Source organism: Paraburkholderia phytofirmans OLGA172 (assembly GCF_001634365.1).
Classification (GTDB): domain Bacteria; phylum Pseudomonadota; class Gammaproteobacteria; order Burkholderiales; family Burkholderiaceae; genus Paraburkholderia.
Genome location: NZ_CP014578.1, coordinates 3,802,313 through 3,858,684, shown reverse-complemented (window position 1 = coordinate 3,858,684; position 56,372 = coordinate 3,802,313). Strand labels below are relative to the sequence as shown.

Below are 56,372 nucleotides of genomic sequence, written 5' to 3'. Positions count from 1 at the left end.
ACGTACAGACAATGCCGCGACGCACTTTGCAATACCATTACACCTTTCGCGCGCTAAGCTACCTGCCGGCACATCAGGCTGTGCGGCAGTGGCAACTTCTATCCGCCGCCCGGACCATCACGCAATCACAGCCGTCGAAGTGCAACACTGGCGCGCCGCGCGGTATCCCACTGCGACGCGCCAGGCGTTCACAGACTCACAGGAGCATTCACGATGAAGACCAAAGCAGCAATCGCATGGAAAGCTGGCGCCCCGTTGACGATCGAAGAAGTGGATCTGGAAGGGCCACGCGCCGGTGAAGTCCTGATCGAAGTGAAGGCGACGGGCATCTGCCACACCGACTACTACACGCTGTCCGGCGCCGATCCCGAAGGCATCTTCCCGGCGATTCTCGGCCACGAAGGCGCGGGCGTGATCGTCGATGTCGGCCCGGGCGTGGGTACGCTTAAGAAAGGCGATCACGTCATTCCGCTCTACACGCCGGAATGCCGTCAGTGCAAATTCTGTCTGTCGCGCAAGACCAATCTTTGCCAGGCGATCCGTTCGACGCAAGGCCGCGGCCTGATGCCGGACGCCACGTCGCGTTTCTCATTGGATGGCAAGCCGCTGTTTCACTACATGGGCACGTCCACGTTCTCGAACTACATTGTCGTGCCGGAAATCGCGGTTGCGAAGGTGCGTGAAGACGCGCCGTTCGACAAGATCTGCTACATCGGCTGCGGCGTGACAACCGGTGTCGGCGCCGTCGTGTATTCGGCGAAGGTCGAGGCGGGCGCGAACGTGGTGGTGTTCGGTCTCGGCGGCATCGGCCTGAATGTGATTCAGGGCGCGAAGATGGTGGGCGCGGACAAGATCATCGGCGTCGACATCAACCCGGGCCGCATCGAGCTGGCGAAGAAGTTTGGCATGACTCACTTCATCAACCCGAACGAAGTCGAGAACGTAGTCGATCACATCGTGCAGCTCACCGATGGCGGCGCGGACTACTCATTCGAGTGCATCGGCAACACCAAGGTGATGCGTCAGGCGCTGGAGTGCACGCACAAGGGCTGGGGTCAGTCGTTCATCATCGGCGTGGCGGCGGCGGGCGAAGAGATCAGTACGCGTCCGTTCCAGCTGGTGACGGGCCGCGAGTGGAAGGGCTCGGCGTTCGGCGGCGCGCGCGGGCGCACCGACGTGCCGAAGATCGTCGACTGGTACATGGAAGGCAAGATCAATATCGACGACCTGATCACGCACCGTCTGCCGCTCGAGCGCATCAACGAAGGCTTCGACCTGATGAAGAAGGGCGAGTCGATCCGCTCGGTCGTGCTGTACTAACGCCGCACGGTTTCGCGAAACAGAAAGGAGCATGTCGATGCTTGAACTATTGTCGTCGCATGCCTGCCATGGCGGCGAGCAGCGGATCTACCGGCACGACTCGCAGACCGTCGGTCTGCCGATGCGCTTCTCGGTGTTTCTGCCGCCGCAGGCCTTGCAGGCCAACGCGAATGTGCCCGCGCTGTTCTATCTCGCGGGTTTGACCTGCACGGAAGAAACCTTTCCGGTCAAGGCCGGCGCGCAGCGCTTCGCGGCACAGCACGGCATCGCGCTGATCGCGCCGGACACCAGTCCGCGCGGCGCGGGCGTGCCGGGCGAAAGCGCCGCGTGGGACTTCGGCGTAGGCGCGGGCTTTTACGTTAACGCGACGCAGCAGCCGTGGGCGAAGCACTATCGGATGTACTCGTATGTGCGCGATGAACTGCGCGAAACGGTGCTCGCGAATCTGCCGGTGGACGGTGCGCGCCTGGGCATCTTCGGGCATTCGATGGGGGGGCATGGCGCGCTGATGCTGGCGCTGCGCAACCCGACGATCTATCGGTCGGTGTCGGCGTTCGCGCCGATCGCCGCGCCTTCACGGTGCCCGTGGGGCGTAAAGGCGTTCAGCGGGTATCTGGGCGAAGACCGCGAAGCGTGGCGGCAGTATGACGCGAGCGAACTGGTCGGCCACGTATCGCGCAAGTTCGCGCAAGGGATTCTGGTCGATCAGGGGCTGGCGGATCAGTTCCTCGCCGAGCAACTGAATCCGGACGTGTTCGAAGCCGCCTGCAAGGCCGCGGGACAGCCGCTGACGTTGCGTCGTCACGCTGGCTATGACCATGGGTACTACTTCATCTCGACTTTCATCGAGGATCATCTCGCGCATCACGCGAAGGTGCTGCTCGCTTGACGTTCATAGGGCGATGGCGGCGGTATGCAGGTGATGCCGTCGCTATCTCCAGATATTCGCCAATGCGGTTGACGCGCCATCGCTGCGAATGCCGCGATGCGATTTGCAGCCAGCGCGCTCAGTCAGCCGCTCAACGCCGCCTCAACAAACTCCCGCCATACACCACCGCCGACAGCACGGTGATCCAGAAGCTCGTCGGCCAGTCGGTATAGAACGCGAGCGTCAGACCCAGCCACGCCTGCACCAGCGCAAACACGGCGGCGAGCACGAGACCGGTCGAGAGCCGCGTCGTCACGTTTTGCGCAGCGGCGGCCGGCCCGACCATCAGCGTGAACACCAGCAGCACGCCGACAATCTGCGTGCATGCCGCCACCGCCAGCGCGGCAATCGACAGAAACAGCACCGACACCAGACGCAACGACACGCCCTTGGCCTCGGCCAGTTCCGGTTGCAGCGAAGCAAACAGCAACGGCCGCATAATTGCCGCGAGCGCCATCAAACTGACGACGCCCAACGCCGCCAACACACCGAGCGTCGACGCGTTCACGCCGAGCACATTGCCGAACAGCAGCGCGGTGACCTGGGTCGCGTACGCGGTGAAGAAGTGCAGGAACAGCAAGCCGAAACCGAGCGACAGCGACAGGATCACGCCGATCGCGACATCGCGTCCGGCGAGCCGCTCGCCAAGCGCACCCATGCCGACGCCCGCGGCGAGCGTGAAGCCGATCATTCCCCAGATCGGCGAGATGCCGATCAGGACCGCGCCGGTCGCGCCGGTGAAGCCGACGTGCGAGAGCGCGTGGCCCGCGAAGGTCTGTCCGCGCATCACCAGAAAATAGCCCACCACACCCGCCAGCACCGCGACGATCCCCGACGCCGCGAACGCGTTCACCATGAAATCGTATTCAAACATCGTGCTTATGTCCGTCGCGTGAGTCGTGCTGGTGTGAGTGGCCGTGCGCGCCACCGTGGTCGTGCGAGTGTGAATGCCCGTGCGAGTGGCTGTGGCCGCCGTTCTCGTCGTGTTCGTGCTCGTGATCGTGTTTTTCGACTTCGACGTCGCCCGACATCACGAAGATGCGGCCGTTCACGCGCATCACGTCGATCGGCGAGCCATAGAGACGCGACAGCACCGGCCGCGTAATGACTTCATCGACGGTGCCAAGCGCGGCGACACCGTTGCCGAGATACAGCACGCGATCGAGCGCGTGCAGAAGCGGATTCAGTTCATGCGCCGAGAACAGCACGGCAATGCCGAGTTCCTGCTGCACGCGGCGGACCAGTTCAACCACGCTTTTCTGATGATGCGGATCGAGGCTGATCAGCGGTTCATCGAGTAGCAGCAGTTTGGGGTTGCCGAGCAGGCACTGCGCAAGCAGCAGGCGCTGACGTTCGCCACCCGACAGTTCCGATAAAGGCCGCTCGGCCAGCTGGCGGCCGCCCACCAGATCCAGCACCCGCTCGACATCCGCGCGGGTTTTGCTGTCCGCGTGGGGCAGGCCCCAGCGGTGTCCATCGGCGGCCATGGCGATGAAATCGCGGCCGCGCACGCGGCGTCCAGCCAGCGCACTGCGCGTCTGCGGCATATAGCCGATCGACGCATTGCCGCGCTCGACCGGCTGCCCCAGCACGCGGATCGCGCCGCTTGCAGCCGGCACGAGACCGAGCACGGCGCGCATCAGCGTGGTTTTGCCCGCGCCGTTCGGCCCGAGCACGCCGATGAATTCACCCTGGTTCACCACGAAACCGGTGTCGCGCAGAATCGTGCGGCCGCCGAGTTCGAGCGTCACGTGGTCGAGTTCGAGCACGGGCGCATTGGCGCGTCCGCTGTTTGACGCGCTCGTTGATGCATTAGCTGGCGTGCTGCGGCCAGTTTCGTTCATTGGGTTTTTCCTTTAGCGGTGCTTGCCGCCGCATTCGCTGCGCCCGCATCGCCCGCGGCCAGCGCCGCGCCCAGCGCGTCGAGCTGCGTCAGCATCCACGTCTGATAGGTCTTGCCGGCCGGTTCGGTTTCGGTGACGCTCATGGTCGGCACCTTCGATTGCTGCGCGAGCTTCAACATGCGTTTGGTCAGGGCCTCGGTTGCCTGGCTGTTATAGATCAGAACGCGCACACGCCTTTCGCGCAGATCGCGTTCGAACGCGGCGATATCGGCCGCGCTTGCTTCCGTGTCGTTCATCGTCGCGAGCTGGAAGCGCAGATTGCGCATCGAGAGGCCTACCGCGTCCGACATATAGCCGAACACCGGCTCGGTCGCCGTCACCGGCACGCCGGCGTAGCGGCCATGCAGATCGGCGACTTTGGCGTCGATGGGTTTCAGCGAGTCGAGAAACTTCGCGAGGTTCGCATCGTACGCCGACTTGTGCGCGGGGTCAGCCGCAACGAGCGCCTCGCTCACCGCGCGCGCTACTTTCGGCATGGTCGCCGGGTCGTACCAGAGGTGCGGATTATCGCCGCCCTTCTTGCCGACGAGATCCGCGGCGACGATCGTAGTGCGCTTCGCGCTCTTCGAGGCGGCCAGCAGTTTCGCCATCCACGGATCGTAGTCGGCGCCGTTGTAGAGCACAAGGCTCGCATGCTGCAAGGCGCGCGCCGTCTTCGGGCTCGCTTCGAACAGATGCGGATCCTGATCCGGATTGCTGAGGATGCTCGTTACGTCGACGCGGTCGCCGCCCAGCTGCTGCACGACGTCACCGTAAAAATTTTCCGCTGCCACCACCGGGATTTTCGCATCCGCCGCAAACGCGCCATGGCTGAGCGTGACAGCAGCAGCGGCCGTCGCGGCTATCGCCACGGTCTTCGACAGCGTCAGCGCACAGCGCGCCCCGTTCAACATCGAGCCGAATGTCTTCATCGTCGTTTCCTGCCCCGTGAGAGTTGAATGAAACACAAACCTTAGGCGCGGCGCGCTTCGGTGTTCTCGCAGTCGCACCTGCGCACACGCCGCCGGGCCACGCCACGTGGGGCTGCGCCTATGCCGCCGGCCCAGAGCCGTGCGAGGTCGAAATGATATAACGTATCTCGAATTCTTGTCAGCGACTTATGCGGAAAGCGGATTGGCCGTCTTCGATTTCTCGTATTAGTGCCGGTCGGAACGGGGAGCGGCGGTGTGGCGATCCTGCCGCGCTGCACCATCGAAATCTGGTCGAGCGCCTTGACATGACCCGGTCCGTATCCGATCATTCGATCACAAACAGAGCAATTGTTCGCGTAACGAGCGTTCGCTCACCGCGCCTCAAGAAGCGAAACGAACCGGAGACAAGCAGTGGCGGCACGATTGCAAGACAAGGTGGCCATTCTGACGGGTGCGGCTAGCGGAATCGGTGAAGCCGTGGCCCGGCGCTATCTGGACGAAGGCGCGCGTTGCGTGCTGGTCGATGTGAAGCCGGCGGACAGTTTCGGCGACGCGCTCTTCGCCGCATACGGCGACCGCGTGCTGACCGTCAGCGCCGACGTGACGCGCCGCGAGGATATCGAACGCATCCTCGCGAGTACGCTGGAGCGCTTCGGCCAGGTCGATATCCTGTTCAACAACGCGGCGCTCTTCGATATGCGCCCGCTCCTCGATGAATCCTGGGACGTGTTCGACCGCCTCTTCGCGGTCAACGTGAAGGGCATGTTCTTCCTGATGCAAACCGTTGCCCGGAAAATGGTCGAGCAGGGCCGCGGCGGCAAGATCATCAATATGTCGTCGCAAGCCGGGCGGCGCGGCGAGGCGCTGGTGTCGCACTACTGCGCAACCAAAGCCGCCGTACTCAGCTATACGCAATCGGCCGCCTTGGCCCTTGCGCCGCACAAGATCAATGTGAACGGTATCGCGCCGGGCGTCGTCGATACCCCGATGTGGAATGAGGTCGACGCGCTCTTCGCGCGTTATGAAAACCGGCCGCCAGGCGAGAAGAAGCGCCTGGTCGGTGAGGCGGTGCCGCTCGGCCGTATGGGTGTGCCGGACGATCTGACCGGCGCCGCCCTGTTCCTTGCGTCGGCGGATGCCGATTACATCACCGCGCAAACCCTGAACGTCGACGGCGGGAACTGGATGAGCTGAGCGGATCACCATGTGGATAAGCCGAACTCGCTTTACCAATCCGCCTCACCCTTTGTCATTTTCGTAGAACAAACGCAACACTACATAACGTACGAGAAAGGAGACAGCACATGAAACCAGCTACTCAATCCGCGCTGAAGGCGGTCAGTGCCGGCGCTCTGGCATGCTTTGCGTTGAGCGCTCAGGCGGCCACGGTGACCATCGCCACGTTGAACAATCCGGACATGATCGAGCTGAAGAAGCTCTCGCCCGCCTTCGAGCAGGCGAATCCGGATATCAAGCTCAACTGGGTGATTCTCGAAGAAAACGTGCTGCGTCAGCGCGCCACCACCGATATCACGACCGGCAGCGGCCAGTTCGACGTGATGACGATCGGCGCGTACGAAACGCCGCAATGGGGCAAGCGCGGCTGGCTCACGCCGCTCACCGGCCTGCCCGCTGATTACGATCTGAACGACGTTGTGAAGACGGCCCGCGACGGCCTCTCGAGCGGCGGTCAGTTGTACGCGCTGCCGTTCTACGTCGAAAGCTCGATGACGTATTACCGCAAGGATCTGTTCGCGGCCAAGGGCCTGAAGATGCCCGATCAACCGACCTACGACCAGATCGCGCAATTCGCCGACAAGCTCACGGACAAGGCCAACGGCATGTATGGCATCTGCCTGCGCGGCAAAGCCGGCTGGGGCGAAAACATGGCGTACGCGACGACGGTGGTGAACACCTTCGGCGGCCGCTGGTTCGACGACAAGTGGCAAGCGCAACTGACCTCGCCGGAATGGAAGAAGGCCATCACCTTCTACGTCGATCTGTTGAAGAAAGACGGCCCTCCGGGGGCGAGCTCGAACGGCTTCAACGAAAACCTCACGCTGATGTCCTCGGGCAAGTGCGCGATGTGGATCGACGCCACGGTGGCCGCCGGCATGCTCTACAACAAGCAGCAGTCGCAGATCGCCGACAAGGTGGGTTTTGCGGCGGCGCCGATCGAAGTCACGCCGAAGGGCTCGCATTGGCTGTGGGCGTGGGCGCTGGCCATTCCGAAGTCGTCGAAGCAGCCTGACGCGGCGAAGAAGTTCATCGCGTGGGCCACCTCGAAGCAGTACATCGAACTGGCCGCGAAGGATGAAGGCTGGGCCTCGGTGCCGCCGGGAACGCGTCATTCGACCTACGCGCGCCCTGAATACAAGCAGGCTGCACCGTTCGGCGACTTCGTGCTGAAGGCAATCGAAACGGCGGATCCGGATCACCCGACGTTGAAGCCGGTGCCGTACACCGGTGTGCAGTTCGTCGGCATCCCTGAATTCCAGTCGTTCGGCACGGTGGTCGGTCAGAGCATCTCCGGCGCGGTTGCCGGTCAGATGACGATCGATCAGGCGCTGGCAGCCGGGCAGGCAACGGCAAACCGCGCCGTGCAACAGGCCGGTTATCAGAAATAAGCCGCAGTGGTAAGCCGCACTGCAAGCACTGCAACGTAACGTGAAACGCGCCGGCTGACACCCGTCAGCCGGCCCACGCAGCACAGCGGGCCGTCCTCGCCACTTACTTGCCACTCATTTGCCACTCATTTGCCACTCAAGCGCCGCGACATCGCGAGCGTCGCGGCGAGTGATGCGGCCAAGGCAGTGTCTTCGCCGGACAGCCCGCGCATTACCGAACAGGTGGTCAATCATGCGTCCTCTGCGCCTACCTCTCATGCATGCCCATCCCCAGACAGAAAAAGAACGCGAAGTCCGCAAAGCTAATTCCGCCCGCTGGCTGGTGTCGCCCTCGGTCGCGGTACTCGTACTGTGGATGGCCATTCCGCTGGCGATGACGATCTGGTTTTCGTTCTCCCGCTACAACCTGCTGAATCCGGATCTCAAAGGCTTCGCAGGATTCGACAACTACAAATATCTGGCCACCGATCCGTCGTTCGGACCGTCGATCGGGCACACGCTCGAACTGATCATCTCGGTGCTGGTGATCACGGTGGTCGGCGGCGTGCTGATGGCGATCCTGTTCGACCGTAAGTTCTACGGCCAGGGTGTCGCGCGGCTCTTGGCGATCGCGCCGTTCTTCGTGATGCCGACCGTCAGTGCGCTGATCTGGAAGAACATGATCCTGCATCCGGTGTATGGCCTGATCGCGCAGGGCATGCGCGCGATCGGCATGCAGCCGATCGACTGGTTTGCCGACTATCCGCTGACGGCGGTGATCATGATCGTCGCCTGGCAGTGGCTGCCGTTCGCGTTCCTGATTCTGTTCACCGCGATCCAGTCGCTCGATCAGGAGCAGAAGGAAGCGGCGCGCATCGACGGCGCGGGTCCGTTTTCGATGTTCTTCTACATCACGCTGCCTCACCTGAAACGGGCGATCGCTGTGGTGGTGATGATGGAGACGATTTTCCTGCTGTCGATCTTCGCCGAAATCTATACGACCACGGGCGGCGGTCCGGGCACCGCGACCACCAATCTGTCGTACCTGATCTATTCGCTGGGCCTGCAACAGTTCGACGTCGGTCTCGCTTCGGCGGGCGGCATTCTGGCTGTCGTGCTGGCTAACATCGTGTCGTTCTTCCTTGTGCGGATGCTCGCGAAGAACCTGAAAGGGGAGTACGAAAAATGAGCCACGTTGCCTCTACACCGGCGTCCACCACGACGCCAATGAGCGTGCCGGCCAAGTCGCCGTTCGACGCGATTCGCCGCGGCATTCCCGGCGTGATCGCCTGGCTGGTCGCGCTGCTGCTGTTCTTCCCGATCTTCTGGATGACAATCACCGCGTTCAAGACGGAGCAGCAGGCGTATTCGTCGTCGCTGTTTTTTATCCCGACGCTCGATAGCTTCCGCGAGGTGTTCGCGCGCAGCAACTACTTCTCGTTCGCTTGGAATTCAATCCTGATCTCGGCGGGCGTCACGGTGCTGTGCCTGATTCTCGCCGTGCCGGCCGCATACGCGATGGCCTTCTTTCCGACGCGCCGCACGCAGAAAGTGCTGCTGTGGATGCTGTCGACCAAGATGATGCCGTCGGTCGGCGTGCTGGTGCCGATCTATCTGCTGTGGAAAAACAGCGGCCTGCTCGATACGGTGTCCGGTCTGGTGATCGTCTACACGCTGATCAATCTGCCGATTGCGGTGTGGATGTCGTTCACGTACTTCGCTGAAATTCCACGCGACATTCTCGAAGCAGGACGGATTGACGGCGCGGCCACGTGGCAGGAAATCGTCTACCTGCTGATGCCGATGTCGCTGCCGGGACTCGCCTCCACTGCGCTGCTGCTGGTGATCCTGTCGTGGAACGAAGCATTCTGGAGCATCAACCTGTCGAGTTCGCACGCCGCGCCGCTGACCGTGTTCATCGCGTCATATTCGAGTCCTGAAGGCTTGTTCTGGGCGAAGCTCTCCGCAGCGTCGCTGCTCGCGGTCGCACCGATCCTGATCGTCGGCTGGCTGTCGCAGAAGCAACTGGTGCGCGGCCTTACGTTCGGGGCGGTCAAATGACGGCAGGCACGAATGGAAGTCAGTTCGCGCTGATCTGCGATTGCGACGGCGTGCTGATCGACAGCGAAGCCGTGGCGGTGCGCATGCTGGTGCACGAACTCGAAGCGCGCTGGCCCGATGCCGATGTCGAACCCGTGGTGCTGCCGCTGCTCGGCTTGCGCATCGAAAAGGTACTGCAAGGCACGGCGGTGCAACTTGGCAAGAACCTCAGCGCCGACGATATCGAGGCGATCCGCGGAGCGGTGGAAGCGGCGGCGCTGCAGGCACCGGTAGTCGTTGGAATCGAGGCCGCGCTCGCGCAGGTGCCGCTGACCAAAGGATGTGCGAGCAACAGTTTCCGGCCGTATGTGGAGAGCGTGCTGGCGCGCACGGGCCTCGTGAGGTTCTTCGGCAATCGGCTCTTTTGCGCTGATGCGGTGCCGAATCCGAAGCCCGCACCTGACGTCTATCTTGCGGCCGCGCGAGGTCTCGGCCTCGCGCCATCCGCCTGCCTCGTGGTGGAAGACAGCGTGACGGGCGTGACGGCGGCGACCGCGGCGGGCATGACGGTGCTGGGCTTTATCGGCGGCGGTCATGCGAGTGACGCGCAGATCGACGCACTGCATGCCGCGGGCGCGCGTCACGTGTTCGACGACATGCTGCAGTTACCGGAACTGGTCGCGCAATGGACGTTGAGCGCGACGGCAGCGGCGCCGTAAGCGCGGCCGGTCGAAGCACACGAGCGGCGAATCAACAGGATCTGAGCCGCTCATAGAGAATCGAATTAACGCAGCTGCTGAGGAAATGGAAGCAACGCAAGCAACATAAGCGACGTAAGCGACGTAAGCAACCGACGCAACCGAAGCACCGTTAGCAACACACAGCAATACACGGAGACACATCATGGCAAGCGTAACTCTGCGCAACATCAGAAAAGCCTACGACGACAACGAAGTGATGCGCGACATCAACCTCGACATTCTGGACGGCGAATTCGTCGTGTTCGTGGGCCCGAGCGGTTGCGGTAAATCGACGCTGATGCGGATGATCGCCGGCCTCGAAGACATCAGCGGCGGCGATCTGACCATCGACGGCACGCGCGTGAACGACGTGCCGCCCGCCAAGCGCGGCATCGCGATGGTGTTCCAGTCGTACGCGCTATATCCGCACATGACGCTATACGACAACATGGCGTTCGGCCTGAAACTCGCCGGCACCAAGAAGCCGGAAATCGACGCCGCCGTGCGCAACGCGGCAAAGATTCTGCACATCGATCATCTGCTCGATCGCAAGCCGAAGCAGCTTTCGGGTGGTCAGCGCCAGCGTGTTGCAATCGGCCGCGCGATTACGCGCAAGCCGAAAGTGTTCCTGTTCGACGAACCGTTGTCGAATCTCGACGCCGCGCTGCGCGTGAAGATGCGCCTCGAATTCGCGCGTCTGCACGACGAACTGAAGACCACGATGATCTACGTGACGCACGACCAGGTCGAAGCCATGACGCTGGCCGACAAGATCGTCGTGCTGTCGGCGGGCAATGTGGAGCAGGTCGGCAGCCCGACCATGCTGTATCACGCACCGGCCAATCGCTTCGTCGCCGGCTTCATCGGCTCGCCGAAAATGAACTTCATGGAAGGCGTTGTGCAGTCGGTGACGCACGACGGCGTCACGGTGCGCTACGAAACCGGCGAGACACAGCGTGTCGCGGTGGAGCCGGGCACGGTGAAGCAGGGCGACAAGGTCACCGTCGGCATTCGTCCGGAGCATCTGCACTTCGGAATGGCCGAGGACGGCGTATCGGCAAAAACCATGGCGGTCGAATCGCTCGGCGATGCGGCGTATCTGTACGCGGAATCGAGTGTCGCGCCGGATGGCCTGATCGCGCGGATTCCGCCGCTCGAACGCCACAGCAAGGGCGACACGCAAAGGGTCGGCGCCACCCCTGAGCATTGCCATTTGTTCGACAGCGAAGGGAAAGCCTTCCAGCGGAAGATCGTCGAAGTGCTGGCTGCGTGAGTCAGTGAATGGGAAAGCGGCGGGTGCGCCGCTTTCCTTTTATCACGCTGGGGATAAGCCGCTGTGGCAAGCGCCGCTCACGGGGTTCGAGCGAGGCCGTGTGGGCAATGCGTCACACGCGTCCTGGCGGGCGGGCCGTATTGGTTCGCAGCGCTCAGGCTTCGAGCGCCGCTCGCGCACACAGCTCGTCGGTCACCAGTCCCGAGAGCCAGCCGCCTTTGAGCACCGCGATCAGCGCCTCGCGCTTGCGCTCGCCGCCGGCAAACCCGATGGTGGGGCGCCGCGGCGGCGAGTCGAGCGCGATGCTGGTAACGCGCCGGCCGGTCGGCGATTCGACGTGTACACCGGCCGCATCGATGGGCAGGCCGAGCATTTCGGCCACCGCACCGTTCTGCATCAACTCCTTCACTTCTGCGGACGTGATAAAGCCGTCTTCGTGCAACGGGCATTGCGGCCCGATATTGCCGATGCCGACGAACGCGACATCCGCCTTGGCCGACAGCGATTCGACGATCCGGTAGAGCCGGTGATTGCACCACTGCGCGCGTTCGGCCTCGCTATCGGCGAGCAACGGCGCGGGCAGCAGAAAATGCTTGCCGCCGGTCTTCTCCGAAATATGCAGCGCGACGTCGTAGCGGTTCGAGGAGCCGTCCGAGGCGATCGCCCCGACCATCGATACCAGCCGGTGCTGCGGACGCTCCAGCTGCGCGATCTGATCGACCGCGGCCTTTAGCGTACGGCCGCTGCTCACGGCGACCACCATCGGCTTTTCTTCGCTGAGATAGCGCTCCATGACCTGCGCGCCGGCCACCGCGAGCTTGCGGTCGACTTCCTCCGAGGTATCGCTGTCGATCGGTACGACTTCGCACATGCTCAGGCCGTAGCGCTTCGAGAGTTGATCGGCGAGCGCAAGACAATCGGCCAGTTTGTGATCGACGCGCACGCGAATCAGATTCTTCTCGACAGCGAAGGCGACCAGCCGCTGCGCCACCGGGCGTGACACCTGCAGTTTCTCGGCGATCTCGTTCTGGGTGTTGCCTGCGACGTAGTACAGCCACGCGGCGCGGGTAGCAAGATCTAATTTTTCTGTGGACTTGGGCACGGTGACGGTTCGCTTGAAGTGCGCCGATGATAGGAGCCGGTCCTCGCCTCTCAACGGGAGCCGGCTGTGGTTTGCCGGTTAGGCGAGCGGTTGCCGCGCAGGGTCGAACAGCGGCCGCACGTGGCGGTAGAGCGCGCGATACGCCTCGAGCCGGTTGCGCAGTTCGGCGTGCCGTCGCGGGTTCGGCGTGAATTCCTTTTCGATCGGCGGTTTGGTCAGCACCTTGGCCGGGTCGCCGCCGGCGGCTAACCAGCCGAGGCGGGCCGCGCCGAGCGCCGCGCCGGTTTCGCCGCCGCCGTGCTTGCGGGTGGCGGTGTCGAGCGCATCGGCGAGCAGTTGTGCCCAGTAGTCGCTGCGCGCGCCGCCGCCGAGCAGGGACAGCGCCTTCGCTTCGGTGCCGGCCGCGCGCAACGCGTCGAGGCCGTCGGCGAGCGCGAGCGTCACGCCTTCGAGCACCGCGTAGCCGAGCAACGCGCGATCGGTGGCGTGATTCATGCCGAAGAACACGCCTTGCGCGTACGGGTCGTTGTGCGGTGTGCGTTCACCGGACAGATAGGGCAGAAAGAGCGGTGCGGTCGTCAACGCCTCCGCGGGCAGCGCCTCGATTTCGGCGAGCAGGGTCGGCTCGTCGGTTGAGGTGAGCTTGCAGACCCAGCGCAAACAACTTGCCGCCGACAGCACCACGCTCATCTGATGCCAGCGATCCGGAATCGCATGACAGAACGCGTGCACCGCGGAAGCGGGGTTCGGCCGGAAACTGTCGCCGACCACGCACAACACCCCCGAGGTGCCGAGCGAGACGAAGCCGTCGCCCGGTTGCGTCGCGCCGATGCCGATTGCACTCGTGGCGTTGTCGCCGCCGCCGGCCGCGACGATCACGCCGTCGCTCAAACCGAACTCGCGCGCCACGTTGGGCAGCAGGGTGCCGGACGGCGCGCTGCCTTCGCATAGGCTTGGCATCTGCGCGCGCGTCATGTTGCAGGCGGCGAGCAGCGAATCGGACCAGTCGCGTTTGGCGACGTCGAGCCACAACGTGCCCGCTGCGTCCGATGGATCGGACACCTTGCCGCCAGTCAGTTGCAGGCGCAGGTAGTCCTTCGGCAGCAGCACACAGGCGGTCTGCGCGAAGATGTCCGGTTCGTGGCGCGCAACCCATAGCAGCTTCGGCGCGGTGAAACCGGGCATCGCGAGATTGCCGGCTACGGTGTGCAACTCCGGCGCTCGCTCGGTGAACTCTGCGCACTCCTTGTCGCTGCGCATGTCGTTCCACAGGATCGCGGGCCGTAAAACGCGGTCCTGCGCATCCAGCAGCACGGCCCCGTGCATCTGCCCGGAGAGACCGATGCCGCGAATCTGCGCGAACTCGTCGGGATGTTTGGCGCGCAACGCGGCCAACGCCGTGCGCGTGCCAGCCCACCAGTCTTCGGGATTCTGTTCGGCCCAGCGCTGATGCTGACGCGAGACGGTAAAGGGTGAGCCTGCGGTGCCGATCACGCGTCCATTGGAGGCGAGCAGCAGGACTTTCACTTCGGACGTGCCGAGGTCGATGCCGAGATACATGGGCGCGAAACCTTCGTCGTTAGGGATGCGCTACTTTAGCCGCACATGGCGCCCGCTGCTATGCGAATTACGCCTGGCATCGGTGTGGTTCGATGCCGCGCGCTGAGCGGCACCGAGTGGTGCGATGTCCGTTGCTGCCGGCGCACATGAGTCACACTGGGACGACGCCGGCTGCCGGCACGCGGGTCAAGCCGCGCCGCGTTTGGCCAGCCACACGTCGACACGCGCCAACGCGCCTGCCAACGCCGATTCCAATTCCGGTGTCTGCGCCATGCTGCCCCATAGCAGCCGGTCAGCGGCGAACGCCTTTAGCGGATCGGGCGCGCTAAAGAAACCGCGGGCGACGCGCTCGTCCATCACGCCATCCTGATACGCATACGGCAGCTTGCCGGCGTTCCAGCGTTCGAGGAAGCGGAAGAACAGCGCCGGCAACATCGCCGTCGCCGCAGGTGTGACGCCACGCTCGAAGCATTCGGCGAGCGTCGGCGCGATAAAGCCGGGCAGCTTCGAAAAGCCGTCGGCCGCAACGCGCTGGTTGGTGTCCTGGATGTAGGGATTGCCGAAGCGTTCGAGCACCACGTCGCGATAGCGTTCGAGATCGAGCGGGCTCGGCGTGAGGCACGGAATCACGTCTTCGGTCACGTAGTCGAAGGCGAATTGGTTGATGTCCGGGTCGAGCGTGCCTTCGTGGATGAAGTTCAGTCCGACCAGCGTACCCGCCCACGCAATGCAACTATGCGTCGCGTTGAGAATGCGGATCTTCGCTTCCTCGTACGGCAGTACCGAGTCGACCAGTTCCGCGCCGACCTTTTCCCACGCGGGGCGTCCGGCGATGAAGCGGTCTTCGATCACCCATTGGATGAAGGATTCGCCCATCACCGGGCAGGCATCGTCGACGCCGGTGGCGGCTTTGACGCGTTCGCGCACGTCGGGCGTCGGGCGCGGCGTGATGCGATCGACCATCGAACTCGGGCACGCGGTGTGGTCGTCGAACCATTGCGCCAGTTCGATCGCGCCGCGCCGTTCGAGAAACTCGCTCATGCCCGCATGAAAGCGCTCGCCGTTGCTGCGCAGGTTATCGCAGGTCTGCAGCGTGACCGGGCCGGCGCCGCGCTTCATGCGTGCGTCGAGAATTGCCGCGAGCGCGCCGTAAATGGTGGTGTGGCCGCCTTTCAGGTCAGCCGCGAGATCGGCGTTGGCCGTGTCGAGCGCGTCCTGCTCGTCGAGGTAATAGCCGCCTTCGGTGACGGTGAACGCAATGATCTTGCAGGCCGGATCGGCGCCTGCCGCAATCAGCGCATCGAGACTCTCGGTCCATGGCACCACGCGCTCGATCGAGCGAATCGTCTCGTACGCGCGCTGGCCCTGTGGCGTCACGGTCTCGAGCGTGTAGACGCCGTTTTGCGCGGCGAGCGCTTCGAGCACCGCGTTCATGTCGCCGCGGATATTGCACACCGTCAGCGACCAATGCGGCTCGCCCGCCACCTTCGCCTCGTTCAACCGATGCAGATACCACGCCTGATGCGCGCGATGAAACGATCCCGCGCCGATGTGCAGGATCACGTGTGCGGCCGCGCCGCTGCCTTGCCCGCTGTTCATGTGCGTCTCCTGAATGTCTTCGTTCGCACGGCTCGGAGCGTGCGTTTTTTCTTTGGGTGGAGCATTTGCTCTGTCTGTGAGCGAATGATCGTACCGGGCGAAACGAATGTCAAGGCGACGTAAGCGGCTTTTCGTGGCGCAGCGCGGCGTGGCGGGACTTGCGGGGGCGAGTCGCGAGGTGTCAGTACGTTATGGGACGTGTCGCGCAGTGCGTATTGCGTTGCATCAAATTTGACTTTCACCGCGTCAGGACTTGCTGTCGGTCGAGAGCGAGTTTCGCGATCGGGTAAGCAGAACGGACCTTGCGGTCGTGCCGGCGGTATCAGGTCAGACCGCGCCGCCTCGCTGTCTGACTGGCGTCGTATGCGCTCATGTACTGAAACAACGCGCTGTCCGTCGTAATGCCGAGGCGCGCCATGCCCGAGCGCTTGTGGCGGCTGATCGTCTTTCGGCTGCGCTGCAGGCGATCGGCTACTTCCGCCGCCGACAATCCCGATGCAAATAATCTCAACACCTCAGATTCGCGTGGTGACAGTCGCACGGCCGATCCGTCTGCCGTCGTGTCGCCTGCGATCAGACTCGCCCGCATCATCGGCGACAGGTAGCGGCGACCACCCGCGACCGCTTGAATCGCAATAGGGAGCGCTTCCGTCAGGTCCGCCTTGCTCACCAGTCCCGCTACCCCAGTTCGCCAGATCGAACCGCGCACGCCGATGTTGTGGACCGTCGTCAGCACGATCACCCGCAATTCGGGAAAAGTCCGGCGCACATAACCGAGCAAACGCATCCCGTCTCCGTACCTCAGACCCGGCATCACATACTCGGTCACCAACAGATCGCACGGTATCGTGCCAAGCATATCGATCAAGGCATCAGAATCCGATGCCACCTGAATCGCGGCGCCAATACCAATGCGCCGCTGGGCAATCAGCCCTTTGACGCCGAGTACGAATAACGGATGATCATCGGCTAGCACAATTCGTAGCTTGTCCAACTGCACATCATTCCCCACTTAAATCCGTTTCGTTGCTCCCTTGTTCATTTTGCGGTCGGTATTCGCGAACGGCTGCCTCCGAATGCCGCGTGCGACCATTCGTCGAATCCCATCGCGGTCGCGGCATCGACGGTCATGTTTTTCGCGCTCGAGGCGGGGACGTGACGAGCGGTCACGTGTGATGCGGGCCATCGAGGCCGCTACAACGCTGCACATGGGCCACAGCAGCGAGTTTCGCTTGCATGCGCAGTTGACCGTCTGCGAGGTGTGAGTCAGATCGTGCCGCCGATGCCGGCGCCAAATTTTGAGATGTTTCTCAGACGCACATTTTGCCGGCTGCGTTAGCTTTGACCTTGAGGTCGGCAGAAGGGCGAACAATTTAGCACTTTGCGATTGGCGCACCCATGTCGGACCTCGCATCACCGTCGGATCTTCAGAAGGATCACTGGTTCGTTCACCTTTGCGCAGGGGCTTCGTTGCAGATCCTGTTCGATAGTAGTCCAACGCTTTTCCTTGCCGCGCTTCGCAGATCGCATTGCGTGATAGGCGAGGGATGTTATGGAGAATCAATCATGTACAAAAGCACGCATCGCTCATTCACCAAACGCCATCTGGCTTTCGCGCTAGTTGCGCTATTCGGCGCCACCCTCGTTCACGCTCATGGGCGTCTGACCGAACCTGCCTCCCGTATCGTGTTGTGTGCGGCGAAAAAGAATTCAAATTGCAATGTCGAAGCGTGGCAGGCAAACGCCATGGAGAATGGCAAATTCTTTCCCGCTACGCAGGCGGGCCTGCCGGATTCTTTCGCGCCCCAGGACGTTCGGAACGCACTGCCGCCGAAGGATGGCGAGATCGCCGGCTCGAGCGTCAATGGGAACGTTCCGGTGCTGAATGAACAGTCTGCAGACCGATGGACCAAGATTCCGATGCGGGCCAATTCGCTGCAGACCTTCAGGTGGGACTATGCAGCGTTGCACGCGACGCGGCGCTGGAACTACTTCATCACGCGTTCAGACTGGAATCCGGCCAAACCTCTCACGCGAGCGCAGTTCGAAGAAAAGCCGTTCTGCATGTACCAGAACAACGGACAACCCTATTGGCAAGCCAACCTTCAGCCCCCTCAGCCGACGATTCATCAATGTCAGTTGCCGAATCGCAGCGGCTATCAGGTAATTCTCGCCGTATGGGAAGTTGCCGATTCGCAGATGGGCTTCTATCAGGTCGTCGATACCTATTTCACTTCGGCGAAGGGTAGCCCCGTGATGAGACCGTTTTAATTCTCGCGTACGCGAGGCAATGTTCTCAACTTGAGCCCCCATTCCATCAAGCGAGCTTGTACGCGGGATGAAAATGGGGCCTGGATTTTCCGGCTGGTTTTGATCAATATCGCCGCACAGTGGAGTCGCAGTTCATTCTGGATTCTGCGCGCCCCCTTTGTTCTCGTTACGTAGGCGCAAGATCGTCGCATTGCCAGCCTCAGATACCTTGCGGTTCGGACTGTCAAGAGGCGATGTCGCGCACGGCACGTTGCCGCCATCTTAGGCAGTCATTTTGGTGCTTGTCACCTTCCTTGAATGGTCCCCATGCGGGCGTTGTTGGGGCGCCCGCTTAGCGCCACTCCTGTATTGATGCTCCTGATTTCAGCCCATTTGTGAAGATTTGTCGCGCAACCGGCATTTTCAGAGTGTTCCTATTCTGGCTTCAGCCCTCTTTGATGCAACGTCGAATTACTACGCATTTCTAACGACGTATTGCGGAAGGGAGATGTATGAGAATAAAAATCCCATCTTGCGGGCTTGGAGACAAGTTAGCCCGTCTAGTGGTCGCGGGTGCTTTGCTACTAATGGCTTCAACCGCGCGTGCAGACGACTGCTGGACGCTTTATTCGAAGTCAGGTGCGACGCCGGGTACAGCGAGCTGCCGACTGGACGTCGCAAGCAATACCCCAAGCGGTATGGGTAGTTTCGGATGTAGAAACGACATGGCAGCGATTGACGAGTGGTGCGCCACGCCGACGGACCATGACGAATCTTGTCCGGTTGCCGATCCGGTCTATCCGGCCAACGGCAAGGTGACGCTCTCCGAAAACGACTTCCGTAGCGGCGATGGAGTGCCGCTGACATTCACTCGAAGCTACTTATCCTCACCGTTTCTCAAATCGGCGACCGCCATGGGACCGGTATGGATGAGTAACTGGCAGCGACAACTCAACGTGGCCGGGACCAGCGGTAGTTCACCCAAAGTCATTGCCTATCGTGCAAACGGCCAACCGCTCACTTTCCTGTTTACCAACGGACAGTGGAAAACATCCAGCTTCAGTGGTCTCGCTCTCGCCCAGAATGGCTCTGGATGGGCTTTGACAGACCTAACGACAGACACCGTTGAGTCGTATTCAGCACAGGGCGTCCTGCTGTCCGAAACACCGCATACCGGTTTCACCCGAACGCTCACCTATGACGGCGCGGGGCGGCTCACGGCCATCAACCAGCGCGCGGCAGGTGCGGTTCCGAAGTATGAGTTATTGTCGATCAAGCTTGAGTACGACACGTCAGGCCGTATTTACCGCATGACAGACCCAAGCGGCGGTCTTACGCAATACGGTTATGACGGGAGCAGCAACCTCGTGTCGGTCACATGGCCCGATGGTTACGTGCGGCGTTACGTCTACGACGACTCGCGCTTCAAGAACGCACTAACGGGTGTGATTGACGAATCCGGCTCACGGATTGCGACGTGGACCTATGATGCGAGAGGACGTGCTACCTCGGCAACGCATCCGGATACGACGCAGAACGTCCGATTCGCCTACGGCAACGGTTCAACGACCATGTCCTGGGCGGACGGTTCGGGCACGGTTAACTTTGCGTCAGTCGCGGGCATGTTACGCATGACCGGTGGCAGTACTGCTGATGGCGTCGAGAGTCGGACGTTGGACACGAGCGGGAATTTGCTGCAAAAAACCGCACCGGACGGAAGCGCGGCATATTCGTACGACGCTGCAGGCCGACCGGTTCGCGCTGCGGTGACTAGCCCTAGTGGCACGGTGATAACGTCAGTGCGCTATGCCGATGCGACGAGCCTGCATCCGTCACTTGTTGCAACCCCCGGCAAGATGCGTGCGTTCGTGTATGACGCAGGTGGCAACGTCACTGGATACAGCGAATTCGACACGTCTGACACAACAGGCGCTAGCGGCTTCGACGCTGCTAGCACAGGCAACAAGTTGACTGTCGGCGCGCGCTACGATGCCAATAACCGCTTGGCGCAGGCAACCGTCTATGTGAATGGTGTCAAAACCGAAGATTGGGTGTATTTCCCAGACGAAACTGGGAACCTGCAGACCGCTCAGGAATTGATCTCACGGTGGCTACTTGGTGCAGTCGATCGCGACGCGTCGAACCGTGTAACGAGAGCTACCGGGAACTATCGTGAAGCACGCTTCACGTATGACAAACGTGGACGCGTCAGCCGGTTCACCTACAACGAAGATGCGACTGCACTGACGGCGGGTCTGAAGCGCTTCCTGGCTGTGGACTACACCTATACCCCTGATGGTCGTGTGGCGGGTCGGACGGGCACGGTAGCCAGGAATGGCGGGACGGCACAACCGATCACTGGCGATGAGATAGACCAGTGGATTAGCAACTACGAGATCGGTGCTGATCCGGTCGGCCCCCCCGCCAATCTCTCTGGCTCGCGTAGATATCTAAAGGCGGACGCCCCAGCGACAATCACACCGGTATGCGCGGAGTGTTATGTTTTCACGAAGGCCAAGCTGGCATGGAAGCTCTTTTATCGCGGACTTACCATCACCCAGACAGGTCAGCCTGTTCGGGGTGACGTGCCCGAATTGCAAATAGCGGCGCAGGAGCAGGTGCCGTTTCCTATTCTTATACCCGAGCAGAATGGCCAGTCGAAACGCGCGATCCTATACGCTCAACTGTTCCAGAACACCGGCGACGCCGATGCGGGTTTCGTTAAGTGCAGTTATGGCAGACCCGCGACGAAACGTTGTCGAGAGGTGCGTGAAAGGTGTATCGACAAATGCACGATGCAGACGCTGCCGACCCCAGCGACAAACGACGGGCGAAACTTCCACAAATGTTTCACCATGTGCTTGGCTGATAACGGCTGCTAAGGAAACACAATGAATAAAGAAATTGCCACGGAACTTGACAGACTACTGCGCGATGCCTTTCGGTTGGTTGAGGATTCAATCAGGCTCGTTCAGGAGCGCTGCTCGGTGGAGGAATTTGAGTTCTTTCGCACTGAAGCCGGAAGAGTGGCGGGTGGCATAAGTCTGCTCTTGCTGCCTCTCTGGGAGGACTATCCGGACTTGGCGCCCGCAGGGGTTATCGTAAATCCACCTAAGAAGAGAAAGGGCAAGCGGTAACACATAAAGAAGGCGCGAGTAATTCGCGCCTTCTTTAGCGCAAATTAGAGCAGACATTATTTTGGCCAATAAAATGAAAATGCTAGCGGCGTTCGTCATGTTCGCTATTGTCGAGGCAATTGCCGGCACCGTTGCCGCCTGCATCGTGCTTGCCTTCTCGCCTGTGTGCGGAGCAAGTGCGCGACTATTGGTAAGTCCATAACCAGGCGATGCTGAGAAGTACATGAAAGATATCAAATTAAATGTACTGATCAAAAACTCCCCACTCCAATCTGAAACAATGGCTTGAACTATTTCAATTGCCTAGATCAGTGTAAAGCTGATCAAGACTGTTAAGGAGAGTATCTGTGGACAAAGACAAGGCTGTGGCGTCGGAGGTTAGCAAGCAACTATTTGCCGCGTTTTGCTCGGTGGAGAACGCGATCCGGTTAGTTCAAGAGCAATGCTCTGATGAGGAATTTGTAGCATTTCGCGCTGAAGCGGGAAAGGTGGCAGGAAGCTTGTACCTGCTTCTTGGACCGTTATGGAAAGCATACCCAGACCTCGCACCTCCGAAACCTGATCAAGCCACCTTGCCATCGAAGGAAGGGTCGTAAGATATTGGAAAAGCGCTAGTAATCAGGGGCGCTTCTTTCCTGTTCCGTCGATTCAGAGGCAGCATCAATTCGATGGAGACTGCGAGGGGGACGGGAGTGCGGAACAGGGCGAGAAGTGAACAACGGTGAGTCGAAAGCTGGTTTCGTCAACTGTAGTTATGGCCAGCCAGCCACGAAGCACCATCGAGAAGTGCGTGATAGGTGAAAAAACAAGTGAAAGGTCGATCAATCCTGCTAAGGATAGGAAAGTGGATAAGGAAATAGACAAGGACGTGACTTCGGAAGTATGCGAGCAGTTATTAGACGCGTATTTGTCTGTCGAAAAAGCGACAAAAATAATTCAAGAAAAGTGCTCAAGGAAGGAATTTGAGTGCTTTCGCTCTGAGGCCGGCAGAGTCGCGGGCGGTCTGTACCTGCTGCTTGAACCCCTGTGGAGAGCATATCCAGATCTTGCTCCCGCTGGTCTCGAAATGACCAGGCGGAAGAAAAAGGCTAGGCGGTAGCAATAAAGAAGACACCAGCAACAGGTGCCGTTCCCTACCTGATGCTCGATCAGAGCGGCCAATCGAAACGTGCGAGGGTACCTGTCCAACTATTTCGGAAAACGGCCGTTTTGATCCGAGCTTACTCAAGTGCGCGTGCGGCTAATCGATAACGAAGCGCTGTGCCGCAATTCATGAGCGATCTATCGCCAAATGCCGACTATTGAGTTGCATTCTTCACATGCAAGAATGCGAACATGGCAGACAAGGATGCTAAGGAACAACATCTTGATTGAGGAAAAGAAACTTGCGACAGAGGTCAACGAGAAATTGCTGTCAGCACATTACTCGATTGTTAATGCCCTGAGACTTGCTGAGGAGCGGGGCTCCAAGCGAGAAATTCAAGCATTTCGTGCTGGAGCCGCGAATGCTGCAGGGCATCTATATGGTTTTCTCCTAAGGCCGCTGTGGCAAGCGCGTCCCGAACTCGCGCTGGAGGGGCTGGATATGAGCCCCCCGCCGACGAAGAAAGCTAAGCGATAAGACGCACACAAGGCGCAAGCAATCGCGCCTTTCTATTGTTTTAGCCTAGGTGGGCGCAGGTTTGAAACGTGCAAAGTGGACAACGACTCTTAAGGGAGAATGTGGTGATTGGTGACAATGATGTGGCCGCAGAGGTCAGCGACCGTCTTCTGGCGGCAACGCGTCTGATGGACGAATCTATCGCGCTGGTTCAACAACGCTGTTCCGATGATGAATTCAAAGCCTTCCGTGCTGGAACCGGTAAGGCTATGGGGTACCTATTTGCGTATGTACTTCGGGAACTGTGGTTGGAACACCCTTGTCTGGCTCCGGAAGGCTTGGACATGAACCCTCCGTCAAAGAAGAAAGGTAATCGATAACAGATAACAAAAAAGCGCGAGCAGCAAACTGCACCTCGAATGCATGGACATGTTTCCGACTTAGAGGCTAGTTCGCTACCGCGCCTTTTTCTTTACAGCGGCGTGGTGGCCGCTACTTCACCCTAGTGCTTCATTGCCGCCTGCTTCGCATCTGCGCGCGCACACGCAGCAGTCCTCACACGCTCCTGCTTGCGCGTCACAGCTTTGTCCGGCGCAGCTTCAGCTTCGGTTTCGGCTGCTTCTCGTCCTGCCTGCGCAGCATCTGAAAGAAGTTGCGCCGCAAGTTTGGCCGTGATGCGACTGTGGGGAACCCCCTTCGCGTCGAGCGCGATCACCTGGTACAGATCGCGGTCGCATTCAGCTTCCTGCTGGTATTGCTCGACGGTATAGAGCAGGTGTTCCAGCAGGTTGCGCTCACGGCGTCTTTCCTCAACCGTCGTAGCCGGGCTTCGGGCGATGCTCGCCGCGAGATTAATTAGTGTTTCAAGCTGCCGGATTTGCCGGTCGCATGCTCCAAACGCCGACAGTGCAAGTTTTTCGTACTGGAGCGCATCAACAGGCGGGCGTGTTGCAGTTTGATTCTCTTTAGCGGGTTTGCTCATGGTGAGATTTCCGGTGGATTCCTGAATTACCCGATACTCGCCGACTAACAGCTGGGGTGAGCGGGCACGTAGCGAGTTTGAGAGACCGGGCGTAAAACCAAAACCGGCGAGCCTCGCGGCTCCCTCACCACAGCCCGCCCATAGAAACAGACGTGCATGGTTGTGCACTACCCACTTTCGCAGGTAGTGCGGTTTTACGCTTCGGGCTCTCACACCCGGCCGCTTTATCCAGCGGCAAATAGAAATCTAACCCAACCGTTTTTTAAGACGGGCAACCACACAAGCTAAACGCGCGAATTATAACCAATCTTTACATTTGAGCCGATGCGTCTTCAAGTCACCATGCAGCGCGCGAACGAAGTCAATGCCTCTCCCAGAGTAAAAGGCAAAGAGCCGCTTAAAGCATCGTCCGCACATGCCAAAGCTCAGGAAACAAAACCACATCCAGCATCTTCCGCAAATAAGGCGCACCACTCGTGCCGCCGGTGCCTTGCTTGAATCCAATAATCCGCTCGACTGTCGTTACATGCCTGAACCGCCACTGTCGAAATGCATCCTCGAGATCGACAAGCTCTTCCGCCATCTCGTACAGCTCCCAATGCTGCGAAGGATTCCGATAGACCTCCAGCCAGGCTGCTTCGACGGAAGCATCATGCGTGGTCGGCTGCGACCAATCCCGCTCCAGCCTGGAAGGTGAAATCGCAAACCCTCGCCGCGACAGCAAGCGCACGACTTCGTCATAGAAAGACGGCGATTCTAGCGAAGCCTTCACCTCTGCATACACATCCGCCCGATGCGCATGCGGCTTCAGCATCTGCTCGTTCTTATTGCCGAGCAAAAACTCGATCTGCCGATACTGATAGGACTGGAACCCGGAGGAGCTACCCAGATAAGGCCGCATTGCCGTGTACTCGGACGGCGTCATCGTCGCGAGAACACTCCATGCCTGCACGAGTTGCTCCATGATCCGCGACACGCGAGCGAGCATCTTGAACGCCGGCGGCAACTCATCGCGATGCACCGCCTTCAACGCCGCGCGCAACTCATACAGCGCGAGCTTCATCCACAACTCGCTCGTCTGATGCTGAATGATGAACAGCATCTCGTTGTGATCCGGCGACAACGGATGCTGTGCATCCAGCACCGTCCCCAGCGACAGATAGTCGCCGTAACTCATCGACTCCGAAAAATCGAGCTGCGCGTCATGCCAGCCATCGCCGGAATCGGACGCCAAAGCCGAGGGAGCCGCGGAAGCAGGGGCCGCGGGTTGGGCAGCCACACTGCCATGCCCAAACGGACATCCTTGCGCCGGTTTTTCTTCCGGCAATCCCGGCGTTTGCATGTGATCGGTCATCGCGCGCTCCTCAGGTCACTGCGCCGCGGGCGGCAAATTCAGGGGCTCGCCAGGTCTTTTGCACAAGCACATCGCGCAGCGTCTCCACCGCATCCCATACATCGACAAAGCGCGTGTACAGCGGCGTAAAGCCGAACCGCAACACATGAGGCTCGCGATAGTCGCCGATCACGCCACGCGCGATCAATGCCTGCATTACTTCGTAGCCGTGCGGATGCTCGAAGCTCGCATGCGAACCTCGCTGCGCATGTTCACGCGGCGTCACGAGCTGCAAAGGAAACTCGCTGCAACGCGCTTCGACCAGTTTGATGAACAGATCGGTCAGCGCGAGCGACTTCGCGCGGATCGTCTGCATGTCCGTCTGCAGGAACACATCGAGACCGCATTCGACCAGCGACATCGACACCATTGGCTGCGTGCCGCACAAGAAGCGGCCAATACCGTCATCGGGTTGATAGGCCGGGTCCATTTTGAACGGCGCGCGATGACCCCACCAGCCGGACAGCGGCTGCGCGAAATCGTTTTGATGCCGCTTCGGCACCCATACGAACGCCGGCGAACCCGGGCCGCCATTCAGATACTTGTACGTGCACCCCACTGCGCAGTCGGCGCCAACGCCATTCAGGTCGACCGGCACCGCGCCCGCCGAGTGCGCGAGGTCCCACAGCGCGAGCGCGCCCTTGTCGTGGATGAGTTGGGTCAGCGCGGCCATGTCGTGCATGTAGCCGGTGCGGTAGTTCACGTGCGTGATCATCGCGATTGCGGTGTCGTCGCCGATCGCGGCGGGCAGTTCGGACGGATCGTCGACGAGGCGCAATTCATAACCGCGGTCGAGCTGTTCGATCAGCCCCTGCGCGATGTACAGATCAGTCGGGAAATTCGAGCGCTCGGAGACGATCACGCGTCGCTTCGGATCGCGCGCATTCGCCAACCGCACGGCAGCCGACAAAAGCTTGAACAGGTTGATCGAAATCGTATCCGTGACGACTACTTCGTTGTCGGCCGCACCGATCAGCGGCGCAAGCTTGTTGCCGAGGCGGCGCGGCAATTCGAACCATCCGGCGGTGTTCCAGCTGCGGATCAGGCCTTCGCCCCATTCGGCGCCGATCACGGTCTGCGCCCGTTGTGCGGCGGCGGCTGGCGGCACACCGAGGGAGTTGCCGTCGAGATAGATGGTGCCCGGCGATAGCGCGAACTGGTCGCGCAGCGGCGCGAGTGGGTCGGCGCTATCGAGCGCCAGTGCTTCGTCACGGTGGTTCATGATGGTCCAGTGAGTGAGATCAAGGAGTTCGGTGAATGCGGTGATTCAGTTTTGCAGAGCGTCGGTGATCAGTGAGATCCGGGTAGCGCCCGCAACACCGCGCGCACGGGGCTCGCATCGAGCGTGGTCAGCTTGAGCGGCAGCGCGATCAATTCGTAGTCGCCGGGTGCGACGGCGTCCAGCACGATGCCTTCGAGGATCGCCATGCGGTGCGCGCGAATCCGGTGGTGCGCGTCCATCGTCTTCGATTCCTGCGGATCGAGCGAGGGCGTATCGATGCCAATCAGCTGGACGCCGCGAGCAGCGAGCAGATCGATCGTCTCCGGCGCAACGGCGCAGAACGCGCTGTCCCAGACCGCCGTCGGCGCGTTCCTGTAAGTACGTAGTAAGACTCGCGGTGGCAGGTCGTCGAGCCAGCCGGTCAGGTGTTGTGGCGTCACAACAGGCGAGGCACCGATGCAATGAATCACGCGGCAGCGTCCCAGGTACGCATCGAGCGCGACCTGGCCGATCGCCGCGCCTTCGGCGTCGTAGTGAAGCGGGGCATCGGTGTGGGCGCCGGTGTGCGGCGATAGCGTCAACCGCGCGACGTTGACGGGCGAGCCCGCTTCCATGCGCCACACGCGTTCGATTCCGACCGGCGTGTCGCCAGGCCAGACCGGCGTCGTGGTATCGACAGCGGGGGTGATGTCCCAGAGTGTTTCCATGTCTCCATCGGCAAATTGTCTCTATCCAGGAATGATAGGTGGCTTGACGCGAAATGTGATTGCGAAAAAATCTCCTTCGGAGCCGTGTCTTGGAACATAATTTGAGTCAAATGGGAAAGGGAGACCGAATATGAACGCGATCTCGCTCGACGCCACCGATTGCCGTATCTTGACGGTGCTTCAGCAAGAAGGAAGGATCAGCAATCTCGATTTGGCGGAGCGCATTTCGCTTTCGCCATCGGCCTGTTTACGACGCCTGCGCCTGCTGGAAGAGCAGGGCGTCATCGAACATTACCGCGCGTGTCTGAACCGCGAAGTGCTGGGTTTCGAACTGGAAGCGTTCGTGCAGGTGTCGATGCGCAACGACCAGGAGAACTGGCACGAGCGTTTTGCGGAGGCGGTGCGGGATTGGCCGGAAGTGGTCGGCGCGTTTGTCGTGACCGGCGAAACCCACTATCTGCTGCGGGTGCTCGCCCACAATCTCAAACACTATTCGGATTTCGTGCTGCAACGCCTCTATAAGGCGCCGGGCGTGATGGATATTCGCTCGAATATCGTGCTGCAGACGCTGAAGGAAGATTCGGGCGTACCGGTGTCGCTAGTGAAGAAAGCCAGCGGCCACAGCACGCCGCATAGCTGAGTGCGGGCGGCGGGGCAGCTTGCGTCGGCTTGAACCCGCTTGCGGCCGCTGTTGATACACAGCGGCGCCCGCATTCAGAGTGACTTGAGTCCGTGGAACTGCCCGTTCTGGAAGACCAGCGGCGCAATCTCCGCGGCATTCTCGTGGACGCCGCAGCGCTCCACTTCGCCGACGAAAATCACGTGGTCGCCTTCTTCGTAGCGGCTGCGGTTATGGCATTCGAACCAGGCGAGCGCGCCGTCGAGCACCGGCATGCCGGTGTCGCCTTCGGCGTGCGACACCCCTTCGAAACGATCGCCCTTCACCGTGGCAAAGCGCTTGCATAGATCGAGCTGCGACGCGGCCAGCACGTTGACCACATAGTGACTGTTGGCCCGGAACACCGGCATCGACGCCGAGCGCGTGGCGAGGCTCCACAGCACCAGCGGCGGATTGAGCGAAACCGAATTGAACGAGCTGGCCGTGATGCCGATCAATTGGCCGGACGCTGCGCGCGTTGTAATGACAGTGACCCCGGTGGCGAATTGGCCGAGCGCCTGTTTAAAGGCGACCTGGTCGAAGTTGGGCGGGCTGGCGCGCTTCATCGGGCGGAAGCCTTGGTGCCAAGCCGGGTGAACCCCGGGCTGAACCCATCGCGCATGCGGCCGGAAACAAATGATTCAAAAGTCATAGTGAAAATCGTCGATTTGCCCCAATTTTAACTGCAATCGCGGTGGACTGGCCGCGACCCCTGCCGGTTTGTGGAAAAACCGCTAAGCTGGAAAGTCTTGGTGGTGGCATGAGCGTTGCGGTTAACTGGGACCGGCATCGGCCGACTATGAGTATCAAGGAGCAAGCAGCATGAGTCAGATAGGCGAAGTCGCCACCCTCGGTGGCGGGTGTTTCTGGTGTCTTGAAGCGGTGTATCTGGGCGTCGAAGGCGTGAACTCGGTGGAGTCGGGCTATGCGGGCGGCCAGACCCAACGCCCGACCTATGAACAGGTGTGCGACGGCGTGACGGGCCACGCGGAAGTCGTGAACGTCGACTTCGATCCGGCGAAGATCAGCTATCGCGAGATTCTCGATATTTTCTTCGCGATTCACGATCCGACCCAGCTGAACCGGCAGGGCAACGACGTTGGCACGCAATACCGCTCAGTGATTTTTACCCACTCCGACGCACAGCGTGAAGCGTCACTGCAGGCGATCCGCGAGATCGGCGAACAGGGCATCTACGACGGTCAGATCGTCACCCAGGTGCTGCCGCTCGACGGCAACTACTGGCCGGCCGAGGCGTATCACCAGAACTACTTTGCGCAGCATCCGAATCAGGGGTACTGCTCGTTCGTGGTGGCGCCGAAGGTCGCGAAGTTCCGTCAGAAGTTCGCGCATCGGATCAAGGCGAGCTGAGCGTTTGGCGGTGGCGTGATGACGGCTTTGTCTGACCCGCCTTGTAGTAGTCAGATCCGGCCACCGGGTTCGCCGCCATCATGCCGCTCGCCGTGGTCTGGCTGCAGCTCCGCTTCCGCTTCCGCGTCCGACGCCGGTTGCGTAGGGTCCTGCTCGTGCTCATGAGCAAGGTGCGCATACGCTTCAATAATCGCCCGCGCCAATTCCACGCAGCTTAACGGCGCCGAACCTTCGGCCTTGTTGTTGATCGCGATCACCACCGGCTGGCCGGCCAGCGCGTAACGTGCAGCCAGTTCGGCGAGCGCGGCGCGGGTCGCCGGGTCCTGATCGACCAGCTGGTTGAACGGTTCATACTTGGCCTTCGCCTGTTCGTATTTGAAGCCGCCGTGCAAACTCCAGCGCACGATCAGAGGGCCGGCCGGCTCGCCGTCCAGCAGCGCGAGCGCCGCCGCCTGGCGCAGCGGGTCCGGCATCCGTGCATGAATGCCCACGCAATACCGCACGCCCGCCGCTTTCAACGAGCGGATAAAGCGCGGCGTGAGCAAACTCGCGTCGCGGATTTCGATCGCATAGCAGGTGCCTTCAGGCAGCTTGGGCAGCGCTGTGAGGAACTCGGCGAGGCGCTCGATGAACACCGCCGGTTGCGCGAGCATCTGGTCGGGCAGCGGTGAGAGCTGGAACACCAGCGCACCGGCTTTCGCACCGAGGCCTTCGAGGCATGGCGTGACGAATTCGTCGGTTGCCATTTGCGCGTTCAGAAAGCACGGGTTTAGCGAGACCGGCTCGCCGCGTTCGGCGCGCACGGTGGCATCGGTAATCGTCATCGGCGCTTTGACGATGAAGCGGAAGTGCTCCGGCACCTGCTGTGCGTAGCGCAAGTATTCGGTGACGGTGAGCGCCTGATAAAACGACCGGTCGATGCTGACGGTCTTTAACAGCGGATGTGCGCCATAGGCCGTCAAGCCTTCGCGCGAGAGTTTGCTGTTGCTGTAGTCGTCGCCGTAGACGATGCCATTCCAGCCTGGAAACGACCATGTCGACGTACCGAGATGGACCTGCGGCGGCAGTTCGGCGGCGAGCGCCAGGACTTCAGAAGAGGGGGGGGCGGCGAGAACGTCGCGTGAGCGGCGTTTCCTCGGCGTTTCGGCGGTTGCTGCATTGGCTCTGGCTGCGGTCTCGGCTTCGGATGGCGCCGGTGCGTCGTCTTCCTGCCAGAGCGGGGCAGCGCTGCTTGCTTTTGCGCGCGGCTGGCGCCGCCGTTCAACTTGCGCCGCGGTCGCGGGTGTTGGTGCTGCAGCCGAGCTTGCTAGCGTCACGTCGGCTTCGGCAATCGCGCGCGGTGGTTTCGCGCCCACATCAGGTTTCGATGCCGGCGCCGGTGTCTGCTCCACCGGCATCCCGAACAGATCGAACTGCACGGCGTCGGCTGGTGCGTCTTGCCCGCCGCTTACCGGCTGTTCAACTTCGTTTGTCCCGCTCTGGTCCATCGATGTTCGAACCTGCTGTTTAAGGTTTGCGCCACGTCGGGCCGCCCATGCGATGCACGAGCCATGGCGCGCAGCGACGGCAAATCGCCGCGGCGCAACCGTATCACAACGTTTTGTCGTACATATAGTGGCGCGACCACGGCAAGGTTCTCGCGCTGCGGCCGGCTCTGCGGCACACCACCTGGTAGATCGAGACGTCGTCGTTCTCGAACGCGTACGCGCAGCCGGCGAGGTACACGCGCCAAATGCGGAATTTTTCGTCATCGACCAGCTTGCGGGCTTCCTCCGCATGCGCCTCGAAGTTTTCCGCCCAGATGGTCAGCGTGTGCGCATAGTGACGGCGCAGGCTTTCGACGTCAACCGCTTCAAGCCCGCCGCGCTGCATCGCTTCGAGCGCAAGGCTGATGTGCGGCAGTTCGCCGTCAGGGAATACATAACGGTCGATGAATTCGCCGCCGCCGAGCGCGGTTTCGCCGCTGTCCGAATCGCTCGACGTGATGCCGTGATTCATGGCGACGCCGTCGTCGACGAGCAGATCGTGGATCTTCTCAAAGTAGCCCGGCAGATTCTTGCGGCCGACATGCTCGAACATGCCGACGCTGGTGATGCGGTCGAACTGCCCGTCGATGTCGCGATAATCCTGCAGACGAATCTCGATCTGATTTTCCAGGCCCGCGGCTTTCACGCGTGCGGTAGCGAGATCGAACTGGTTCTGCGACAGCGTCACGCCGACGCACTTCGCGCCGAACTTCTGCGCTGCACGCAGGACGAGCGCGCCCCAGCCGCAGCCGATATCGAGCAGGCGCTGCCCCGGTTGCAACTGGATCTTGGTGAGGATGTGGTCGATCTTCTTGATCTGCGCGGTGGCGAGATCTTCAGTGCCATTCTCGAAGTACGCACACGAGTACACCATGTTCTCGTCGAGCCACAGTTTGTAGAATTCGTTCGAGACGTCGTAGTGGTACTGAATGGCCTTCTTGTCCGACGACTTCGAGTGCTGGAAGTAGCGCCGCACGCGCGCCAGCTTGCTTGCGCTGGTGACGGTGTTGCGCGCCAGCTGATAGCTGACGTTGATAATGTCCGACAGCTTGCCTTCGATGTCGATCTTGCCCTTCACATATGCCTCGCCCAGATTGTCGAGGCTCGGTTCGAGCAGATAAGGCAGCGCCGTAGCGCTTTTGACATGTAGCGTGACCCGAGGCGCGGCGAACTGCCCGAAGTCATGTTGCTGACCGTCCCACAGCACAAGGCGTGCTGGCAGGTTAGCCTTGGTTTTTACGTCCTCCACCCACTGCGCCAGCTTTTTCTCCCAGAACATGTGATCTCTCCGTGTCCGTTGAATTAAAGCAAAGCCTGTGTGGATTGCGGCTCGGTGCGGCGCAACTCCCATGCCGCGAGACGCACTCCGACCGGCGCGCGCTACTGCGTTGGCAACGCGCGTACGGTCTTGTATTTCGATTCAAGGCGAAAGGCGGGAGATTTGCCAGTTGCTGTTTTCGCTTGAACGCGTGTAGAGCAAACGATCGTGCAAACGCGACGGCCGGCCCTGCCAGAATTCGATTGCTTCGGGTACCAAACGATAGCCGCCCCAGTGCGGTGGGCGCGGCGGTTGGTCGCCGTATTGCAGGATGATTTCGCGTTCGCGTGTTTCGAGCTGCGAACGGCTTTCAATTACCTGACTTTGATTGGATGCCCACGCGCCGATGCGTGAACCGAGCGGACGCGACGCGAAATACGTATCGCTTTCTTCCGCGCTGGTTTTGGCGATGCGGCCTTCAACGCGCACCTGGCGTTCAAGTTCGATCCAGTAGAACAGCAGGCTCGCATAGGGATTGGCGGCCAGTTCGCGGCCCTTGCGGCTTTCGTAGTTGGTGAAGAACACAAAGCCGCGCTCGTCGACGCCTTTGATCAGCACAATGCGCGCCGACGGCCGGCCGCGCGAGTCGACAGTGGCCAGCGTCATCGTATTCGGTTCGGGCAATTGGGCGTCTACCGCTTGCTGAAACCACGTGTCGAATTGACGAAACGGGTTGCGGTTGATATCGGCAACGTCCAAAGAACCCAGCGAATAGTTTTTTCGAAGTTCGGCGAGTGAGGTCATATTCTTATGCGAACGCTACAGTACAACCAGTATAGCCAAGGCGTGAACTCTTTGCGCGCGACCAGATCAAGGCCCGCCGCACTGTGTGGACATCGACGCCCCTACGTTCTGCGGCCATTCGTGCATAAGTGGGTGCGGCCGTGCGGATCGTCGCGATCAGGCAAAATACGGGCTGCGAACGCCTGAGCGTTTGTACCAGTTTGTACCACTTTGTGTTTTGCCTGCTTTGAACGAGCCTTCCACCATGTCCAGCACCACCGCGCATTCCGATCTTACTACCAGCCTCGACGGGAGTGAAACCGCCGACCGCGCGCGGCGCTTCGGCGGCATTGCCCGCCTGTACGGCGCACCGGCGCTCGCTGCGTTCGAAGGGGCACACGTCGCCGTGATCGGCATCGGCGGGGTCGGTTCCTGGGTGGCGGAGGCGTTGGCGCGCAGCGCGGTGGGCACGCTGACCTTGATCGATCTGGACAATGTCGCCGAGAGCAACACTAACCGCCAGATCCATGCGCTGGACGGTAATTATGGAAAACCGAAGGTCGAGGCGATGGCCGAACGCATCGCGGCAATCAATCCGTTCTGCGACGTGCGGCTGGTGGAAGACTTTGTGGAGCCGGACAATTTCGCGGCGACGCTCGGCGGCGGTTTCGACTACGTGATCGACGCGATCGACAGCGTGCGCACCAAGACCGCGTTGATCGCGTGGTGCGTCGAGAAGAAGCAGCCGTTGATTACGGTGGGCGGCGCGGGTGGCCAACTGGATCCGACGCGCATTCGGATCGACGATCTCGCGTTGACCACCCAGGACCCGTTGTTATCGAAAGTGCGCGGGCAGTTGCGTAAGCAGCATGGCTTTCCGCGCGGCCCGAAGGCGAAGTTCAAGGTGAGCGCGGTGTATTCCGATGAGCCGCTGATCTATCCGGAGGCCGCCGTGTGCGATATCGACGAGGAAGCGGAGCACGTCACGACGTCGCCGGGGCATACGGGACCGGTGGGTTTGAACTGTGCGGGATTTGGATCGAGCGTGTGCGTGACCGCGAGCTTCGGTTTTGCCGCGGCCGCGCATGTGTTGCGGGCGTTGGCCAGGCAGGCTGCGGGTTGAAGTGGTGGGGTGTTTGAAGCCGGGAGCCGGGCAGGTGTGTGGTGAGGCGGTAAAGCTGGAAGGCAATAAAGACACGAGCGGGCCGCAAGGCATTAAGCGACTGCGAGGGAGCGAGTCGTTGCAGCGTATGCCGCAGCGCATTCAGGCGCGGCACCGTCGCCGCACCTGAACACAGTACCGATTAGAACAACAACGCGCTCAGCTTGCGCCGCCATTGCGACACCAGTTCCGGCTGATGCGTGGCGAGATCGAACACCGACAGCATCGTTTTACGGCCGATGTCGTCGCGGAACGTGCGGTCGCGTTGCACGATCGCCAACAAGTGTTCGAGCGCGCCTTCGTATTTGCGCCGGGCGATAAGTGCGCTAGCCAGATCGAAGCGTGCTTCGAGATCGTCCGGATTCGCTGCGACTTTGGCTTCGAGCGCATCCGTGGGCGGCAGATCAGCCGCGGCGTCCACCGCATCGAGCCGGGTCTTGATCGCGTTGAAGCGGGCGTCGATCCCCTGCGTGGTTTTCGGCGACAGCAGGTCGACTTCATTGCGCGCTTCGTCGATGCGATGATCTTCGAGCAGCATCTCGATGAGGTCCATGCGTGCTTCGTCGAAGCCTGGGTCGTAGGCGAGTGCGGCTTGCAGCGCGTTGTAGGCATCCTCGCGGCGGCCGTCAGCCAACGCGGCTTGCGCGTCAAGACGTGCCGCGTCCGCGCCTTGCGGCACGAGGCGCTCGATAAACTCGCGCAACTGACCTTCCGGCAGCACGCCGACGAATTGATCGACCGGCTGGCCGTCGGCAAACGCCATGACGTGCGGAATGCTGCGTACCTGGAAGTGTCCGGCCAGTTCCTGGTTCTCGTCCACGTTTACCTTTACCAGCTTCCATTTGCCGGCGGCTTCGGCTTCGAGCTTCTCCAGCATCGGGCCGAGCGTCTTGCAGGGGCCGCACCACGGCGCCCAGAAATCGACCAGCACAGGGGCCAGTGTCGACGCCGTGATGACGTCCTGTTCGAAAGTGGCCAGAGTGGTGTCCATTGCGTCCTCGTCGATAAAACGGTTTGTTGGCTAGTTGGGGCCGAGTGCCGCGAATTCAATGATTCAACGCGGCGGATGCAGGCCGCCGGGGCCGCACATGCCCGCACAGACTGCGAGCTTGCCGGTGGCGAGCGCACGGGGTGCCGCCACGTTCACTTATTTTCTTGTCGGCAGCGGAATCCATTCGGTTTCGCCAGGCACCTGGCCCATCTCCTGATTGGTCCAAGCCAGCTTCGCGGCTTCGATCTTCTCGCGCGAACTGGCGACGAAGTTCCATTCGATAAAGCGCTCGCCATCCAGCTTCTCGCCACCCAGCAGCATTGCGCGTGCGCCGTGGCTGCTGGCAAGCGTGACGGTTTCGTCGAGCGCGAGCACGGCCATCTGCCCCACTTCGAGCGGCGTACCGTCGATCTCCAGATCGCCGTCCACCAGGTAGACACCGCGTTCCTCGTGCTCCGGTTCGAGCGCGAAGGCGCCGCCCGGGGCGAATTCCGCGGCCACATACAGCGTGCCGGAAAAGGTCGCGACCGGCGAGGTTTCGCCGAACGCCGTGCCGGCGATCACGCGCAGCGTGACGCCGTTGCGCTCGACCACCGGCAGTGTGTTTGCCGCGTGATGCGAGAAGGACGGTGCGATGTCTTCGTCCTCGAGCGGCAGCGCGACCCAGGTCTGGATGCCGTGCACGGTTTGGCCGCTCGCGCGGTCTTCAGGCGGCGTGCGTTCGGAATGGACGATGCCGCGGCCCGCCGTCATCCAGTTGACGTCGCCCGGGACGATCTTCTGCTCGGAGCCGAGGCTGTCGCGATGCATGATCGAGCCCTCGAACAGATACGTGACGGTGGCGAGGCCGATATGCGGGTGCGGACGCACATCGAGCCCGACACCGGGTTCGAGCGCGGCGGGACCCATATGATCGAAGAAGATGAACGGGCCGATCAGGCGTGCCGCCATGGCCGGCAGCACACGGCGCACGCTGAGGTTGCCGACGTCGCGCAGATGGGGTTTGAGAACTGCTTTGATCGAGGAAGACATGGGCAGGCTCGGCTGAAAGGGGGGGGATTTGCTTAATGGATGATTCTACTGCGGTTAAGGCTACGCCCGCATTCCGCATGTCATGTACACACATGTATTTACATTGACGGTGCGGATGGCTATAGTATTAGCTTGTACATCCGGCGTACATCCGCAGCAGGAGTTCAGCATGCTCACCAAAGTCTTTCGCAACGGCAATTCGCAAGCGGTGCGTATTCCAGCCGAATTGGCATTCGACCGCGCCGACGTCGAGGTTGAAATCGAACGAGTTGGCGAAGAATTGCGGATCCGTCCAACCCGGCGTCCGCTGACCGGCGTGCTCAAGAAATTCGCCAAATTCGGGCCAGACTTCATGTCCGAAGGACGTGGAGATCACGAGCAGCCCGAGCGCGAGGATTTGTAATGCCGCGCTACATGCTCGACACGAATATCTGCATCTACCTGATGAAGAACCAGCCGGAACAGGTTGCGAAGCGCTTTGCGGAATGTTTCGTCGGCGATGTGGTGATGTCTGCCATTACTTTTGCAGAACTCGAATACGGCGTGGCGGTATCGGCGAACCGTGCGCGCGAGCGCCGCAATCTGGCGGCACTCGCCGAAGATATTCTGGTCATGCCGTTCGACAGCGCTGCAGCAAGCGCGTATGGTCCGATTCGCGAGGCGACGCGTGAGCATAAGAAGGATCAGTTCGACGAGCTAATCGCGGCACATGCCGTGGCGCTCGGCGTGGTGCTGGTGACCAACAACGAACGTGACTTCGCCGCGTATCCGGGGCTGCGCGTGGAAAACTGGCTGAACGGCTAGTTACGCTTTAACGCACTGTCGCGTGAGGCGACGTCCGCTCAACTGACGCCAACGCGGCATGACCCGGCGTGATGCGATGTCATGCCGCGTTGGCGTCAGGTCATGCGGTTCTTCGCCAATGGCGGGTTCGCCGCGAAATAGCGCTTGATGCCGTTCATGATCGCGTCGGCCATCTTGTCGCGATACGCGTCGTCGTTCAGGCGGCGCTCTTCGTCCGGATTGCTGATGAAGGCGGTCTCCACGAGGATCGACGGAATGTCCGGCGCCTTCAGCACGGCAAACCCGGCCTGCTCGACCGAACCTTTGTGCAGTTTGTTGATACCGCCGATCTCGTTGAGCACGAAATTGCCGTAGCGCATCGAATCGCGGATCTGCGCGGTGGTCGACATATCGAATAGCGCGCGGTTGACGGAGGCGTCGGCGGACTTGATGTTGATACCGCCGATCTGATCCGACGAGTTCTCCTTGTTCGCCATCCAGCGCGCCGCGGCGCTCGACGCGCCATGCTCCGACAAGGCGAACACCGACGAGCCCTTCGCTTCGGGTGTGGTGAACGCGTCCGCATGGATCGACACGAACAGGTCCGCACCCACGCGCCGTGCCTTCTGCACCCGCACGTTAAGCGGCACGAAGAAGTCGGCGTCGCGCGTCATCATGGCGCGCATGTTCGGCTGTGCGTCGATCTTCGCGCGCAGCTTCTTCGCGATGTCGAGTGCGACGTGCTTCTCGTAAGTGCCCGAGCCGCCGATCGCGCCCGGGTCCTCGCCGCCGTGACCCGGATCGATCGCGACGGTGAGCAGACGCACCGTGTTGCTCTTGCCGGTTTTCGGGTTGGTGAAGGCGTAGCTATCGTCGCCGTTGCTGTCATCACCGAGGTTGCCGGCGCTGCTGCCACTGCTATTGCTGCCTTTGTTGCGGGCAAGCGCCGTGGGCGGCGCGCTGGGCGCCGTCGGCGTCGAAGGCTTGCCGAGGATAGGGGGAGCAGGCGCCGGCGTAATATGCACCGGTGGACGCGGCGCGCTCGGCGCCGTTCCGCCGCTGCCGTTCTGCGCATAACGCTCGAAGAAGGCTTCGCTGTTATCGGCGGTGGGCGGTGTGGTGCCCGGGCCGCTTAACGTGGCGGGCGGAGCGTTGTTTTCATCCAGCGTTTGCTGCTTGCGCTCGGTCTGCGCGAGCAGATCCATCAGCGGATCGGGCGCGACGGCGGGGTACAGGTCGAACACCAGCCGGTATTTGTACGCGCCGACCGGCGGCAGCGTGAACACCTGCGGTTTCACCGAGCCCTTCAGATCGAACACCATCCGCACGACGTGCGGCTGATATTGGCCGACGCGCACCGACTGGATCTGCGGATCGTTCGGCGTAATCTTCGATACCAGGTCCTTCAGCGCCTGATCGAGATCGAGGCCGCTCAGATCGACCACCAGCCGGTCCGGACCCTGCAGCAACTGCTGCGTGTTCTGCAAAGGCTGATCCGACTCGATCGTCACGCGCGTGTAATCGCGCGCCGGCCAAACCCGCACGCCCAGCACCGAGCTCGCCCACGCGAGACGCGGAGCGACCAGGCCGAGCACCAGCGTGGACGCGCCCGCGCGCAGAATCTGCCGGCGCCGCCAGTTATGCGTTGCGGTAGCCGCCGATTCGATCGAGCGGAACGGTTTGATCAACATCTTTCGAGACATGCCTTTCCTGATTCGCTGTATGCCCGCGCGACGAGTACCCGGCCGTCGCCCTCGTGGTCCAGGTCGAGCGCGAAGACGAGATCCGGCACGCCAAGGAGACGCCCGGCGCGCTCTGGCCATTCGACGAGGCAGATGGCGCCGCTATCGAAGTACTCGCGAAAGCCCGCGTCAGCCCATTCGGCCGGGTCGGTGAATCTGTACAGATCGAAGTGATAGAGCGCGAGTTCCCCGGCGGCCCGCTCAAGCACGTAGGGTTCGACGAGTGTGTAGGTGGGACTGCGCACGCGGCCGGTGTGGCCGAGGCCGCGCAAGGTCGCGCGCACGAGTGTGGTTTTGCCGGCGCCGAGGTCGCCGACTAGTTGGACTTGCAGTCCGTGGAATGCCTGATGACCTGCGGCGCCTGGCGTGTGTTGTTGCGCTGCTTGCTGCGGGTTTTGCTGCGGGGTTTGCTGAAACCCGCGCGCGCTTTCGATTGCCCGTGCAAAGCGCTCGCCGAATGCGTTGGTGGCGGCCTCGTCCGCGAGCGCGAAGGAGCGTTCGAGCAGGACATCGGCGGGCGGTTGGATCGCGAGATCGGAATTGACGGGCATTCTCGTAAAATGGCGTGATGAACCGAAGTCCGGAGTCCCCAGTTTCCTGCACGCCTGCGTCTAACGACGATGCGCGTGCCGAACGTCATTTCGATGAAGCGGCGCTGAATGCGCTCGCGCTGAACATCAAAACGTGGGGCCGTGAACTGGGTTTCGGGGCGATCGGTATCAGCGACACCGATCTCTCCGCTGCCGAGGCGCCGCTCGCAGCATGGCTGGACGCGGGTTGCCACGGCGAGATGGATTATATGGCGAAACACGGCATGAAACGCGCGCGCCCCGCCGAGCTTGTGGCCGGCACGCGACGTGTGATTACCGCGCGCATCGCCTATTTGCCCGCTCAGACGTTGAGTGGAAAGGCGCACGAAAGCGCATTGCAGGACACGCCGCTGGCACCGCCAGACTGGCGCGCAGCCGAGCATGCGCGGATTGCGGACCCGTCGGCTGCGGTGGTGTCGATCTATGCGCGGGGCCGCGATTATCACAAGGTAATGCGTAACCGTCTGCAACATCTGGCCGAGAAAATCGAGGCGGAGATCGGCGCGTTCGGCTACCGCGTATTTACCGATTCGGCGCCGGTGCTCGAAGTAGAACTTGCCCAGAAGGCCGGAATCGGCTGGCGCGGCAAACACACGCTGTTGCTGCAGCGCGATGCCGGTTCGCTGTTTTTTCTCGGCGAAATCTACGTCGACGTGCCGCTGCCCACCGATGCCGAGACCTCGCCCGACAATGCGCCCGAAACGCCGGGTTCGCATTGCGGCAGTTGCACGCGCTGCATCGGCGCATGCCCGACGGGTGCGATTGTGGCGCCCTACAAGGTCGACGCACGCCGCTGTATTTCGTATCTGACGATCGAATTGAAGGGCAAGATTCCCCTGGAAATGCGGCCGCTGATCGGTAATCGTGTGTATGGCTGCGACGATTGCCAGCTCGTCTGTCCCTGGAACAAGTTTGCGCAGGCCGCGCCGGTCGCGGATTTCGATGTGCGGCATGGGCTCGATCGCGCGACGCTGGTCGAGTTGTTTGCATGGAGCGCGGAGGAGTTCGATACGCGCATGCAGGGCAGTGCGATTCGCCGCATCGGCTATGAGAGCTGGCTGCGCAATCTGGCGGTGGGGATGGGTAATGCGCTGCGGGCCTCGTCGGAAAGTTTGAGTGCGGATGCGCGTGAGGCGATTGTTAGCGCGCTGAAGTTACGCGTCGATGACCCCTCCGTCGTGGTGCGCGAGCATGTGGAATGGGCGTTGGAAGCGGCGTAAAGTAGCGGCAATCGGGCGGGGGCCGGGGGCTGTGCCAGAAATAAGCGGCGAGTCATGGCGCGTAGCGCGTTTGCAAACTACCCGCGCGCTCATTCAAATGCGCCGCCGTGCGATCTGAAAGATGCCCCGCCAATCACGGAGCAAGCAACCATGTTCAACGCAGTGATCGATGCACCGTTCGGCAAGGTCGGCATCCGCCTCGAAGGCGAGGCCGTGCGCGAAATCGTCTATCTGCCGGAGTCGACGCCGAGTGTCGCGCCGGACACGCTTCTGGCAAAGCAGGTCGTAGAGCAGCTCGAGCGATATTTCGAACGTGCGTCCGCGAAGTTCGAATTGCCGCTGGCAGCGGTTGGCACCGCGTTTCAGCGGCGCGTATGGCAAGCGATCAGCGACATTCCGCCGGGCGTCGTACTGACCTATGGGCAACTGGCAAGGCAGCTCGGTAGCGCTCCTCGCGCGGTCGGTCAGGCGTGCGGGGCAAATTACTTCCCGATCGTGATTCCGTGTCATCGGGTGGTCAGTTCGAGCGGCATCGGCGGATTCGCGCATCACGCCGGAGATGGTTTCTTTCGCAACGTCAAGCGCTGGCTTCTGGCGCATGAAGGCATTCCCTACGCATGAGCGACACCGTGACTGAAGACGCGCCGGCCGCGTCACCTTTGTTTGTGGCGAGCTCGGCCTCGATCGATGCGTTCTGCGACGCGTTGTGGCTCGAGCACGGCTTGTCGCGCAACACGCTCGACGCGTACCGCCGCGATCTGCGGCTGTTCTGCGAATGGCTTGTGCAAACCCGCGACAAGTCGCTCGACACCGCCAGCGAGGTCGATCTCGACGCCTATAGCGCGGCGCGCCAGAAAGACAAATCCACCTCGGCGAACCGGCGGCTCTCGGTGTTTCGCCGCTACTACGGCTGGGCGGTGCGCGAGCATCGCACGAAGATCGATCCGACGGTACGCATCCGTTCAGCCAGGCAACCTCCGCGTTTTCCGTCGACGCTCACTGAAGCGCAAGTCGAAGCGCTGCTCGGTGCTCCGGATATCGACACGCCCTTGGGCCTGCGCGACCGCACCATGCTGGAGTTGATGTACGCGAGCGGTTTGCGTGTCACCGAACTCGTCACGCTGAAGACGGTGGAAGTGGGCCTGAACGAAGGCGTCGTGCGCGTAATGGGCAAGGGTTCGAAAGAGCGCCTGATTCCGTTCGGCGAAGAGGCGCACGGCTGGATCGAACGCTATCTGCGCGAAGCGCGTCCTGCTTTGCTGGGAGCGCGGGCGACGGATGCGCTGTTCGTCACCAGCCGCGCGGAGGGCATGACCCGCCAGCAGTTCTGGAACATCATCAAGCGTCACGCGGCAGCGGCCGACGTGCACGCGCCGCTCTCGCCGCATACGCTGCGGCATGCGTTCGCGACGCACCTGCTGAACCATGGTGCCGATTTGCGCGTCGTGCAATTGCTGCTCGGCCATACGGATATCTCGACCACGCAGATCTATACGCACGTGGCCCGCGAACGGCTGAAGTCGTTGCATGCGCAGCATCACCCGCGGGGGTGAGGCTCGTTAGCGGCTGCGCGGGGCGATGCGCTTGCCGTTGCTGCGGCTGGTAGCGGCTAAGGCGGCCGCTACCAAAGCCACAGCCACCACCGCAGCCACAGCCACAGCCGCAGCCACAGCCACAGCCGCAGCCACAGCCACAGCCACAGCCACAGCCACCACCGCAGTCGCTGTCTTTGCCACCGCCGCGGCCATCACCATGGCGTCAGACGAAATCGCGCAGTCGGTGCTTGAGAATCTTGCCCGTCGACGCAGCCGGCAGCGCAGCCAGCACCTTCACTTCGGCGGGGCGCTTATATGGCGCGAGACGCTCGCCGCACCACGCGATCAGTTCAGCCGGCGACACCTTCGCGCCTGCGATCAATTCGACGAACGCGACCACTTCCTCGTTACCCTCTACCGCGCGCCCGATCACCGCCGACTGCACCACCTGCGGATGCGCGTTCAACACATGCTCGACCTCCGCGGGATACACGTTGAAGCCTGAGCGGATGATCAGCTCCTTGCTGCGCCCGACGATATGCAACGCACCGTCCGTGTCCTGCCGCGCGAGATCGCCGGTCTTGAGCCAGCCGTCTTCGGTGACTGCAGCGCGGGTCTGCTCCGGGCTGCGGTAGTAGCCGAGCATCACGTTCGGGCCACGCACCCATAGTTCGCCGATTTCGCCCGGCGCGGCATCCACACCATCGAGCCCGACGAATCGCACCTCAACGCCAGGGATGACCTCGCCGACCGAGCAATCGCTGCGTGGCGCATCGAGCATGGTGTGGGAGACGGTCGGGCTGCTCTCGGTCATGCCGTAGCCGTTGTGGAGCGGCAGGCCGTAGACGCTTTCGACGTGCGCTTTCAACGCGGCGTCGAGCGGCGAGCCGCCCGAATAGGCAAAGCGCAGGTGCGGCGCGGACCACGTGTGGCCATGTGTTTGCAGATGTTCGAGCAGTTTGGCGTGCATGGCCGGAACGCCCTGGAAGATCGAAACGCGTTCTTCGGCGAGCGCGCGACGCACCGCTTCCGGTGCGAAACGTGGCGCGAGGCGCAAGGTGGCGCCGGCGTGCAGGCTGCCGAGACAAACCGAGGCAAAGCCATACACGTGCGAGATCGGCAGAACGGCGTACGCGATATCGTCCGGGCCGATTTTGCGCAAGCGGCTCGACACGGCCGCGATGAAGAGCAGATTGCGATGCGACAGCATCACGCCTTTCGGCGCGCCCGTGGTTCCCGTGGTGTAGATCAGTGCGGCGCATTGGCGGTGATTGGCGGCTTCGACCGGTTCGGCTTTCGCGATGGTGTCGATCGTGTACGACCAGGCACCGATATCCGGTGTGATAGCGGGCGCTGTGATGGCTTGAAGCCGCTGCGCATGCTGTTGGGCATCCGCGGAGCTTTCGACCGCATACGCGACCACGCGAGGCTGCGCATGCGCACGGATCGCGTCGAGTTCGGCTGCTGACAGGCGTGCATTCGACACCAGCGCCCACGCGTCGAGTTTCGCGGTCGCGAACAGCAGCACGATCTGCACGATGCTGTTCTCGGCCACGATCATCACGCGATCGCCGCCACGCACGCCCCAATTGCGCAGTAGCGCGGCGGCGGCATCGACGGCTTCCAGAAGTTGCGCATTGGTGAGGCGGCGCGCATCCTCGATCAAGGCGACGTGCTGCGGATCGCGCGCGGCGGCGAGCGCTGGAATGTCGGCGATACGCGCGGGCAGGGCTGCCAGCAGCGCGGGAATATCGATCGTGGAACGGGTGGATGAATCGAGTCTCAACACTGTCTCCTGTGTCGACCAGAGTTGACGCTTTAGCGTCTTACTCTGGTCCCATGCAAAGCGGTCGACCAGAGTTGACGCTTTAGCGTCTTACTCTGGTCCCATGCAAAGCGGTCGACCAGAGTAAGTGCTCTGCATGGGACCAGAGTAGCGCGCTAAAGCGCGAACTCTGGTCGACACGCCTTAGCGTCTAACGCTGGTCCCATGCAACATGGTTGCTAAACGTATTCGGCGCCCAGCATACTGTGCTCCGGAAGATTTGCGAACGATCGTGCCACAATCGCCGGACTCGCACAATTGGCCATTCGGCAAATAGCCGTCGTGCAAACTCGCCATTACAATGCGCCGATGAGCAAATCCAGACACGTCTCCGAAACGCCCGCGACGCAGTTTCTGCGCCGTCACGGCGTCACTTTCGGCGAACATCCTTACGATTACGTCGAGCACGGCGGCACCGAGGAATCGGCGCGCCAGCTTAGCGTGGATGAACATCATGTCGTCAAGACTTTGGTGATGGAAGACGAGCACGCCAAGCCGCTGATCGTGCTGATGCACGGCGACCGCACTGTCAGCACCAAGAATCTGGCGCGGCAGATCGGCGCGAAACGCGTCGAGCCGTGCAAGCCCGAGGTGGCGAACCGGCATTCGGGCTATCTGATCGGCGGCACGTCGCCGTTCGGTACGCGCAAACAGATGCCGGTGTACGTCGAGTCGAGCATCCTCGTGATGGACAAGATCTGGCTGAACGGCGGCCGACGCGGTTTTCTGGTCAGCATCCAGCCCAAGGTATTGACCGACCTGCTGGCGGCGAAGCCGGTTCAGTGCGCGAGCGTCGATTGACGTTTGCGTGAATGTTTTCCGGGCAGGTGGGTTCGGTAGAATGTGCGCCGCCTTGTTCCCTGTTGCGGTTGGGGTATCGAGTTTCAGACCGCCGATCCTTATAAGAGTCCCAGATGCAAAACCTGATCGTTGCTGTCGTTGCCTACCTGATCGGCTCGGTGTCGTTTGCCGTGATCGTGAGCGCCGCGATGGGGCTGGACGACCCGCGCTCATACGGCTCGGGCAACCCGGGCGCCACCAACGTGCTGCGCAGCGGCAGCAAGAAGGCTGCGATACTCACCCTGATCGGCGACGCCTTCAAAGGCTGGCTGCCGGTGTGGTTCGTGGTGCACTTCGGCGCGCGTTACGGCCTCGACGATACGTCGGTTGCGATTGCGTCCGTTGCCGTGTTTCTCGGCCACCTGTATCCGATCTTCTTCCGTTTCAAGGGCGGCAAGGGCGTGGCGACCGCAGCCGGCGTGCTGATCGCGATCAACCCGATCCTCGGCATTGCCACCTTGCTGACGTGGCTGATCGTAGCGTTCTTCACACGTTATTCTTCGCTGGCGGCTTTGGCCGCGGCGGTGTTCGCGCCGCTCTTCGACGGCTTTCTGTTCGGGCCACATGTCATCGCACTGGCGATTGTCGTGATGAGCTCGCTGCTGGTATGGCGCCACCGCGGCAATATCGCCAAACTGATGCATGGCCAGGAAAGCCGCATAGGCGACAAGAAGAAAGCCGACGCAGCGGCCAGCGCGGCGGGCGGCAACGAACCTTAAGTGCGGGCGGGGCGCGCCAAAGCGGGCTCTAGCCGGCGCGCCTTAGTTCGTTCGCGGACTGCGCGCTGAAGGCGTACTGAAGGCGCACCACCTGTGTGCTGAGCGTTCGACCCGTGCCGGGTGCTGAGGCTCAACGCAGCTAAGCGTTCCGTGGTGAGCCGCAACGCACGTCCATTGCCGAGCGTCAACCCGCGCCCGGTACCGGGCGTGACGCGCGTTCAGTCGCGGAAGTTGTTGAAGTCGAGCGGCGTATCGGTCACGTCCTTGCGCAGCATCGCTATCACGCTTTGCAGATCGTCGCGCTTGCCGCCGGTGATGCGCACCGCGTCGCCCTGAATGCTCGCCTGGACCTTGATCTTGCTGTCCTTCACGAGACGCACGATTTTCTTCGACAGATCGCCGGACACGCCTTTCTTGATCTTGATGACCTGCTTGACCTTGTCGCCGCCGATCTTCTCGACCTTGCCGTAATCGAGAAAGCGCACGTCCACATTGCGCTTGGCCATTTTCGACAGCAGGACGTCTTTGACCTGGCCGAGCTTGAAATCGTCGTCGGCGTAGGCGGTGATTTCGCTTTCCTTGTGCTCGACGCGGGCGTCCGACCCTTTGAAGTCGAAGCGGGTTGAAATTTCCTTGTTGGACTGCTCGATCGCGTTCTTGACTTCGATCATGTCCGCTTCGCAGACGACGTCAAACGATGGCATTGTTTTCTCCCAATAGTGCTGCGGTGCGTGGCGCGGCCGGTCGGCTGCTCACGGGGCACTCGCTATAATCACGAACCTGGCGTCATTTTACCGACGCCACTCTCTTTTGCCTAAGGCCGCCGCGCATTGTCGCGCGGCCCGGGGCCAGATGCCGTTTCGTTCGTCGTTCCATTCTTCTCATTCTGATGTCCCAATCCGACTCCGCCGCGTTCATTGCCGGCTATCCGCTGAAGGCGCATAACACCTTCGGTTTCGAGGTTCGCGCGCAGTTTGCGTGCCGGATCGAGCGTGAAGCGCAATTGATGGCTGCCGTGCGCGATCCGCGTGCCGCCGGCTTGCCGCGGCTGGTGCTGGGCGGCGGCAGCAATGTCGTGCTGACGGATGACTTCGCCGGTCTGGTGCTGCTGGTGGCGCTGCAAGGCCGCCGCGTCGTGCGCGAGGACCACGACGCATGGTACGTCGAGGCGGCCGCCGGCGAGCCGTGGCATGACTTTGTCGCATGGACTTTGGCGCAAGGGCTGCCTGGGTTGGAGAATCTCGCGCTGATCCCGGGGACGGTGGGGGCGGCGCCGATTCAGAATATCGGCGCGTATGGTCTGGAGATGTGCGAGCGGTTTGCGTCGCTGCGGGCGATTGAGCTGGAAACGGGCGCCGTAGTCGAGCTCGATGCCGACGCTTGCCGATTCGGTTACCGCGATAGTTTTTTCAAGCGGGAAGGGCGCGACCGTTTTGTGATTACTTCGGTCACTTTCCGTTTGCCGAAGGTGTGGCAGCCGCGCGCCGGGTATGCGGATATCGCGCGTGAACTGGCTGCGAGTGAGCATGCCAGTGCAGCGCCGAGTGCACAGGCGATTTTCGCCGCGGTCGTCGCGGTGCGGCGCGCCAAGCTGCCCGACCCGCTTCAGCTAGGGAACGCCGGGAGTTTCTTCAAGAATCCGGTCGTGGAGGCAACGCAGTTCGAGGCGCTGAAGCTTAAGGAGCCCGAGGTCGTGTCTTATCCGCAACCGGACGGCCGGGTGAAGCTCGCGGCGGGCTGGTTGATCGATCGATGTGGCTGGAAAGGCCGCGCGATGGGCGCCGCGGCCGTGCATGAGCGGCAGGCGCTGGTGCTGGTGAATCTCGGCGGAGCGAACGGAGCGGAGGTGTTGGCGCTCGCGAAGGCGGTTCAGCGGGATGTGCTGGCGCGGTTTGGGGTGGAGTTGGAGGCTGAGCCGGTTTGTTTGTGACGCGGCAGCCGCAAACGTTGGTCAATGGTGGTGCAGCGATTTGCGCAGGGGCGTTGGTACTCGCGCTCGCAGAAGCGGTTTGGAGCCGAACACGGAGCAGGTTCGTCGCGACAGGATAAGTGGGACGTTGCAATAGAAAAAGGCGCCAGGAGTTGTCTCCTGGCGCCTTTTTCGCATCTGCGCTTCGGTTCCGCCCGCGCCTCACGACGCCTAATTTCGCTTACGCGAAGTTAGGCTTGACCGAAACGCATGTCGTCAGCCGCGCTGACGACGCGCGTTTTCAGCAATCCGCATACGCAGCGCGTTCAGCTTGATGAACCCGCCAGCGTCGGCTTGATTGTAAGCACCGCCGTCGTCGTCGAACGTGGCGATGGTCTTGTCGAACAGCGTTTCCTTCGAATCGCGCGCGACAACCGACACACTGCCCTTGTACAGCTTCACACGCACCCAGCCGTTGACCTTTTCTTGCGTGTGGTCGATCAGCACCTGGATTGCGCGGCGCTCCGGGCTCCACCAGTAACCGTTGTAAATCAGCGCAGCGTAACGCGCCATCAGGTCGTCTTTCAGGTGGGCCACTTCGCGGTCGAGCGTGATCGACTCGATGCCGCGGTGCGCCTTCAGCATGATCGTGCCGCCCGGCGTTTCATAGCAGCCGCGCGACTTCATGCCGACGTAGCGGTTTTCCACCAGATCCAGACGGCCGATGCCGTGCTTTCCGCCCAAACGATTCAACTCGGTCAGCATTTCAGCCGCCGACAGACGCTTGCCGTTGATCGCGACCGGATCGCCGTGCTCGTACTCGATGTCGAGGTATTCAGCCTGGTCCGGCGCCTGTTCCGGCGACACCGTCCAACGCCACATATCGGCTTCGGCTTCGGCCTTCGGGTCTTCCAGGTGACGGCCTTCGAACGAGATGTGCAGCAGGTTCGCGTCCATCGAATACGGCGCGCCGCCTTGCTTGTGCTTCATTTCGATCGGAATGCCGGCCTTTTCGGCGTAGGCGAGCAGCTTTTCGCGCGAGAGCAGATCCCATTCGCGCCACGGTGCGATCACCTTGATGCCCGGTTCCAGCGCGTAGTACCCGAGTTCGAAGCGAACCTGGTCGTTGCCCTTGCCGGTTGCGCCGTGCGAGACCGCTTGCGCGCCGGTGGCGCGGGCGATTTCGATCTGACGCTTGGCGATCAGCGGGCGCGCGATCGACGTGCCCAGCAGATACTCGCCTTCATAGATCGTGTTGGCGCGGAACATCGGGAACACGTAGTCGCGCACGAATTCTTCGCGCAGGTCTTCAATGAAGATGTTTTCCTGCTTGATGCCGAGTTGCAGGGCTTTTTTGCGCGCCGGTTCCAGCTCTTCGCCCTGGCCGATGTCGGCCGTAAACGTGACGACTTCGGCGTCGTAGTTGTCCTGCAACCACTTCAGGATGACTGAGGTGTCGAGGCCGCCCGAATAGGCGAGCACGACTTTCTTGATATCGCTCATGGTGAACTCGTAGCTGGAGAAAGCTGGAAAACAAGGCGCGCCGGCGGTTCCGGAGCGCGGGAAACCACTATTTTGACACTAAACCGCCGCTTCCCTGCGTTTTTGGGGCAGTGCGGTGGGTGAGCCGGTTCCGTTTGCATTCGCGGACGCCGGCTCGATGCGTGGCGTTAAACGTGGATGCCTTGCCTCGTATTCAAGGCCCCGTCACGCTTCACGCAGGTGCTGTGTAGCAACTCGCTCAGTGATTGAGCTTGCCGAGCAGCAGATATTCCATTAACGCCTTTTGCACGTGCAGCCGATTTTCCGCTTCGTCCCACACAACGCTTTGCGGGCCGTCGATCACTTCCGCGCTGACTTCCTCGCCGCGGTGGGCCGGCAGGCAGTGCATGAACAGTGCATCAGAATTGGCGAGCGCCATCATATCGGCGTCTACGCACCAGTCCGCGAAGGCTTTCTTGCGGGCTTCGTTTTCGGCCTCGAAGCCCATGCTGGTCCATACGTCCGTGGTGACCAGATCGGCGCCCGTGCAGGCTTCGTTCGGGTCGTCGAATTCCTGATAGAACGGTGCGCTTTCAGCAGCGACCATGGCGTGGTCGAGCGTGTAGCCCGGCGGTGTGGACAGGCGCAGCTTGAAACCGAGAATCTGGGCGGCTTCGATCCACGTGTACAGCATGTTGTTCGCGTCGCCGACCCACGCGACCGTCTTGCCGCGAATCGGACCGCGATGCTCGAAGTACGTGAAGATGTCCGCCAACACCTGGCAAGGGTGATATTCGTTGGTCAACCCGTTGATCACCGGCACGCGCGAATTCTCGGCGAAGCGCTCGAGGATGTCCTGGCCGAACGTGCGGATCATGATGATGTCGACCATGCGCGAGATCACTTGCGCTGCGTCTTCGATCGGCTCGCCGCGGCCGAGCTGCGTGTCGCGCGTGCTCATGAAGACGGCGTGGCCGCCCAGCTGGAAGATGCCGGCTTCGAACGACAGGCGCGTGCGCGTGGAGTTTTTCTCGAAGATCATCGCCAGCGTGCGGTCGTGCAGCGGGTGGTAGGTCTCGTAGTTCTTGAATTTGCGTTTCAGAATGCGCGCGCGTTCCAGCACGTACTCGTAGTCTTCCAGCGAGAAATCCTTGAACTGCAGGTAGTGGCGAATTTTCTTGGCGGTCATGAAACAAATACGGCGGTCTCACCCGGCAGGATTGCCGGACGGCGCCGCCGTCGTTTGTGGTGGAGGGTAGCCCCCCTTCCTTACGGAAGAGGAGCCCCCTAGGAACTGTACGTGCGGCTTTCACCGCATACAGCTCGAGCCTACAAACAGAGTCCTATCTACGATAAGACCGGCTTAGCTACTGCAATATTACCAACGTGTACCTGCTGGTGACAGTGTGGGTGAAGCAAAACCCGGTTAGACAAACCATCTGACCCGCCATGCATCCGATATTCCAGATGATGATCGTGCCAACCCGTTTCGTCCGTCAAGGGACAGCCGCAGTGCGCACAAAGCCCGCTCTGCGACATGTACAAGCTCGCCCATTGCTTGCGGTAACGCATTGATTCCCACAGGCGCTCCTGCCGCAACTGCTCGCCATATTGCTCCCACATGGGATCAAAGGGGGTGAAATCTCCCTTGATCTTCTTGTGGCGCCTGATAGTCGTACCGCTAATTTGGTACAACTCCAGCAACCCTTTGCTGCCATCGTCCCGTACCACGGGAGCGCCAAACACCCAATTCCGCTCACCCACAGTGTGAAAGTACTTCTTTCTCACCCAGTCGGCGTTCTTGTTTGGATGCCTCCGCTTCGACCATCGCCAGAGCCTCTGATAGACCAGATACTCCATGCGTGTGTACGCCTGCTTGGCAACCACGGGACTGTGATACTGCGCCCAGCCTCGTAGCATCGGGTTCAGCAGCCGGATCAGGTCCTCCTGCTTCACCGTCTTGTTACCGCTGATCGTTTCCACCACCTTGCGATAGAACGCTTGCGCGTTTTTCTTGCTTGGCTTGATGAGCAGCGTTCCCGAATACTTCCGGAAATTCCACCCAAGGAAGTCGAAGCCGTGGTCAATGTGCGTGACCCGCGTTTTCTCCTCGGACAATTGCAGACCTCGAACTGCGAGGAATGCCTCCACCCAAGGGCGGACTTCGCTTTTCAGCACCTCTTGCGAGTCGCCGGTAATCACGAAGTCATCCGCGTACCGCACCACATTCACTTTCAGCTTCTTGGCCTTCGCGACCCCAAATTTCGCAACGAGGTGCGCAATCAGTTCCCGTTCCAGCCCGTTCAGCGTCACATTAGCCAACGTCGGGGAGATGATCCCTCCCTGCGGCGTACCGGCCTCAGTCGCCTGTAGCTGCCCCTTGTAAATCAGGCCAGCCTTCAACCACTTGCGGAGAATTTCCCTGTCCATCGGGACATTGTTTTCCAGCCACTCATGGTTGATGTGGTCAAAGCAGCCCTTGATATCCGCCTCCAGTACCCATTGCGACGAAACGCTGCGGCACGTGAGGAGAAAAATCTGGGACATGGCGTCAGCCGTCGAGCGGTTTAGCCTGAATCCATACGAATTCGGGTCGCTCGTCGATTCCGACACTGGCTCCAATGCCAGCAGATACAGAGCTTGCATCGCCCTGTCCCGCATGGTCGGAATGCCCAGCGGGCGTTCCTTCCCATTGGCCTTGGGGATAAAGACTCTCCGTAATGGCAGAGGCCTGTATCCGCGCCGCTTCAACCTGCCGATGGCTTCCCACCGGCTTTCAGGCGAATCCCATAGCTCGCGATCGACTCCAGCCGTTCGCGCACCCTGGTTCTGCGTAACACGTCGTACCGCATACAACTTCGCGGACAACGTGCGGGTCAGCATCCGTTGCAGGGCTTTCACCCTGCGCCATTTGCCTTCCCGCGTCGCCTTCGCAATTCGAATCTGCATCCCTCTCACGTTCCGCTCAACCCGACGCCAATCTACGGCGTACCAGCTGTCCGGCGCGTGGGAAAGCGCAGATCCAGTCTTTCGACCAGATACTTTCATGCTGCTCTCCTACCTTGGATTAGATCCCCGGCAGAAGGCGCATCTCCCCCAGCGGGGAAGACACACCCCGCTGGGGAACAACAGACACCTCAATATGAGCGCATGCACCCATATCTCGGACAAACACCTCAATACGGGCGCATGCACCCGTATCTAACCAAGTTACAGAGGGTAGTCAGCCGTCTTGCGACGGTAGACCAGACGGAAGTCTGCCCGCTTATCGCGTGAGGTAATGTCTCAACCCCTATCCGGACCGTTACAGCCCGGCATTCGCTTTCTCCGTCCTCCCATACCTGCACAATCAACAGCGTCCCTTACGGTTCGCCTGCCAGCCAACTGCGCTGGCAACCATACAGGCTTACCACGTTCCCGGCATGTCACACGACTGACTTAGGTTCTGCCTATTCCCCGGTGGTCGTCACGACGACGTAACCCGATGAGTCAACGGGTTATCCGACCACATACCTTTTGGTCAGTGCCTGATAGCAGCTTAGGCACAACGCTGCTTACGAGGTTTATCAGCAGTTCACATCTGTTAACCTTATCAGTCAGCCTAGCTCCTCAACCCCATCGCTGCTAGGAGTCTCCAAGTCGATCCCTCACGGAAAAGACCTGCCCGAAACATCCGGGGGCTACATTGTCAGAAGAGCTTCACACCCCACCGTTGCCAGTGACGCATGTCTTCCTAGGCTACTGCTGGTCGTACAGCAGGTTCACTTCCTCACCCGGACTCAGACGAGGCAAAACAATGACACACCGAGCTTTCGCTCGTATCGGCTTGCGAATCCGTTGCCGTTGAAAGCACAGGAATTGCACACGACATCCCGCCTTGTCGGCGGGGATGAAGCCGCTGACTGGGCGGGACCTGACGGTAATCAGGTCAATACAATGCGATCCTCCGGCTGGAAATGCCCGGGTCACGCTTCACAAATATGGGGCGTAGTCCCGAAGGACCACACACTCAGCTACTAGAAATTGCCCCTAGGGGCCTAAAGCACATCTACTGCGGTCGATGCCCGTAACGTGGGCTAACGGACACGAGCATGCGTGTCGCACAACTCAATGCAGCATAAAGGATTTCGCCCCGTTTGACGAGTCGGCCAAAAGGCTGGGCAAGCTGTCTGAAAGCCTTTCGAAACCCTCAAACGAGGCTTGTGTGCGCTGCGGGAAAGGGTCCGCTGCGCTATAATCTGCCGGTTATCCCTAAGCTTGGCAGGCCGGTATTGAGCTTGCGGGACACGGCTTGCGCGCTCCGGAAAGTTTCCTCGTGGTGCGCCGTCATGATGAGCGCCGAGGCGGCTTGTGCGGCCCTTCGCGGTTTCTGGCGGCACCGCTCGCCATTCAGGCGTGGCCGATGTGTCAGGCATCCCAAAGCCGTTTTGCAGTCAGCTTTGCCGTCATCCCGCTGGGCAGTCACACAGGTATTCCTACATGGCCGAAGCAGCTCCAACCGAATATTTCATTCAAGGCATCACGTCGACCGGGAAAAAATTTCGGCCGAGTGATTGGTCGGAGCGGCTCGCAGGCGTAATGGCATGCTTCGGTCCCAGCCCGGGCGGCAAGGGACCGAACGCTTACCTGCAATACTCCTTGTACGTCCGGCCCACCATTATCGGTGGCCTCAAATGCGTGATTCTCGATTCGCGCTTGCGCGACATCGAGCCGATGGCCTTCGATTTCGTTCTCAACTTTGCGAAAGACAATGATCTCCTCGTGACTGAGGCGTGTGAGTTGCCTCCCGAGTACGCCACGCAGCAAGCCAGGAGCGCGCGCTAAGGAGCGGCGCTGCCGGTTGCCGCATTCAACAGCGGTTCTGGGTGACGGCGCAGTATTCACACTGTGCTGGAGGTAGCAGCAAAAATTCCACGTCGCCCGTTTCTTTGGAAGTATTCGCATTCGGCGCGCTTTGCGGTGGGATAGCCGGCTATGCGGATCGTTCGGCCGTTCAGCACTGGCACCGCATTCGCCGTGCCACTCAATTCCGCTTGGCCGCGATTTACTCTTCGCGTTAATGGGGCGCCTGATTGCGTTACGGGTGTCGACCGTAACCACGCCGCCGACAGACATTCGGATGCCCCTCTCCTCAACATGATTCCCCTCAACCACCGGCATGGGTGACTGTCCGGATGGCCTTCAGGGCGATTGCATGAAGCTCATAGGCCCAGCAGGCTGGCTCGGTATTGATCGTTGGCACCGGCCTTGAGGCGGCGTATCTTCAGCCCGACCTTGGTTTTCGTATCGCGCTTGAGCAGGTTCATGGTGATGCGACGCAGGATCGCAAAGTTCTGCGCTGCATTTTCAACTCTCACGCGGCATTGATCTTCGCCAAAGGCCATGTCCAGCACCCAGTGCATGTTGTTTTCGATGCGCCAGTGAGAACGTACTGCATGAGCGATGCGGCAGGCGTCAGCGGGCAGGCTACTGATGTAATAGCGGCGCTGCGTCGAGGCGACCCCGGCGATTTCGCGCGTCGCCTCGACCATGACCACCGAGCGCAGTGCCGGCCAGCGCCCGTCCACCTTGCCGGGCCAGCGCGAGGAGATATCCTGGGCCACGCAACGCCGTGTCTCGATACGGCCGTGATCCTTGTCGATCTCGCGGTATTCGTCAAACGTGCCCGCGTGCAGTTCTGGGCAGCGCTCCAATGAATCAAAGACGCCACGCACCAGGCGCGCAAGTGCCCGCTGGTTGTCCTTAACCGCCAGCACGTAGTCGGCCTGCGCCTCGATAATTTTCCCGGCAATGCGTTGCTGGCAACCCATCGCGTCGATCGTCACGATCGCACCCTTGAGCAGCAGCGCATCGAGCAACTCCGGAATTGCCGTGATCTCGTTGCTTTTGTCCGCCGTGCGCACCTGTCCCAGCGCCATACCCAGGCCACTGCCGTAGGCCGACACCAGGTGAAGCGCGCGCTCCTGGCCACGATGCGAGCCGCGCACGGTCTTGCCATCAATGGCCACCACCTGATCGACCAGTGCCGGGCACAGATGTGCAGTCCAGCGTATGAAGCAGGCTTCGAACTGCTGCGCGTCGAGCGCGGCAAATACGCGCCCAAATGTATCGTGCGACGGGATGCCGTTGACCAGCGGCAGGTAGCGTCGCAGCCACTCCAGCTTCGCCTCGGCCCACGTCTGGATCGCCACCCAGCTATCGGCGCCCGACAGGACTGCACACAGCGCCACCACCAGCATCTCAGTCGGATCATGGGCCGGCGTGCGGCTGCGCGGATCGCGCAAATCGCCAAACGCCTCTTCGATACTGAGCACGTCTTCCTGCATCGCTTTTCCCGGGCACAAAAGCTGGCGTAAACGCGCTTTCAACCGGGCTCACAAGCATTTCGCAACCCTCTGTAACGTTTCGTGCAATCGCCCTGGGATGGCCTTGCGCGCAATGCATTTTTCGGATTTGTCCGATAGAGGCGCCACTGATCGTAAATAAAATCAACAAATCAGTAAAAGGGTCGCAACCCAAGCGATCTATACAAGAGGAGATTCTGGCGATTTCCACACATATTCTTGTGTCGCAGAGTTTCTCAAGCCTATCTAGTTCGCTAATTGAGCGATTGAAAGTCCAGATTGTGTTTCAGAATGCAAGAGGATAAGAACTAACATCAACTCTGAGTCGGGATCAAGACACACCTGTCCAGAAATAAAAGGTCTGTATATGCAAGCGGCGTGCGCAGGTGTTTGGTTTGTAAAAGACAGAATCAAAGAGAAGCTGGCATTTCCTGAACTTTGCAGCCTGATGGTATCGATGCCGCGTTTGTGGAGAATTTTATTGCCGGTGGCATTCTGTCTGGTTTCTGTGACATCTGAGGGGAAAGAAGCCATTAATGCGTTAAGGCATTTTAAGGGCTGTGACGTCTGCTCGGAGATGGTTGTTATCCCGGCTGGCGAATACATGATGGGCGCCAGGGAGGAGGACTTAGAGGGTGAAAAGAATTATGCATCGATGTACAGGGACGAAACGTCGCGTCATCCGGTGTCCGTTAAATCATTTGGCTTCGCGAAGTTCGATGTGACGAGGAAGCAATTTTCGATATTCTCAAACGAAACCGCATTTGATGGCAGGGGCTGCACAACTTATAACGGAAGATGGTGGGTGTTCGACTCCCACGCGGACTGGAAGAATCCTGGGTTCAGCCAGAGCGATGATGATCCGGTTGTCTGTGTTTCCTGGGCGGATGCTCAGAAATTTATCGTATGGTTGAATTCTAAAACACCCGATGGCAAGGCCGGAAAACATCGGTTGCCGACCGAGGCCAAGTGGGAATATGCCGCGCGCGCCGGCACGGTCGCCCGTACTTATTGGGGTGATAAGCGTTCAGAACAATGCGCGTATGAGAATACACGAGACGTGTCCGCACGAGATCTGGACCCCACTGCGCCATACGTAGATTGCAAGGACGGATACATAGAAACATCGCCGGTTGGATCATTCCGGCCGAACCCATGGGGCCTGTACGACATGCTTGGTAACGCCTATCAGTGGGTTTTCGATTGTTCGCAATTTACCTATTCAACTGATCCAGAAGATTTCCATTTTCCGGATTGTTCAATGAAGACAGCGCGGGGAGGCAGTTGGGCGACGATTCCCATCGGCGTTCGCGCGGCGAACCGAATTG

52 protein-coding genes and 1 pseudogene (1 of these 53 cut by a window edge) are annotated in these 56,372 nt (G+C 61.0%); 27 read left to right on the top strand and 26 right to left on the bottom strand.

The window, feature by feature from the left end; all coding sequences use genetic code 11:
• Positions 1–213: 213 nt before the first annotated feature.
• Positions 214–1,320 carry an S-(hydroxymethyl)glutathione dehydrogenase/class III alcohol dehydrogenase gene (locus AYM40_RS16935; RefSeq protein WP_063497220.1) on the top strand — a complete coding sequence of 369 codons (1,107 nt, stop codon included), beginning with the start codon at positions 214–216 and terminating at the stop codon, positions 1,318–1,320.
• A 37-nt stretch (positions 1,321–1,357) separates the two neighbouring features.
• Positions 1,358–2,209: an S-formylglutathione hydrolase gene (gene fghA, locus AYM40_RS16930; RefSeq protein ID WP_063497219.1), complete on the top strand. Its 852-nt coding sequence runs from the start codon at positions 1,358–1,360 to the stop codon at positions 2,207–2,209.
• Positions 2,210–2,339: 130 nt separating this feature from the next.
• Here the strand turns inward: fghA and AYM40_RS16925 are convergent, their stop codons facing one another.
• From AYM40_RS16925 to AYM40_RS16915, 3 genes are read right to left on the bottom strand one after another with little or no spacing between them, the layout of a single operon-like run.
• Positions 2,340–3,122 (bottom strand): metal ABC transporter permease, encoded by a 783-nt coding sequence (locus tag AYM40_RS16925; RefSeq protein WP_063497218.1) that lies wholly within the window; start codon positions 3,120–3,122, stop codon positions 2,340–2,342.
• Positions 3,115–4,092: an ABC transporter ATP-binding protein gene (locus AYM40_RS16920; RefSeq protein ID WP_063497217.1), complete on the bottom strand. Its 978-nt coding sequence runs from the start codon at positions 4,090–4,092 to the stop codon at positions 3,115–3,117. The genes AYM40_RS16925 and AYM40_RS16920 overlap by 8 nt, the downstream gene beginning before the upstream one ends.
• Complete coding sequence (locus tag AYM40_RS16915) at positions 4,089–5,063, bottom strand: metal ABC transporter solute-binding protein (protein ID WP_063497216.1); 975 nt, start codon at positions 5,061–5,063, stop codon at positions 4,089–4,091. The genes AYM40_RS16920 and AYM40_RS16915 overlap by 4 nt, the downstream gene beginning before the upstream one ends.
• A gap of 411 nt (positions 5,064–5,474) precedes the next feature.
• Between AYM40_RS16915 and AYM40_RS16910 the strand changes: the two genes are divergently transcribed.
• The 6 genes from AYM40_RS16910 to AYM40_RS16885 all read left to right on the top strand — a co-directional run bounded on the left by AYM40_RS16910 (position 5,475) and on the right by AYM40_RS16885 (position 11,722).
• Positions 5,475–6,257, top strand: a complete 783-nt coding sequence (locus AYM40_RS16910) for an L-iditol 2-dehydrogenase (protein ID WP_063497215.1) — start codon at positions 5,475–5,477, stop codon at positions 6,255–6,257.
• A 110-nt stretch (positions 6,258–6,367) separates the two neighbouring features.
• Positions 6,368–7,690 carry an ABC transporter substrate-binding protein gene (locus tag AYM40_RS16905; RefSeq protein WP_063497214.1) on the top strand — a complete coding sequence of 441 codons (1,323 nt, stop codon included), beginning with the start codon at positions 6,368–6,370 and terminating at the stop codon, positions 7,688–7,690.
• 232 nt (positions 7,691–7,922) lie between these two features.
• Positions 7,923–8,858, top strand: a complete 936-nt coding sequence (locus AYM40_RS16900) for a carbohydrate ABC transporter permease (protein ID WP_063497213.1) — start codon at positions 7,923–7,925, stop codon at positions 8,856–8,858.
• A 38-nt stretch (positions 8,859–8,896) separates the two neighbouring features.
• Complete coding sequence (locus tag AYM40_RS16895; protein ID WP_172161794.1) at positions 8,897–9,730, top strand: carbohydrate ABC transporter permease; 834 nt, start codon at positions 8,897–8,899, stop codon at positions 9,728–9,730.
• Entirely contained in the window at positions 9,727–10,428 is a 702-nt protein-coding gene (locus tag AYM40_RS16890; protein WP_063497211.1) for an HAD family hydrolase, read from the top strand. Before AYM40_RS16895 ends, AYM40_RS16890 begins: the two co-directional genes overlap by 4 nt.
• Positions 10,429–10,612: 184 nt before the next feature.
• Complete coding sequence (locus AYM40_RS16885) at positions 10,613–11,722, top strand: ABC transporter ATP-binding protein (protein WP_063497210.1); 1,110 nt, start codon at positions 10,613–10,615, stop codon at positions 11,720–11,722.
• 154 nt (positions 11,723–11,876) lie between these two features.
• Here the strand turns inward: AYM40_RS16885 and AYM40_RS16880 are convergent, their stop codons facing one another.
• The 4 genes from AYM40_RS16880 to AYM40_RS16865 all read right to left on the bottom strand — a co-directional run bounded on the left by AYM40_RS16880 (position 11,877) and on the right by AYM40_RS16865 (position 16,977).
• Positions 11,877–12,824 (bottom strand): sugar-binding transcriptional regulator, encoded by a 948-nt coding sequence (locus tag AYM40_RS16880; protein WP_063497209.1) that lies wholly within the window; start codon positions 12,822–12,824, stop codon positions 11,877–11,879.
• 78 nt (positions 12,825–12,902) lie between these two features.
• Positions 12,903–14,384, bottom strand: coding sequence for a xylulokinase (gene xylB, locus AYM40_RS16875; RefSeq protein WP_063497208.1), 1,482 nt, complete (start codon positions 14,382–14,384; stop codon positions 12,903–12,905).
• Positions 14,385–14,570: 186 nt separating this feature from the next.
• On the bottom strand, positions 14,571–15,983 hold the full coding sequence (dalD, locus tag AYM40_RS16870) for a D-arabinitol 4-dehydrogenase (protein ID WP_063497207.1): 1,413 nt from the start codon (positions 15,981–15,983) through the stop codon (positions 14,571–14,573).
• Between the two features lie 322 nt (positions 15,984–16,305).
• Complete coding sequence (locus AYM40_RS16865; protein WP_158515286.1) at positions 16,306–16,977, bottom strand: LuxR C-terminal-related transcriptional regulator; 672 nt, start codon at positions 16,975–16,977, stop codon at positions 16,306–16,308.
• A gap of 572 nt (positions 16,978–17,549) precedes the next feature.
• On the opposite strand from AYM40_RS16865, the gene AYM40_RS16860 reads away from it, so the two are divergent.
• Positions 17,550–18,254, top strand: coding sequence for a lytic polysaccharide monooxygenase (locus AYM40_RS16860; RefSeq protein ID WP_082855114.1), 705 nt, complete (start codon positions 17,550–17,552; stop codon positions 18,252–18,254).
• A gap of 119 nt (positions 18,255–18,373) precedes the next feature.
• On the opposite strand, the pseudogene AYM40_RS40330 reads toward AYM40_RS16860, so the two are convergent.
• Positions 18,374–18,485 (bottom strand): annotated as a pseudogene (locus AYM40_RS40330) (IS481 family transposase); the annotation flags it as partial.
• Positions 18,486–18,958: 473 nt separating this feature from the next.
• Between AYM40_RS40330 and AYM40_RS16855 the strand changes: the two are divergent.
• The 5 genes from AYM40_RS16855 (at position 18,959) to AYM40_RS16830 (ending at position 23,350) form a co-directional block, all read left to right on the top strand.
• Complete coding sequence (locus AYM40_RS16855) at positions 18,959–21,115, top strand: DUF6531 domain-containing protein (RefSeq protein ID WP_063497206.1); 2,157 nt, start codon at positions 18,959–18,961, stop codon at positions 21,113–21,115.
• Positions 21,116–21,124: 9 nt separating this feature from the next.
• Positions 21,125–21,370 carry a hypothetical protein gene (locus tag AYM40_RS16850; protein ID WP_063497205.1) on the top strand — a complete coding sequence of 82 codons (246 nt, stop codon included), beginning with the start codon at positions 21,125–21,127 and terminating at the stop codon, positions 21,368–21,370.
• A gap of 347 nt (positions 21,371–21,717) precedes the next feature.
• A complete protein-coding gene (locus AYM40_RS16845; protein ID WP_063497204.1) occupies positions 21,718–21,966 on the top strand; it encodes a hypothetical protein in 249 nt (82 codons plus the stop codon).
• Between the two features lie 770 nt (positions 21,967–22,736).
• The gene (locus AYM40_RS16835) at positions 22,737–22,991 is read left to right on the top strand and encodes a hypothetical protein (protein ID WP_148662192.1); all 255 of its coding nucleotides are present in this window, start codon (positions 22,737–22,739) and stop codon (positions 22,989–22,991) included.
• A 104-nt stretch (positions 22,992–23,095) separates the two neighbouring features.
• Positions 23,096–23,350, top strand: a complete 255-nt coding sequence (locus AYM40_RS16830; RefSeq protein WP_063497201.1) for a hypothetical protein — start codon at positions 23,096–23,098, stop codon at positions 23,348–23,350.
• 122 nt (positions 23,351–23,472) lie between these two features.
• On the opposite strand, the gene AYM40_RS16825 is transcribed toward AYM40_RS16830, so the two are convergent.
• The 4 genes from AYM40_RS16825 to kynB all read right to left on the bottom strand — a co-directional run bounded on the left by AYM40_RS16825 (position 23,473) and on the right by kynB (position 27,274).
• Positions 23,473–24,120 (bottom strand): hypothetical protein, encoded by a 648-nt coding sequence (locus tag AYM40_RS16825; RefSeq protein WP_420488453.1) that lies wholly within the window; start codon positions 24,118–24,120, stop codon positions 23,473–23,475.
• Positions 24,121–24,349: 229 nt separating this feature from the next.
• Positions 24,350–25,306 carry a tryptophan 2,3-dioxygenase gene (gene kynA / locus AYM40_RS16820; RefSeq protein ID WP_063497199.1) on the bottom strand — a complete coding sequence of 319 codons (957 nt, stop codon included), beginning with the start codon at positions 25,304–25,306 and terminating at the stop codon, positions 24,350–24,352.
• Positions 25,307–25,316: 10 nt separating this feature from the next.
• Positions 25,317–26,567 (bottom strand): kynureninase, encoded by a 1,251-nt coding sequence (gene kynU, locus AYM40_RS16815; protein WP_063497198.1) that lies wholly within the window; start codon positions 26,565–26,567, stop codon positions 25,317–25,319.
• 68 nt (positions 26,568–26,635) lie between these two features.
• On the bottom strand, positions 26,636–27,274 hold the full coding sequence (gene kynB / locus AYM40_RS16810; protein ID WP_063497197.1) for an arylformamidase: 639 nt from the start codon (positions 27,272–27,274) through the stop codon (positions 26,636–26,638).
• 130 nt (positions 27,275–27,404) lie between these two features.
• On the opposite strand from kynB, the gene AYM40_RS16805 reads away from it, so the two are divergent.
• On the top strand, positions 27,405–27,914 hold the full coding sequence (locus AYM40_RS16805) for an Lrp/AsnC family transcriptional regulator (protein WP_063497196.1): 510 nt from the start codon (positions 27,405–27,407) through the stop codon (positions 27,912–27,914).
• Positions 27,915–27,988: 74 nt separating this feature from the next.
• Here the strand turns inward: AYM40_RS16805 and AYM40_RS16800 are convergent, their stop codons facing one another.
• Positions 27,989–28,498, bottom strand: coding sequence for a flavin reductase family protein (locus AYM40_RS16800; protein WP_063497195.1), 510 nt, complete (start codon positions 28,496–28,498; stop codon positions 27,989–27,991).
• Positions 28,499–28,754: 256 nt separating this feature from the next.
• On the opposite strand from AYM40_RS16800, the gene msrA reads away from it, so the two are divergent.
• Positions 28,755–29,303, top strand: a complete 549-nt coding sequence (gene msrA / locus AYM40_RS16795) for a peptide-methionine (S)-S-oxide reductase MsrA (protein ID WP_063497194.1) — start codon at positions 28,755–28,757, stop codon at positions 29,301–29,303.
• Positions 29,304–29,353: 50 nt separating this feature from the next.
• On the opposite strand, the gene AYM40_RS16790 is transcribed toward msrA, so the two are convergent.
• The 3 genes from AYM40_RS16790 to pdxH form a co-directional block, all read right to left on the bottom strand.
• Positions 29,354–30,790, bottom strand: a complete 1,437-nt coding sequence (locus AYM40_RS16790) for a DUF72 domain-containing protein (RefSeq protein WP_063497193.1) — start codon at positions 30,788–30,790, stop codon at positions 29,354–29,356.
• A 103-nt stretch (positions 30,791–30,893) separates the two neighbouring features.
• On the bottom strand, positions 30,894–32,108 hold the full coding sequence (locus tag AYM40_RS16785) for an SAM-dependent methyltransferase (protein ID WP_063497192.1): 1,215 nt from the start codon (positions 32,106–32,108) through the stop codon (positions 30,894–30,896).
• Between the two features lie 141 nt (positions 32,109–32,249).
• On the bottom strand, positions 32,250–32,891 hold the full coding sequence (gene pdxH, locus AYM40_RS16780; protein ID WP_063497191.1) for a pyridoxamine 5'-phosphate oxidase: 642 nt from the start codon (positions 32,889–32,891) through the stop codon (positions 32,250–32,252).
• Positions 32,892–33,135: 244 nt separating this feature from the next.
• On the opposite strand from pdxH, the gene tcdA reads away from it, so the two are divergent.
• Positions 33,136–33,993 carry a tRNA cyclic N6-threonylcarbamoyladenosine(37) synthase TcdA gene (gene tcdA / locus AYM40_RS16775; protein ID WP_063497190.1) on the top strand — a complete coding sequence of 286 codons (858 nt, stop codon included), beginning with the start codon at positions 33,136–33,138 and terminating at the stop codon, positions 33,991–33,993.
• Positions 33,994–34,174: 181 nt separating this feature from the next.
• On the opposite strand, the gene trxA is transcribed toward tcdA, so the two are convergent.
• Together trxA and AYM40_RS16765 are read right to left on the bottom strand one after the other, a co-directional pair.
• Entirely contained in the window at positions 34,175–35,023 is an 849-nt protein-coding gene (gene trxA / locus AYM40_RS16770; protein ID WP_063497189.1) for a thioredoxin, read from the bottom strand.
• A gap of 156 nt (positions 35,024–35,179) precedes the next feature.
• Positions 35,180–36,055 carry a pirin family protein gene (locus AYM40_RS16765; RefSeq protein ID WP_063497188.1) on the bottom strand — a complete coding sequence of 292 codons (876 nt, stop codon included), beginning with the start codon at positions 36,053–36,055 and terminating at the stop codon, positions 35,180–35,182.
• 169 nt (positions 36,056–36,224) lie between these two features.
• On the opposite strand from AYM40_RS16765, the gene vapB reads away from it, so the two are divergent.
• Both vapB and AYM40_RS16755 read left to right on the top strand, forming a co-directional pair.
• On the top strand, positions 36,225–36,458 hold the full coding sequence (gene vapB / locus AYM40_RS16760; protein WP_063497187.1) for a type II toxin-antitoxin system VapB family antitoxin: 234 nt from the start codon (positions 36,225–36,227) through the stop codon (positions 36,456–36,458).
• A complete protein-coding gene (locus tag AYM40_RS16755) occupies positions 36,458–36,859 on the top strand; it encodes a type II toxin-antitoxin system VapC family toxin (protein WP_063497186.1) in 402 nt (133 codons plus the stop codon). The genes vapB and AYM40_RS16755 overlap by 1 nt, the downstream gene beginning before the upstream one ends.
• A 95-nt stretch (positions 36,860–36,954) precedes the next feature.
• On the opposite strand, the gene AYM40_RS16750 is transcribed toward AYM40_RS16755, so the two are convergent.
• Together AYM40_RS16750 and tsaE are read right to left on the bottom strand one after the other, a co-directional pair.
• Positions 36,955–38,541 carry an N-acetylmuramoyl-L-alanine amidase gene (locus AYM40_RS16750; protein WP_063497185.1) on the bottom strand — a complete coding sequence of 529 codons (1,587 nt, stop codon included), beginning with the start codon at positions 38,539–38,541 and terminating at the stop codon, positions 36,955–36,957.
• The gene (tsaE, locus tag AYM40_RS16745) at positions 38,523–39,131 is read right to left on the bottom strand and encodes a tRNA (adenosine(37)-N6)-threonylcarbamoyltransferase complex ATPase subunit type 1 TsaE (RefSeq protein WP_063497184.1); all 609 of its coding nucleotides are present in this window, start codon (positions 39,129–39,131) and stop codon (positions 38,523–38,525) included. Before tsaE ends, AYM40_RS16750 begins: the two co-directional genes overlap by 19 nt.
• 17 nt (positions 39,132–39,148) lie before the next feature.
• On the opposite strand from tsaE, the gene queG reads away from it, so the two are divergent.
• The 3 genes from queG (at position 39,149) to xerD (ending at position 41,943) form a co-directional block, all read left to right on the top strand.
• Positions 39,149–40,390: a tRNA epoxyqueuosine(34) reductase QueG gene (gene queG / locus AYM40_RS16740; protein WP_063497183.1), complete on the top strand. Its 1,242-nt coding sequence runs from the start codon at positions 39,149–39,151 to the stop codon at positions 40,388–40,390.
• A gap of 150 nt (positions 40,391–40,540) precedes the next feature.
• A complete protein-coding gene (locus AYM40_RS16735; RefSeq protein WP_063498078.1) occupies positions 40,541–41,011 on the top strand; it encodes a methylated-DNA--[protein]-cysteine S-methyltransferase in 471 nt (156 codons plus the stop codon).
• Positions 41,008–41,943, top strand: coding sequence for a site-specific tyrosine recombinase XerD (gene xerD, locus AYM40_RS16730; protein WP_063497182.1), 936 nt, complete (start codon positions 41,008–41,010; stop codon positions 41,941–41,943). Before AYM40_RS16735 ends, xerD begins: the two co-directional genes overlap by 4 nt.
• 205 nt (positions 41,944–42,148) lie before the next feature.
• On the opposite strand, the gene AYM40_RS16720 is transcribed toward xerD, so the two are convergent.
• Positions 42,149–43,711 carry a class I adenylate-forming enzyme family protein gene (locus tag AYM40_RS16720; RefSeq protein WP_063497180.1) on the bottom strand — a complete coding sequence of 521 codons (1,563 nt, stop codon included), beginning with the start codon at positions 43,709–43,711 and terminating at the stop codon, positions 42,149–42,151.
• 348 nt (positions 43,712–44,059) lie between these two features.
• Between AYM40_RS16720 and ybaK the strand changes: the two genes are divergently transcribed.
• Positions 44,060–44,551, top strand: coding sequence for a Cys-tRNA(Pro) deacylase (ybaK, locus tag AYM40_RS16715; RefSeq protein ID WP_063497179.1), 492 nt, complete (start codon positions 44,060–44,062; stop codon positions 44,549–44,551).
• Between the two features lie 113 nt (positions 44,552–44,664).
• Positions 44,665–45,309, top strand: coding sequence for a glycerol-3-phosphate 1-O-acyltransferase PlsY (gene plsY, locus AYM40_RS16710; protein ID WP_063497178.1), 645 nt, complete (start codon positions 44,665–44,667; stop codon positions 45,307–45,309).
• A 218-nt stretch (positions 45,310–45,527) separates the two neighbouring features.
• Here plsY and AYM40_RS16705 read toward each other — a convergent pair whose 3' ends face one another.
• Positions 45,528–46,013 (bottom strand): YajQ family cyclic di-GMP-binding protein, encoded by a 486-nt coding sequence (locus AYM40_RS16705; protein WP_063497177.1) that lies wholly within the window; start codon positions 46,011–46,013, stop codon positions 45,528–45,530.
• 185 nt (positions 46,014–46,198) lie between these two features.
• Between AYM40_RS16705 and murB the strand changes: the two genes are divergently transcribed.
• A complete protein-coding gene (gene murB, locus AYM40_RS16700) occupies positions 46,199–47,239 on the top strand; it encodes a UDP-N-acetylmuramate dehydrogenase (RefSeq protein WP_063497176.1) in 1,041 nt (346 codons plus the stop codon).
• Between the two features lie 255 nt (positions 47,240–47,494).
• On the opposite strand, the gene AYM40_RS16695 is transcribed toward murB, so the two are convergent.
• The 3 genes from AYM40_RS16695 to ltrA all read right to left on the bottom strand — a co-directional run bounded on the left by AYM40_RS16695 (position 47,495) and on the right by ltrA (position 51,748).
• The gene (locus AYM40_RS16695) at positions 47,495–48,721 is read right to left on the bottom strand and encodes an argininosuccinate synthase (RefSeq protein ID WP_063497175.1); all 1,227 of its coding nucleotides are present in this window, start codon (positions 48,719–48,721) and stop codon (positions 47,495–47,497) included.
• 238 nt (positions 48,722–48,959) lie between these two features.
• Positions 48,960–49,889, bottom strand: coding sequence for an ornithine carbamoyltransferase (argF, locus tag AYM40_RS16690; protein WP_063497174.1), 930 nt, complete (start codon positions 49,887–49,889; stop codon positions 48,960–48,962).
• A gap of 158 nt (positions 49,890–50,047) precedes the next feature.
• Complete coding sequence (gene ltrA, locus AYM40_RS16685) at positions 50,048–51,748, bottom strand: group II intron reverse transcriptase/maturase (protein ID WP_063497173.1); 1,701 nt, start codon at positions 51,746–51,748, stop codon at positions 50,048–50,050.
• A 1,431-nt stretch (positions 51,749–53,179) separates the two neighbouring features.
• On the opposite strand from ltrA, the gene AYM40_RS16680 reads away from it, so the two are divergent.
• On the top strand, positions 53,180–53,524 hold the full coding sequence (locus AYM40_RS16680) for a DUF3579 domain-containing protein (RefSeq protein WP_063497172.1): 345 nt from the start codon (positions 53,180–53,182) through the stop codon (positions 53,522–53,524).
• Between the two features lie 377 nt (positions 53,525–53,901).
• Here the strand turns inward: AYM40_RS16680 and AYM40_RS16675 are convergent, their stop codons facing one another.
• Positions 53,902–55,026: an ISAs1 family transposase gene (locus AYM40_RS16675; protein WP_063497171.1), complete on the bottom strand. Its 1,125-nt coding sequence runs from the start codon at positions 55,024–55,026 to the stop codon at positions 53,902–53,904.
• 385 nt (positions 55,027–55,411) lie between these two features.
• Between AYM40_RS16675 and AYM40_RS16670 the strand changes: the two genes are divergently transcribed.
• Positions 55,412–56,372, top strand: partial view of a formylglycine-generating enzyme family protein gene (locus AYM40_RS16670; RefSeq protein WP_082855112.1) — the 5' portion only. It continues 65 nt past the right edge of the window; 961 of the gene's 1,026 nt are visible here — the first part of the coding sequence; the start codon lies at positions 55,412–55,414; its stop codon lies beyond the right edge, outside the window.

What these genes read in the sequence shown, in the direction of transcription:
- AYM40_RS16935 (WP_063497220.1), top strand. Translation starts at nt 214, where the DNA reads ATGAAGACCAAAGCAGCAATCGCATGGAAAGCTGGCGCCCCGTTGACG.
- fghA (WP_063497219.1), top strand. Translation starts at nt 1,358, where the DNA reads ATGCTTGAACTATTGTCGTCGCATGCCTGCCATGGCGGCGAGCAGCGG.
- AYM40_RS16925 (WP_063497218.1), bottom strand. Translation starts at nt 3,122, where the DNA reads ATGTTTGAATACGATTTCATGGTGAACGCGTTCGCGGCGTCGGGGATC.
- AYM40_RS16920 (WP_063497217.1), bottom strand. Translation starts at nt 4,092, where the DNA reads ATGAACGAAACTGGCCGCAGCACGCCAGCTAATGCATCAACGAGCGCG.
- AYM40_RS16915 (WP_063497216.1), bottom strand. Translation starts at nt 5,063, where the DNA reads ATGAAGACATTCGGCTCGATGTTGAACGGGGCGCGCTGTGCGCTGACG.
- AYM40_RS16905 (WP_063497214.1), top strand. Translation starts at nt 6,368, where the DNA reads ATGAAACCAGCTACTCAATCCGCGCTGAAGGCGGTCAGTGCCGGCGCT.
- AYM40_RS16900 (WP_063497213.1), top strand. Translation starts at nt 7,923, where the DNA reads ATGCGTCCTCTGCGCCTACCTCTCATGCATGCCCATCCCCAGACAGAA.
- AYM40_RS16895 (WP_172161794.1), top strand. Translation starts at nt 8,897, where the DNA reads ATGAGCGTGCCGGCCAAGTCGCCGTTCGACGCGATTCGCCGCGGCATT.
- AYM40_RS16890 (WP_063497211.1), top strand. Translation starts at nt 9,727, where the DNA reads ATGACGGCAGGCACGAATGGAAGTCAGTTCGCGCTGATCTGCGATTGC.
- AYM40_RS16885 (WP_063497210.1), top strand. Translation starts at nt 10,613, where the DNA reads ATGGCAAGCGTAACTCTGCGCAACATCAGAAAAGCCTACGACGACAAC.
- xylB (WP_063497208.1), bottom strand. Translation starts at nt 14,384, where the DNA reads ATGTATCTCGGCATCGACCTCGGCACGTCCGAAGTGAAAGTCCTGCTG.
- dalD (WP_063497207.1), bottom strand. Translation starts at nt 15,983, where the DNA reads ATGAACAGCGGGCAAGGCAGCGGCGCGGCCGCACACGTGATCCTGCAC.
- AYM40_RS16860 (WP_082855114.1), top strand. Translation starts at nt 17,550, where the DNA reads ATGTACAAAAGCACGCATCGCTCATTCACCAAACGCCATCTGGCTTTC.
- AYM40_RS16855 (WP_063497206.1), top strand. Translation starts at nt 18,959, where the DNA reads ATGGCAGCGATTGACGAGTGGTGCGCCACGCCGACGGACCATGACGAA.
- AYM40_RS16850 (WP_063497205.1), top strand. Translation starts at nt 21,125, where the DNA reads ATGAATAAAGAAATTGCCACGGAACTTGACAGACTACTGCGCGATGCC.
- kynA (WP_063497199.1), bottom strand. Translation starts at nt 25,306, where the DNA reads ATGACCGATCACATGCAAACGCCGGGATTGCCGGAAGAAAAACCGGCG.
- kynU (WP_063497198.1), bottom strand. Translation starts at nt 26,567, where the DNA reads ATGAACCACCGTGACGAAGCACTGGCGCTCGATAGCGCCGACCCACTC.
- kynB (WP_063497197.1), bottom strand. Translation starts at nt 27,274, where the DNA reads ATGGAAACACTCTGGGACATCACCCCCGCTGTCGATACCACGACGCCG.
- AYM40_RS16805 (WP_063497196.1), top strand. Translation starts at nt 27,405, where the DNA reads ATGAACGCGATCTCGCTCGACGCCACCGATTGCCGTATCTTGACGGTG.
- AYM40_RS16800 (WP_063497195.1), bottom strand. Translation starts at nt 28,498, where the DNA reads ATGAAGCGCGCCAGCCCGCCCAACTTCGACCAGGTCGCCTTTAAACAG.
- msrA (WP_063497194.1), top strand. Translation starts at nt 28,755, where the DNA reads ATGAGTCAGATAGGCGAAGTCGCCACCCTCGGTGGCGGGTGTTTCTGG.
- AYM40_RS16790 (WP_063497193.1), bottom strand. Translation starts at nt 30,790, where the DNA reads ATGGACCAGAGCGGGACAAACGAAGTTGAACAGCCGGTAAGCGGCGGG.
- AYM40_RS16785 (WP_063497192.1), bottom strand. Translation starts at nt 32,108, where the DNA reads ATGTTCTGGGAGAAAAAGCTGGCGCAGTGGGTGGAGGACGTAAAAACC.
- pdxH (WP_063497191.1), bottom strand. Translation starts at nt 32,891, where the DNA reads ATGACCTCACTCGCCGAACTTCGAAAAAACTATTCGCTGGGTTCTTTG.
- tcdA (WP_063497190.1), top strand. Translation starts at nt 33,136, where the DNA reads ATGTCCAGCACCACCGCGCATTCCGATCTTACTACCAGCCTCGACGGG.
- trxA (WP_063497189.1), bottom strand. Translation starts at nt 35,023, where the DNA reads ATGGACACCACTCTGGCCACTTTCGAACAGGACGTCATCACGGCGTCG.
- AYM40_RS16765 (WP_063497188.1), bottom strand. Translation starts at nt 36,055, where the DNA reads ATGTCTTCCTCGATCAAAGCAGTTCTCAAACCCCATCTGCGCGACGTC.
- vapB (WP_063497187.1), top strand. Translation starts at nt 36,225, where the DNA reads ATGCTCACCAAAGTCTTTCGCAACGGCAATTCGCAAGCGGTGCGTATT.
- AYM40_RS16755 (WP_063497186.1), top strand. Translation starts at nt 36,458, where the DNA reads ATGCCGCGCTACATGCTCGACACGAATATCTGCATCTACCTGATGAAG.
- AYM40_RS16750 (WP_063497185.1), bottom strand. Translation starts at nt 38,541, where the DNA reads ATGTCTCGAAAGATGTTGATCAAACCGTTCCGCTCGATCGAATCGGCG.
- tsaE (WP_063497184.1), bottom strand. Translation starts at nt 39,131, where the DNA reads ATGCCCGTCAATTCCGATCTCGCGATCCAACCGCCCGCCGATGTCCTG.
- queG (WP_063497183.1), top strand. Translation starts at nt 39,149, where the DNA reads ATGAACCGAAGTCCGGAGTCCCCAGTTTCCTGCACGCCTGCGTCTAAC.
- AYM40_RS16735 (WP_063498078.1), top strand. Translation starts at nt 40,541, where the DNA reads ATGTTCAACGCAGTGATCGATGCACCGTTCGGCAAGGTCGGCATCCGC.
- xerD (WP_063497182.1), top strand. Translation starts at nt 41,008, where the DNA reads ATGAGCGACACCGTGACTGAAGACGCGCCGGCCGCGTCACCTTTGTTT.
- ybaK (WP_063497179.1), top strand. Translation starts at nt 44,060, where the DNA reads ATGAGCAAATCCAGACACGTCTCCGAAACGCCCGCGACGCAGTTTCTG.
- plsY (WP_063497178.1), top strand. Translation starts at nt 44,665, where the DNA reads ATGCAAAACCTGATCGTTGCTGTCGTTGCCTACCTGATCGGCTCGGTG.
- AYM40_RS16705 (WP_063497177.1), bottom strand. Translation starts at nt 46,013, where the DNA reads ATGCCATCGTTTGACGTCGTCTGCGAAGCGGACATGATCGAAGTCAAG.
- murB (WP_063497176.1), top strand. Translation starts at nt 46,199, where the DNA reads ATGTCCCAATCCGACTCCGCCGCGTTCATTGCCGGCTATCCGCTGAAG.
- AYM40_RS16695 (WP_063497175.1), bottom strand. Translation starts at nt 48,721, where the DNA reads ATGAGCGATATCAAGAAAGTCGTGCTCGCCTATTCGGGCGGCCTCGAC.
- argF (WP_063497174.1), bottom strand. Translation starts at nt 49,889, where the DNA reads ATGACCGCCAAGAAAATTCGCCACTACCTGCAGTTCAAGGATTTCTCG.
- ltrA (WP_063497173.1), bottom strand. Translation starts at nt 51,748, where the DNA reads ATGAAAGTATCTGGTCGAAAGACTGGATCTGCGCTTTCCCACGCGCCG.
- AYM40_RS16680 (WP_063497172.1), top strand. Translation starts at nt 53,180, where the DNA reads ATGGCCGAAGCAGCTCCAACCGAATATTTCATTCAAGGCATCACGTCG.
- AYM40_RS16675 (WP_063497171.1), bottom strand. Translation starts at nt 55,026, where the DNA reads ATGCAGGAAGACGTGCTCAGTATCGAAGAGGCGTTTGGCGATTTGCGC.